Source organism: Streptomyces sp. NPDC006393 (assembly GCF_040628575.1).
In the GTDB taxonomy this organism is placed as follows: Bacteria; Actinomycetota; Actinomycetes; order Streptomycetales; family Streptomycetaceae; genus Streptomyces.
Map to the genome: position 1 here is coordinate 1 of NZ_JBEXZD010000073.1, position 41712 is coordinate 41712.

Here is a 41712-nt window from a genome sequence, read left to right on the forward strand (position 1 = left end):
GGCGGCGGTGGGGTCTGGCCGGGGGCCGGTGCGCCGGCCCGCCGGGTCCGCCGGGTCCGCTCGTCCCGCCCGGTCCGCCCGGCCCGCCGGGTCCGCCGGGTCCGCTCGTCCCGCCCGGTCCGCCCGGCCCGCCGGGTCCGCTCGTCCCGCCCGGTCCGCCCGGCCCGCCGGGTCCGCCCGATCGCATCGCCCGCACCCGGGACCTCGACGGAATGAGACCCTCCGATATCACTCTCCGAAGTTGTTCGCTCGGTTGAAATCGATTTGTTGTCCAGAGATTTCCGTCTTCCTCTGGCTTTTCGGTCCATTCGGAGTCACTCTGGGTAGTGAACGACGGAGTTCGGGCAGACGTGCGAGAAGCGCGCACGTGGGGAGAGACGGGGGCAGCGCATGGATGCGGTGCGGCTCATCCTGGCGAGCAGGCGTGCCCTGGCGGGGAGCGGCGAGGCCCCCGTCATCCTGACCGAGGTGTGGCAGGCGCAGGCCCTGGCACAGGCGATAGGCAGCCGCCTCGCGGTCTCCGGACCGCCCGAACTGCGGGGCGAGGCACTGGGACTGACCGAACTGGCGGGCCGGGGCTGCGGGGTGCTGGACGCACCCGAACTCGATCCCGGGGACTTACGGGCGGCCCAGCTCACCGAACTCGCCGACGCGCACGAGGTGTTGGTGGGCCTGGGCGGCCTGCTGGGCGAGGTCGGCATCGCCCTGGTCGGCATCGCCAGTTCCGCCGCCGACGAACGCACCTACTGGCAGTGCATGGAGGCGATCGACGCGGCCGACGAGTCCAGAGACCGGGTCCGCGAGATGCTGCGGAAGCTGGCCGCCCGGGAGGAGACGGCGCTGCCGGAGCGGGAAGCGGGCTGACGAGGTTCACCCGGCGGGCGCGACCGGCGCGCGGTGGGCGTGCACGCCGGCGTACGGGATGCGGGCAGGATGAGGGCATGGATCTCCGCATCTTCACCGAGCCCCAGCAGGGGGCCACCTACGACACTCTGCTCGCCGTGGCCAAGGCCACCGAGGACCTGGGGTTCGACGCCTTCTTCCGCTCGGACCACTATCTGCGCATGGGCGACGCGGACGGACTGCCCGGCCCCACCGACGCCTGGATCACTCTCGCCGGACTCGCCCGCGAGACCAGGCGCATCCGGCTCGGCACCCTGATGACCGCCGCCACCTTCCGGCTGCCCGGTGTGCTCGCCGTCCAGGTCGCGCAGGTCGACCAGATGTCCGGCGGCCGGGTCGAACTGGGTCTGGGCGCCGGCTGGTTCGAGGCGGAGCACGCGGCGTACGGCATTCCGTTCCCGAAGGACAAGTTCGACCGTCTCGAGGAGCAGTTGGCCATCGTCACCGGCCTGTGGGCGACGGAGGCGGGCAAGACCTTCGACTTCCGCGGAAAGCACTACGAACTCGTCGACTCGCCGGCGCTGCCCAAGCCCGCCCAGGCGAAGATCCCGGTGCTCGTCGGCGGGCACGGCCCCACCCGCACCCCACGGCTCGCCGCCCAGTACGCCGACGAGTTCAACATCCCGTTCGCCTCCGTGGAGGACAGCGAGCGGCAGTTCGGCCGGGTGCGGTCCGCGGCCGATGCCGCCGGCCGCGGCGCCGACGACCTCATCTGCTCCAACGCGCTCGTCGTCTGCGTCGGCCGCGACGATGCCGAGGTCGCGCGCCGGGCCGCCGCGATCGGCCGCGGGGTGGACGAGCTGAAGGCCAACGGCCTGGCCGGCTCCCCGGCCGAGGTCGTCGACAAGATCGGCCGCTACGCCGGGATCGGCTCCCGGCGGATCTACCTCCAGATCCTCGACCTGACCGACCTGGACCACCTGGAGCTCATCTCCTCCCAGGTGCAGTCACAACTGTCGTAACGCCACACCGGTGGTACGAGACCGGTTGCGCGACACCGGTCGAACATCGCCGGTCGCCCGGCCCCGGTGCCCTCTCGGTCCGGACGCACCGTCGTCCCGGCCGAGAGGCACATCCCCACAGCGGCACCCCCGGACCTGTGACAGGCCTGTGACCGGAACTATGGCTTCCGCCACAGTCGGAGACGCGGCGCCCTGATGAGGTGACCGGATGCGCAGATCAGTCACCCTCCTCCCGGTCCTCGCCGCGGTCCTGCTCCTCCCGGCGTGCGGATCGGAGCACGGCGGCACCCGGAGCGCCGGCCCGGGCGCGGCCACCTCGCCGTACCGCACCCGGGTCGACGATCCGGGCACCGACGGCGTCCGGATCACCGCGGTGACGATCCCGCCCGCGTCGCCCTCCCCCTCCCCCTCCCGCGACCACTTGGTCCACGCCGACAGCCTGCCCGCGGACTCGGGCGTCTTCGCCGAGTACGAGGTGACCAACGACGGCACGGAGGCGATGACGTACACCGTCCTCATCGACTTCACGACCGGCACCGGCGAGGTCATGAGCAACAAGTGGGAGACGGTGCGCGACGTCGGTCCCGGCAGGACGGTGCGCGGCACGGTCCGCATGGGCGTTCTGCCGCCCGGCGCCTCCCCGGTGGCGCGGGTCAAGGTCGCCGAGGTCACCAAGGTCCCGGCGGACGAGGCGCCGCCCGCCGCGGGTGCCTGCCCGCCCTCGGGGATCCGTGTCACGGCCGACCGGGGCGACGCCGCCATGGGGCTGCGCGTGGTGGGCCTGCACCTGGAGAACTGCGGGACGCGCGACTACACCGTGGACGGCTACCCGCGGTTGGAGCTGCTGGACGAGAGCCGTGAGCCCATCGAGGGCGTCAGGATCCTCCGGGGCAGCGGCGGCATCACCACCCTGCCCGAATGGGACGAGCGGCCCCGGCCCGTCACCCTGAAGCCCGGCGAGAGCGCAGTCTCCGGACTGGTGTGGCGCAACACCACGCAATTCGGCACACCCGTCGACGTGCCGTACGTCCGCGTCCGTGCGAAGGCCGGCGCCGACCCGGTGACCGTGACGCCCCACCTCGACCTCGGAACCACCGGGAAGCTCGGCGTCCGCCCGTGGCATCGCGAGCAGCGGGAACAGAGCGAGCAACCGCAGCAGCCGTAGCGGCAGCAGCCGCAGCAGCCTCGGCCCGGAGAAAATCCCGGGTGCCCACGCGCCGTTCTCTGTACGTTGGAGCGGCGCACAAGCGTACGACCAGCGCTTTCGCTTCTTCCCGACCCTTCGAGGCAGCCCACCGTGTTCCTGACGATCACCACCACCGGCACCCCCGAACGCCCCGCCACCGACCTGGGTTTCCTGCTCCACAAGCACCCCGGCAAGGCGCAGTCGTTCTCCACCTCCTACGGCACGGCCCACGTCTTCTACCCCGAGGCGGACGACCGGCGCTGCACGGCGGCGCTGCTGCTGGAGATCGACCCGGTGGCCCTGGTCCGGCGCGGCCGGGGCAAGGGGCGCGGCGGAGCGCCCGACGCGGCGCTCGCCCAGTACGTCAACGACCGCCCGTACGCGGCCTCCTCGCTGCTCGCGGTGGCCCTGAGCGCCGTCTTCTCCAGCGCGATGCGGGGCGTGTGCAACGCCAGGCCGGAGATCGCGGGACAGCCGCTGCCGCTGCGCGTCGAGGTGCCCGTGCTGCCGGCCCGCGGCGGCCCGGAACTTGTGGGGCGCCTGTTCGAGCCGCTCGGCTGGGCCGTGACCGCCGAGCCCGTCGCGCTGGACGCCGAGTTCCCGGAGTGGGGCGACTCGCGGTACGTACGCCTCGTCCTGGAATCCGGCGCGCTGACCCTCGCCGAGGCCCTGCGCCACCTGTACGTCCTGCTCCCCGTCCTCGACGACGCCAAGCACTACTGGGTCTCCTCCGACGAGGTCGACAAGCTGCTGCGGGCCGGTGAGGGCTGGCTGCCCGAGCACCCGGAGCAGAAGCTGATCACCAGCCGCTACCTGTCCCGCCGCTGGTCGCTGACCCGGCAGGCGATGGAGCGGCTGGAGCTGGTGCGGCTCGCGGAGGCGGACGACAGCGAAATCGAGGACATCGACAACGCGGTGCGGGCGGAGACCGAGACCGAGGAGAAGCCGACCCCGCTCGCCGTGCAGCGCCGGGAGGCGATCCTCGACGCCCTGCGCGAGTCCGGGGCCGCCCGTGTCCTCGACCTCGGCTGCGGACAGGGCCAGTTGGTGCAGGCGCTGCTGAAGGACACGCGGTTCACCGAGATCGTGGGCCTCGACGTGTCGATGCGGGCGCTGACCATCGCCGGCCGGCGGCTGAAGCTGGACCGCATGGGCGAGCGGCAGGCCGCGCGCGTCAGGCTCCTCCAGGGGTCGCTCGCCTACACCGACAACCGTCTCAAGGGCTACGACGCCGCCGTGCTCAGCGAGGTGATCGAACACCTCGACCTGCCGCGGCTGCCCGCCCTGGAGTACGCGGTGTTCGGCGCGGCCCGCCCGCGCACGGTCCTCGTGACCACCCCGAACGTCGAGTACAACGTCCGCTGGGAGTCCCTCCCGGCCGGACACGCCCGCCACGGCGACCACCGCTTCGAGTGGACCCGCGACGAGTTCCGGGCGTGGGCGACGGCGGTCGCCGAACGGCACGGCTACGACGTCGCCCTCCGGCCCGTCGGACCCGAGGACCCCGAGGTGGGCCCGCCCACCCAGATGGCCATGTTCGTCATGAACACAGCCGTGAGCAACGCAGTGAAGGAGGCGAAGACGGCATGACCGAGACACAGACCAGGGGACGGGTCCTTCCCGTCACCGACCTCTCCCTCGTCGTCCTCGTCGGCGCCTCCGGTTCGGGCAAGTCCACCTTCGCCCGCCGGCACTTCAAGCCCACCGAGGTCATCTCCTCGGACTTCTGCCGGGGCCTGGTCAGCGACGACGAGAACGACCAGGGCGCCACCCGGGACGCCTTCGACGTGCTCCACTACATCGCGGGCAAGCGCCTGGCGGCCGGCCGCCGCACCGTCGTCGACGCCACCAGCGTGCAGCAGGACGCCCGCCGGCAGCTGGTCGACCTGGCCAGGCGGTACGACGTGCTGCCCATCGCCATCGTCCTGGACGTGCCCGAGGAGGTGTGCGCCGAGCGCAACGCCGCCCGCACCGACCGCGCCGACATGCCCCGCCGGGTCATCCAGCGGCACATCCGCGAGCTGCGCCGTTCGCTGCGGCACCTGGAGCGCGAGGGCTTCCGCAAGGTGCACGTCCTGCGGGGCGTGGAGGACGTGGAGAACTCCACCGTCGTCACCGAGAAGCGCTTCAACGACCTGACCCACCTCACCGGCCCCTTCGACATCATCGGCGACATCCACGGCTGCGCGTCGGAACTGGAGGCGCTGCTCGCCAAGCTGGGCTACGTCGACGGTGTGCACGCCGAGGGCCGTACGGCCGTCTTCGTCGGCGACCTCGTCGACCGCGGCCCGGACAGCCCCGGCGTGCTGCGGCGCGTGATGTCGATGGTGAAGTCGGGCAACGCCCTGTGCGTCCCCGGCAACCACGAGAACAAGTACGGCCGTCACCTGAGGGGCCGCAAGGTCCAGCACACGCACGGACTCGCCGAGACCGTCGAGCAGATGGAGGGCGAGAGCGAGGAGTTCCGGCAGGAGGTACGGGAGTTCATCGAGGGACTGGTCAGCCACTACGTCCTGGACGGCGGCAGGCTGGTCGTCTGCCACGCCGGTCTGCCCGAGAAGTACCACGGCCGCACCTCGGGCCGGGTCCGCTCGCACGCGCTGTACGGCGAGACCACCGGGGAGACCGACGAGTTCGGGCTGCCGGTGCGCTACCCGTGGGCGGAGGACTACCGGGGCCGGGCGGCCGTCGTCTACGGCCACACGCCCGTCCCCGAGGCCACCTGGCTCAACAACACCATCTGCCTGGACACCGGCGCCGTCTTCGGCGGCAAGCTCACCGCGCTGCGCTGGCCGGAGCGGGAGCTGGTCGACGTACCGGCCGAGCGGGTCTGGTACGAGCCGGTCAAGCCGCTGCGCTCCGAGGCGCCCGGCGGGCACGACGGCCGGCCGCTCGACCTGAAGGACGTGCACGGCCGCCGGGTCGTCGAGACCCGCCACGCGGGCCGGGTCTCCGTCCGCGAGGAGAACGCGGCCGCGGCCCTGGAGGTCATGAGCCGCTTCGCGATCGACCCCCGGCTGCTGCCGTACCTGCCGCCCACCATGGCGCCGACGGCGACCTCGAAGGTGGATGGCTACCTGGAGCACCCGGCGGAGGCGTTCGCGCAGTATGCGGCCGACGGGGTCGCGCGGGTGGTGTGCGAGGAGAAGCACATGGGCTCGCGGGCGGTGGCTCTGGTCTGCCGCGACGCGGAGTCGGCGCGCGAGCGGTTCGGTGTCGAGGGCCCCACCGGGGCGCTGTACACCCGTACCGGCCGCCCCTTCTTCGACGACGCTTCGGTCACCGAGCAGATCCTCGACCGGCTGCGCTCGGCGGCGGGCGAGGCGGGTCTGTGGTCCGAGCTGGACACGGACTGGCTGCTGCTGGACGCCGAGCTGATGCCGTGGTCGCTGAAGGCGTCCGGGCTGCTGCGGACGCAGTACGCGGCGGTGGGCGCGGCCTCCGGTGCCGCGTTCCCCGGCGTACTGGCCGCGCTGGGGGGCGCCGGGGCCCGCGGCGTCGACGTCACCGGCCTGCTGGACCGCCAGCGCGAGCGCGCGAGCGCCGCCGCCGCCTTCACGGCCGCCTACCGCCGCTACTGCTGGACCACCGACGGGCTGGCAGGCGTCCGCCTGGCGCCGTTCCAGATCCTGGCGGTCCAGGGCCGCAGCCTCGCCGCGCTGCCCCACGACCGGCAGCTCGCGCTGATCGACCGCCTCGTGGAGCACGACGGGACCGGCCTGCTGCAGACCACCCGGCGCCTGTACGTCGACACCGGCGACCCGGAGTCGGTGCGGGCCGGCGTCGACTGGTGGCTGGAGATGACCGGCCGCGGCGGAGAGGGCATGGTCGTCAAGCCGCTGGGCGCCCTGGTGCGCACCCCGGAGGGGCGCCTGGTCCAGCCCGGCATCAAGTGCCGCGGCCGGGAGTACCTGCGGATCATCTACGGCCCCGAGTACACCCGCCCGGACCACCTGGACCGGCTGCGGCAGCGCTTCCTGAACCACAAGCGGTCGCTGGCGATCCGCGAGTACGCCCTCGGTCTGGAGGCCCTGGACCGGCTGGCCGACGGCGAGCCGCTGTGGCGGGTGCACGAGGCGGTGTTCGGGGTGCTGGCCCTGGAGTCGGAGCCGGTGGACCCCCGGCTGTGAACCCGTGGCCCCCGCCGTGGCCACCCCTGGCCCTTGCCCGAACCGAGGGCCACGGGTGGCCACGACCGGGGGGCCATAACAACAAGGCGCGGAAACGGACGAGACGAGGGTGAATCCGGTCGCCGATGGTCAGGATGGAGTCATGGGATTCCATGTCGACTCCGAGGCCGGGCGGCTGCGCCGCGTCATCCTGCACCGGCCCGATCTCGAGCTCAAAAGGCTCACCCCCAGCAACAAGGACGCCCTGCTCTTCGACGACGTGCTGTGGGTGCGCCGCGCGCGCGCCGAGCACGACGGGTTCGCGGACGTGCTGCGCGACCGCGGGGTCGCCGTGCACCTCTTCGGGGACCTGCTGACCGAGACGATGGAGATCCCGTCGGCCCGGTCGCTGGTCCTCGACCGCGTCTTCGACGAGAAGGAGTACGGGCCGCTGGCCACCGACCACCTCCGGGACGCGTTCGAGTCGCTGCCCGCACCGGAGCTCGCGGAGGCCCTGGTCGGCGGCATGACCAAGCGCGAGTTCCTCCAGGGGTACGCGGAACCGACCTCAGTGCGCTTCCATGTGATGGACCTGGACGACTTCCTGCTCGGCCCGCTCCCCAACCACCTGTTCACCCGGGACACCTCCGCCTGGATCTACGACGGCGTCTCCATCAACGCGATGCGCTGGCCCGCCCGGCAGCGCGAGACCGTGCACTTCGAGGCGATCTACCGCTACCACCCGCTGTTCCGCGGCGAGACGTTCCATCTGTGGTCCGAGGGGCAGGCCGACTACCCGTCCACCATCGAGGGCGGGGACGTGCTGGTCATCGGCAACGGCGCGGTGCTGATCGGGATGAGCGAGCGGACCACCCCGCAGGCCGTGGAGATGCTCGCGCACAAGCTGTTCGCCGCCGGGTCGGCCCGTACGATCGTCGCTCTCGACATGCCCAAGCGGCGCGCCCTGATGCACCTCGACACGGTGATGACGATGGTCGACGCCGACGTCTTCACCCAGTACGCGGGGCTCGGCATGCTCCGCTCGTACACCATCGAGCCGGGCGCCGGCGACAAGGAGCTGAAGGTCACCGACCATCCGCCGGAGCACATGCACCGCGCGATCGCCGCCGCGCTCGGCCTGAGCGAGATCCGGGTGCTGACCCCCACCCAGGACGTGCACGCCGCCGAGCGCGAGCAGTGGGACGACGGCTGCAACGTCCTCGCCGTCGAGCCGGGCGTCGTCGTCGCCTACGAGCGCAACTCCACCACCAACACGCATCTGCGCAAGCAGGGCGTCGAGGTGATCGAGATCCCCGGCAGCGAGCTGGGACGGGGCAGGGGCGGCCCGCGCTGCATGAGCTGCCCGGTGGAGCGGGAGGCGGCCGCATAGAAATCCGGTGGGGGCGCATAGAAATTCTGAGAGTCGTATAGAATTCCAACAGTTTCTGTCCCCCACCCGTTGGAGCGCCCCCATGGCGACAGTCCCGACCGCCCTCGCCGGCCGCCACTTCCTCAAGGAGCTGGACTTCACCGAGGAGGAGTTCCGCGGCCTGGTCGAGCTGGCCGCCGAGCTGAAGGCCGCCAAGAAGGCCGGGACCGAGACGCGGTACCTGAGCGGCAGGAACATCGCCCTGATCTTCGAGAAGACCTCGACGCGCACGCGCTGCGCGTTCGAGGTCGCCGCCGCCGACCAGGGCGCGTCCACGACGTATCTGGACCCCTCCGGCTCCCAGATCGGGCACAAGGAGTCCGTCCGGGACACCGCCCGCGTCCTCGGCCGGATGTTCGACGCCATCGAGTTCCGGGGCGACAGCCAGGCCGCCGTCGAGGAGCTCGCCGCCCACGCCGGCGTGCCCGTCTACAACGGGCTCACGGACGACTGGCACCCCACCCAGATGCTCGCCGACGTGCTCACCATGACCGAGCACAGCGACAAGCCCCTGAAGGAGATCGCCTTCGCCTACCTGGGCGACGCCCGCTTCAACATGGGCAACTCCTACCTGGTGACCGGCGCCCTGCTCGGCATGGACGTGCGCCTCGTCGCCCCCAAGACCTACTGGCCCGCCCAGGAGATCGTCGACCGGGCGCGCGAGCTCGCCGAGACCAGCGGCGCGCGCATCACCCTCACCGAGTCCGTGGCGGAGGGCGTGCTCGGCGCCGACTTCGTCGCCACCGACGTCTGGGTCTCCATGGGCGAGCCCAAGGAGGTATGGGACGAGCGCATCGAGGCCCTCGCCCCGTACGCCGTGACCATGGACGTGCTGCGCGCCACCGGCAATCCGGACGTGAAGTTCCTGCACTGCCTGCCGGCGTTCCACGACCTGGGGACCAAGGTCGGCCGCGAGATCCACGAGCGGCACGGCCTGACCTCCCTGGAGGTGACCGACGAGGTGTTCGAGTCATCCCACTCCGTCGTCTTCGACGAGGCCGAGAACCGCCTGCACACCATCAAGGCGATCATGGTCGCCACCCTCGCCTGACGGCGCGGCCCGGCCGAAGGGCCCGACCGAAGCACCCGACCACCCCGTATCCTGACCGACGGCCCGGAACCACCCATTCCACGGCGCCGCCGCGCGACCCACCCGGTCGCCCCGCACCACCAGAAACGAGCACCACCCCCCATGCCCGCTCCCCGCATCAAGTCCCCGGCCCTCCTCGTCGCCGAATCCGGCGCCGACCGCGAGGGCCACGGCCTGAAGCGCACGATGGGACTGTTCCAGCTCATCTGCTTCGGCGTCGGCGCCATCGTCGGCACCGGCATCTTCGTCGGCCTCTCCGACTCCGTCGCCCAGGCCGGCCCGGCCGTCGTCGCCTCGTTCGTCCTCGCGGCGATCACCTGTGTCTTCACCGCCTTCTCCTTCGCGGAGCTGGGCGGCGCGATCCCGGTCTCCGGCTCCTCCTACTCCTTCGCCTACGCCGGCCTCGGCGAGTCCACCGCCTTCCTGGTCGGCTGGTGCCTGCTGCTGGAATACGGCGTCTCCATCTCGGCCGTCGCCGTCGGCTGGAGCCAGTACGTCAACGAGCTGCTGCACAGCCTCACCGGGGTCCAGCTCCCGGACGCCCTGTCCGCCGGCCCCGGCGACGGCGGGATCATCAACCTGCCGGCCGTGATCGTCATCGCCATGGCCTCCGTGCTGCTGGTGCGCGGGGTGCGCGAGAGCGCCCGCGCGACGGCCGCCATGGCCGCGGTGAAGCTCGTCATCCTGCTGGCGTTCTGCGCCATCGGCTACAGCGCCTTCAAGCACGGCAACCTCACCCCGTTCTCCCCGGCCGGCGTCGGCGGCATCGGCGCGGGCACGACGGCCGCGTTCTTCTCCTACATCGGCTTCGACGCGATCACGACCGCCGGCGAGGAGGCCAAGAACCCGCGCCGGGACATCCCGGTCGCGATCATGGTCTGCATGGGCATCGTGACCCTGCTGTACTGCGCGGTCGCGCTCGCCGCGATCGGCGCCATCGGCGGCGAGCAGGTAGCCGGACGCCCCGCCGCCCTGTCCTACGTCGTCAACGAGGTCACCGGTTCGGCCGTCGGCGGCGGAGTGATCGCCTTCGGCGCGGTCGTCGCCATCGCCTCGGTCGTCCTGGCGGTGATGTACGGCCAGACCCGCATCCTGATGTCGATGTCCCGGGACGGCCTGATCCCGCGCGTCTTCGAGAAGGTGAACCCGAAGACCTCCACCCCGGTCGCCGGCACCCTGATCGTCGCGGTCGTCTTCGCGCTCCCGGCGGCCTTCGCCTCGCTCGACGCCGTGATGAACCTGTGCACCATCGGCACGCTCGCCATCATGGCCGTCGTGAACATCGCGGTGATCACCCTGCGCCGCCGCGAGCCGGGCCTCACCCGCAGCTTCCGGGTGCCGCTGTACCCGGTGGGCCCGCTGCTCGGCGTCGGCTTCTGCCTGTACCTGATGTACGAGACCGGCTGGCAGACCTGGATCCAGTTCGCCGTGTTCCTCGCCGTGGGCCTGCTGATCTACGCCGGCTACGGCCGCCGGCACTCCACGCTCGCCGGGGCCGCCCCCGAGGTCACGCCGGGTGCCGCCGCTGAACGGGAACCGCAGACAGTCTGAACCACACCGCCTTGCCCGACTCGGTCGGGCGGTGGCCGCAGGAGGAGCTGAGGGCGCGGATCAGCAGCAGGCCGCGCCCGTCCTCCCGCCAGGGGTCGGGTGCCGTCAGATCCGGCCGGGTCAGCCCGCCGGGCGGCGCCGGGTCCGGATCGTGCACCTCCACGTGACAGCCCGTCGGCAGCAGATGCACCACCAGCTCTATCGGGCCGGTGCCCGCGGCGTGCTCCACGGCGTTGGCGACCAGTTCCGCCGTGAGCAGCTCCGCCGTGTCGCTGTCGGCCGTGACCGGGTGCGCCGGCTCGGCCAGCGCCGTACGGACCAGGGCGCGGGCCACCGGCACTGCGGCGGCGGTGTGCGGCAGCGCGACGCGCCAGGAGGCCGAGGCAGAGGGTTCGTGCACCGTGAGTCCGTTCATGGTGCGAGGCGCCGGCGTGGAGACCATCGGCGTTGCAGTGGTGACCATCGGGCTGCCCCGCTTTCGACGAGGGAATGGTACGGGGGCCGCCGCCGGCGGCTTCCGGCGGGCTCCGTCCGGGACCGTCGGCCCCGGCACGGACGGCCTACCCGGGGGGACGGCCCGCCTCCCGCGGCGACTGAGCTCGTTACCGCGCCATGGACGAGCTGTGACGAAACGACGGGCACCGGTCGCGCGGCGGCCACAATGTCACGCGGCACTATCGCGCCATCATGACGACAGTCACGGATAAGTGATAACTTCGAGGGGAAGAACTCAGCAGGCACAGGCAGTCGCGCTCGAGGAGCGCCGAGGAGGCCGTACGTCATGAGTCCTTTCACCGGCTCCGCCACCCGCACCCCCGACTGGCGCCACCTGCGCGTCAAGCTCGAGGACGGCGTCGCCACGGTCACCCTCGCCCGCCCCGAGAAACTCAACGCGCTCACCTTCGGCGCCTACGCCGACCTGCGCGACCTGCTCGCCGAGCTGTCCCGGGAGCGGGCCGTGCGCGCCCTGGTGCTGGCCGGCGAGGGACGCGGCTTCTGCTCCGGCGGCGACGTCGACGAGATCATCGGCGCCACCCTGTCCATGGACACCGCCGAGCTGCTGGACTTCAACCGGATGACCGGGCAGGTCGTACGGGCCGTACGGGAGTGTCCGTTCCCGGTGATCGCGGCGGTGCACGGGGTGGCGGCCGGAGCCGGGGCGGTGCTGGCGCTGGCCGCCGACTTCCGGGTGGCCGACCCCAGCGCCCGCTTCGCCTTCCTCTTCACCCGGGTCGGGCTGTCCGGCGGCGACATGGGCGCCGCCTATCTGCTGCCCCGGGTGGTCGGACTCGGCCACGCCACCCGGCTGCTGATGCTGGGCGAGCCGGTGCGCGCCCCCGAGGCCGAGCGGATCGGCCTGATCAGCCAGCTCACCGACGAGGGCCACGCCGACGAGGCCGCCCAGATCCTCGCCCGCCGCCTCGCCGACGGCCCCGCGCTCGCCCACGCCCAGACCAAGGCCCTGCTCACCGCCGAGCTGGACATGCCCCTGGCCGCGTCGGTCGAAATGGACGCCGCCACCCAGGCGCTGCTGATGAACGGCGAGGACTACGCCGAGTTCCACGCGGCCTTCACCGAGAAGCGGTCGCCGAAGTGGCGGGGGAGGTGAGGGCCCGATGACCGGTCCGAGGAGCGTCGCCGTGGTCGGCGGCGGCCCCGGCGGCCTGTACGCGGCGGCCCTGCTCAAACGGCTCGACCCGGCCCGCGAGATCACCGTCTGGGAGCGCAACGCGCCCGAGGACACCTTCGGCTTCGGGGTCGTGCTCTCCGACGAGACGCTCGGCGGGATCGAGCACGCCGACCCGGTGGTGTACCAGGCCCTCCGGCGGGACTTCGTCCGCTGGGACGACATCGACATCGTGCACCGCGGCACTCGGCACACCTCCGGCGGCCACGGCTTCGCCGCCCTCGGCCGGCGCAGGCTCCTCCAGATCCTGCACGAGCGCTGCCGCTCGCTCGGCGTCGAGCTGCGCTTCCGCACCGAAGCGCCGCCCCCGGCCCGGCTGACGCAGGCGTACGACCTGGTGATCGCCGCCGACGGCGTGCACAGCGCCACCCGCGAGGCCTACGCCCACGTCTTCCGGCCCCGGGTGACGAGCCACCGCTGCCGCTACATCTGGCTCGCCGCCGACTTCCCCTTCGACGCCTTCCGCTTCGAGATCGCCGAGACCGAACACGGCGTGATGCAGCTGCACGGCTACCCCTACTCGGCCGACTCCTCGACGGTCATCGTCGAGATGCGCGAGGAGGTGTGGCGGGCCGCCGGGTTCGACGAGCTGGACGAGACGGAGTCCGTCGAGCGCTGCGCCAAGATCTTCGCCGACGCGCTCGGCGGCCGCCCGCTGCGCTCCAACAAGTCCGCCTGGACCACCTTCCGCACGGTGGTCAACGAGCGCTGGTCGCACGGCAACCTGGTGCTGCTCGGCGACGCCGCCCACACCGCCCACTTCTCCATCGGCTCCGGCACCAAACTCGCCGTCGAGGACGCCCTCGCGCTCGCGGCCTGCCTCCAGGAGCGGCCGTCGACCCCCGAGGCGCTCGCGGCCTACGAGGAGGAACGCAGGCCGGTGGTCGCCTCCACCCAGCGGGCGGCCCGGGCCAGCCTGGAGTGGTTCGAGAACCTCGGCCTCTACCTCGACCAGCCGCCCCGCCGGTTCGCCTTCAACCTGCTCACCCGCAGTCGCCGCGTCACCCACGCCAACCTGCGGCTGCGCGACGCCCGCTTCACCGAGGCCGTCGAGCGCGAGTTCGGCTGCCCGCCCGGCACGCCCCCGATGTTCACCCCGTTCCGGCTGCGTGGACTGACCCTGCGCAACCGGGTCGTCGTCTCACCCATGGACATGTACTCGGCGGTCGACGGCGTCCCCGGCGACTTCCACCTCGTCCACCTGGGCGCCCGGGCCCTCGGCGGCGCCGGCCTGGTGATGACCGAGATGGTGTGCGTCAGCCCCGAGGGCCGGATCACTCCGGGCTGCGCCGGGCTGTGGACCGGCCGGCAGGCCGACGCCTGGCGGCGGATCACCGAGTTCGTGCACCGTCAGGCGCCGGGCACCGCGATCGGCGTGCAGCTCGGGCACAGCGGGCGCAAGGGCTCGACGAGGCTGATGTGGGAGGGCATGGACGAACCGCTGCCCGAGGGCAACTGGCCGCTGGTGGCCGCCTCCCCGCTGCCGTACCGGCCGGACAGCCAGGTCCCGCGCGAGCTGTCCCGCGCCCAACTCACCGACATCCGCGAGCAGTTCGCCTCCGCCGCGGGGCGCGCCGCCCGGGCCGGCTTCGACCTCCTCGAACTGCACTGCGCCCACGGCTACCTCCTGTCCGGCTTCCTCTCCCCGCTGACCAACCACCGCACCGACGCCTACGGCGGTGGCCTGGAGGGGCGGCTGCGCTTCCCGCTGGAGGTGTTCGACGCCGTCCGCGCGGTGTGGCCCGAGGAACGCCCGATGACCGTCCGCATCTCCGCGACCGACTGGGCGGAGGGCGGCACGACGGCCGAGGACGCCGTGGCGATCGCCCGCGCCTTCGCCGCGCACGGCGCCGACGCCGTCGACGTCTCGACCGGGCAGGTGGTGGCCGAGGAGCGGCCCGAGTTCGGACGGTCGTACCAGACGCCGTTCGCCGACCGGATCCGCCAGGAGGCCGGCGTCCCCGTGGTCGCGGTCGGCGCGATCTCCTCCTGGGACGACGTCAACTCCCTGATCCTGGCCGGGCGCACCGACCTGTGCGCGCTCGCCCGCCCGCACCTGTACGACCCGCACTGGACTCTGCACGCCGCCGCCGAGCAGGACTACCAGGGACCCGGCGTCGCCTGGCCGGCGCCCTACCGGGCGGGCAGCCGCCGCCCGCAGACCGGTCGCGCGGACGCCCCCAAACCCCGGCTCACGCTGGCTCACTCCGTGGAGCCGACGCCCTCCGGCGAGGTGTAGCCCCATGCCCGGCACAGTGGCCGCAGCGCCGGGGCGATCTCGTCGTCCGCCGGCAGCTCGCGGCCCGGCTGCACCGTGCCCGTGCGGATGTTGTCGCGCCAGTCGCCGAGGCCCCTGATCAGTTCCGTGCCGGCCTTGCCGCCGTAGCGCAGCATCGCCGGCTCGTAGTCGACGCCGAGGAACGCGCACAGGCGGCGCATCTCCCGCTCCGGATCGGCCGTGATGTCCTCGTAGCGCACCGTGCAGCCACCGGTGTCGGCCCGGCGCACCTTCTCCACGGCCGTCATGTAGCGCAGCGCGTCGGTGACGGCCGTGTCGTAGGGGCGCTTGACGGGGTCGCTCTCGTGCCAGGAGCGGACGACCGACTCCGGGTGGCGCAGCAGCAGGACGAACCGGGCATCGGGCCAGCAGTCCAGGATGCGCTCGTACATGAAGGCGTTGGCCGGGGTCTTCTCGACGACGACGTCCTTGCCGGACCTGACCAGTTCGCGGTGCAGAACGCGGTCCCACAGCAGATGTTCCAGGTCGCCGCGGTCCAGGCCGAGCGCGCTCATCGCGCGCCGCGAGTGCCAGTTGTTGCAGATGACGTCCGTCCTGCCCAGGTGCAGTTCGTGCGGGGCGTGCAGCCGCGAGTGGGCGCCCAGCATCATGCGCAGCAGCGTGGAGCCGGAACGCACCGAGGAGATGATGAACACGGGCCGCCGCAGCAACCGCTCGACGGGCAGCTCCTGCTCCGACGGGCGCCGGTAGGCCACCTCCGGCTGCGCGGGCTCCGTCGCGCCGGGCGCCGACGGGACCGCCCGGGGGGCTCTGCGCACCTGGAGGCCGGTCGTGGCGGTCAGTGCCCGGTTCAAGTTCCGCATGAGACTCATGCGCCGGACGCTAGGTAAGAACTCTGAGAAGACGATCGGAGCAGGCTGAGGGTTCTCTTACCGGATGCGATTGTGACGCACGCCATGCCTTGCTGTCGGTCGGGTCCGGCGCGACCGATGTCACGGTCCGGCGACGCCCGCGAACACCGCTCCCGCGTCCCGCAGTCGCTCGTGCAGCCCCCGGAAGACCGCCGCCGAGCGGGCGCCCGGCCAGTCGGCGGGCAGCAGCCGGGCGGGCAGCCCGGGGTCGACGTAGGGCAGATGGCGCCAGGAGTCCAGGGCGAGGAGATAGTCGCGGTAGGCCTCCTCGGGCGGGGTGTCGGCGCGCCGCTCCCAGGAGTGCAGCACCTGCGCGTGGCGGCCCAGGAACGCCTCGTGCTGCTTGGCGATCGCCGCCAGGTCCCACCAGCGCCCCACCGCCGCGGTGGTCGGCGCGAAACCCAGGTGCTCGCCCCGGAAGAGGTCCACATACGCGTCCAGCCGCAGCCGTCGCAACGTGTGCCGGGTCTCCTCGTACAGCCGGGCCGGGGCGATCCACACGCCGGGCGCCGCCGTGCCGAAGCCGAGTCCGGCCAGCCGGGAGCGCAGCACATGCCGCTTGTTCCGCTCCGACTCCGGCACGGAGAACACCGCCAGCACCCAGCCCTCGTCCGCCGGCGGAGCGGTCGCGTAGATGCGGCGGTCGCCGTCGTCCAGCAGCTGCCGCGCCTCGGAGGACAGTTCGTAGCCCGCCGCGCCCTGCTCGGTGCGGGCCGGCACCAGCAGCCCCCGCCGTTTGAGCCGGGACACCGAGGAGCGTACGGAGGGCGCGTCCACGCCCACCGCGGCCAGCAGCCGGATCAGCTCGGCGACGGGCACCGGGCCCGGAGCGAAGCGGCCGTACGCGCCGTACAGCGTGACGATGAGGGACCTCGGGGCGGGTTGCGCGGGCTGCTCGGACACGTTGATCATTTTAGGTCGTCGGCGATGCCGCCGGTCACCGTCACCGACTCCGTCACGGGCTCCGTCACCTCGCCCCGTCAACAGAGCGATCCCCGTCCACGGCGCGGCTCCCGTCCGCCCCGCGCAGCCGGAACCGCTGGAGCTTGCCGGTCGCCGTGCGCGGCAGCGCGTCCAGGAACACGATCTCGCGCGGGCACTTGTACGGCGCCAGCTCGGACTTCACATGCGCGCGCAGCGCCTCCGCGTCGCGCGCCGCGCCCTCCTTCAGGACGGCGTAGGCCACCACCACCTGCCCGCGCGCCTCGTCGGGCCGTCCGACGACCGCCGCCTCCACCACGTCCGGGTGGCGCAGCAGCGCGTCCTCGACCTCCGGCCCGGCGATGTTGTACCCGGCCGAGATGATCATGTCGTCGGCGCGGGCCACGTAGCGGAAGTACCCGTCGGGCTCGCGGACATAAGTGTCGCCGGTGACGTTCCAGCCGTCGCGCACGTACCCGCGCTGACGCTCGTCGGCGAGGTAACGGCAGCCCACGGGTCCCTGCACGGCGAGCAGCCCCGGCTCCCCGTCGGGCACGGGCCGGCCCCGCTCGTCCTGGATCCGCGCGCGCCACCCCGGCACGGGAACCCCGGTCGTGCCCGGCCGGATGTCGCCGTCCGCCGCCGAGATGAAGATGTGCAGCAGCTCGGTGGCGCCGATGCCGTTGACGATGCGCAGACCGGTGCGCTCGTGCCAGGCGTGCCAGGCGGCCGAGGGCAGGTTCTCCCCGGCGGACACGCAGCGCCGCAGCGACGAGATGTCGTACGCCCCGCCGGTGCCGTCCGCGCCGAGCGCGTCGAGCATCGCCCGGTAGGCGGTGGGGGCGGTGAACAGCACGGACGCCCGGTGCTCGGCGATCGCGGCCAGCAGCTGCCGCGGGTGGGCCTCCTCGAGCAGCAGGGCGCTCGCGCCGGCCCGCAGCGGGAAGACGACCAGCCCGCCCAGCCCGAAGGTGAACCCGAGCGGGGGACTGCCCACGAACACGTCGTCCGCCCGCGGCCGCAGGACATGCCGGGAGAAGGTGTCCGCGATGGCCAGGACGTCCCGGTGGAAGTGCACACAGCCCTTGGGCCGGCCGGTGGTACCGGAGGTGAAGGCGATCAGCGCCACGTCGTCGGCGGCGGTGTCCACGGCCGGGAACGGGGTGTCGGGCGCGGGGCGGCGCAGCAGGTCGTCGGGGGCGTCGCCGCCGTACGTCGTGAGGGTGAGCCCGGGCACCTCCGCCTTGACCAGGTCGTCCACGGACCGGATGTCGCACAGGGCATGCCGGATCCGGGCGATCTCGCACATCGTGCTCAGCTCGTGCGGGCGCTGCTGGGCCAGCACGGTGACGGCGACCGCGCCCGCCTTGAGCACGGCCAGCCAGCAGGCCGCCAGCCACGGCGTGGTCGGGCCGCGCAGCAGCACCCGGTTGCCGGGGACCACGCCGAGGTCGCCGGTCAGCACGTGCGCGATCCGGTCGACGCGGGCGCGCAGCTCGCCGTAGGTCCAGGTCTCCCCCCTGCCCGTACGGAACGCGGGGCGCCCGGCGTCGGTCCCGGCCGAGGGGTCCAGCAGCTCGGCGGCGCAGTTCAGCCGGTCGGGGTAGCGCAGCTCCGGCAGATCGAAGCACAGTTCGGGCCACTGGTCCGGGGGCGGGAGGTGGTCGCGCGCGAAGGTGTCGACGTGCGCCGAGGTCGTCGGCGGCCGAACGTCGTCCCTGGTGGAAACCGTAGGGTCCATGGCGGTTCGCCCCTCGTCGTCGTGGGCCAGGGCGCGGCCTGTCCGGCGGTTGCCCGACAAGCCCCACCGTTGGAGCGTATCGTCTTGGTGACGGCAGTCAACGGTGCGCGATACGGTAGAAGTGAACCCCGGTCGCCTCCGGGGGAGGGAGGACCGGCGAATGCCCGCATTCTCGCTCGAACCGGAACAACTCGCCTGGTGCGCCGAGCTGCGCACCCTCGCCGCCGACCGGCTGCGCCCGCTCGCCGAGAAGGGCGAGCCGGGCCGCGTCAACCACGCGCTCCTCGCCGAACTGGGCCGGCTCGGGCTGCTGCAACGCCTGTTCACCTCCGGCGCCCTGGACCTGTGCCTCATGCGGGAGTCCCTGGCCTACGCCTGCACCGAGGCCGAGACCGCCCTCGCCCTCCAGGGCCTGGGCGCCCACCCGGTCCACGCCCACGGCACGCCCGCCCAGCGCGAGCGCTGGCTGCCCGCGGTCACGGACGGCAGCGCGGTGGCGGCCTTCGCCCTGAGCGAGCCGGGCGCGGGCTCCGACGCGGCGGCGCTGGGCCTGCGCGCGGAACCGGAGGGCGTGCAGGGGGAGGGCGTACAGGGGGAGGGAGGTGAGCCGGGAGGCGGTGGCCCGCCCGGCGACGCATCACCCCTCGTAGAGCCGGGCGCCGCACCGCTCGCCGGACCCGGAGACGACTTCCACCTCACCGGCCCCGGTGGCTCACCGCTGGCCGAGTCGGGTGGCTCACCGCTGGCCGAGCACGGCGGCTTACCACTGGGCGGCCCCGGTGGCTCACCGCTGGACGGCCCCGGTGGCTCACCGCTGGCCGAGCCCGGCGGTGCACCGCTGGTGGGGCCCGGCGCCGGCCCCCTCGGCCGGCCCGGTGGTGCCGGGCCGCTCGCCGCGTCCGGCGCCTCACCCCTCGCCGAACCGCACCGCTCACCCCTCGCGGGGGCCGGCACCTCGCCCACAGCCGCCGCCTCCGCCGCCCCTCTGGCCGCCCGTCCCGCGGGCGCCGCCCGCTGGCGGCTCACCGGCCGGAAGTGCTGGATCTCCAACGCCCCCGAGGCCGACGTCTACACCGTCTTCGCCCGCACCACGCCCGGCGCCGGATCCCGCGGCATCACCGCCTTCCTGGTCCCCGCCGACCGCCCGGGCCTCACCGGCAGCGCACTGGAGATGCTCTCCCCGCACCCCATCGGCACCCTCGACTTCGACGGCGTCGCGGTCACGGAGGACGACGTGCTCGGCGAGGTGGACCGCGGTTTCCGGGTCGCGATGGGCACCCTCAACCTGTTCCGGCCCAGCGTCGGAGCCTTCGCCGTGGGCATGGCCCAGGCCGCGCTGGACGCCACCCTCGCCCACACCGCCCGCCGGGAGGCGTTCGGCGGCACCCTCAGCGAGTTGCAGACCGTCGCCCACCAGGTCGCCGAGATGGCCCTGCGCACCGAGGCCGCCCGACTGATGGTGTACGCGGCGGCCACGGCCTACGACGACGACGCCCCGGACGTCCCCCGGCGCGCCGCCATGGCGAAGCTGCTCGCCACCGAGACCGCCCAGTACGTCGTCGACACCGCCGTACAACTGCACGGCGCCCGAGCCCTGCGCAGGGGCCACCTGCTCGAACACCTCTACCGCGAGGTGCGCGCACCCCGGATCTACGAGGGGGCCAGCGAGGTGCAACGGTCCATCATCGCCAAGGAGTTGTACGCCGCCGTGCACGCACGAGGGGAGACGGAGTGACCGCCGAACGCGTCAACCCGCCGGAGCTGTCCCCGCCGACCGGCTTCTCCCATGCCGTCGTCGCCACCGGCTCCCGCGTGGTGTTCCTGGCGGGCCAGACGGCACTCGACTCCGACGGCAAGGTGGCCGGCGAGACCCTCCCCGAGCAGTTCGAGCGCGCCCTGACCAACCTCCTCACCGCCCTGCGCGCCGCCGGCGGCACCCCCGCCGACCTGGCCCGCGTCACTGTCTACGCCACCGACCTGGCCGCCTACCGCGCGAACGCCCCCGAACTCGGCCGCATCTGGCACCGGTTGGCGGGCCGCGACTACCCCGCGATGGCGGTCGTGCAGGTGGTCCGCCTGTGGGACGAGGAGGCGATGGTGGAACTCGACGGTTTCGCCGTCCTCCCCTGACGTCCCGTCATGCGGCGATACGGCTGGTCGGAGCGACCGACCGCCGTGCCCCGGGACTCGCCACCGAAGGAGTGAGGATCACGGCCCCGGGCTCCGCCGTTGGGTACCAGTGGAAGCCCCCAGCCACGTCAGCGAACCCGGGAGGCTTCATCCCATGACCGTAAGACCCGCACGGTCCACGCGTTCCCCGCACTCCGCACCTTCCGTACGGGCCGTACGTGCCGTGCGGGCCGTGCGTCGCGTTCTCGGAGCCCTCGGCGTGGCCGCCGCGACGCTGCTCCTGGCCGCGCCGGCCGCGCCGGCCGCGCCGGCCGCGCCCGCGCCCGCGGCCGCGTCGGGCGCCGACGAGACGGTGACCGTCGACCCGACGGCCCGGCTGGCGGCCGACGGCACCGTCACGCTCTCCGGCACCTACCGCTGCACCGGCGCCGACGGCCCCGTCTTCGTCAGCTCCGGCATCAGCCGGAAGGACTCCGCCACCCGCTACGGCATCGGCGGCACCCGAGCCGTGTGCGACGGCGCCGAGCACACCTGGACGAACACGGGAAAGCCCTCGGACGCCCTGGACCCGGGTACCGCCCACGTCGAGGCGACCGTCATGGAACTCACCCCCCAGAGCGGCCTGCCGCTGCTGCCCCGCTTCCACGCGGTCGGCGAGCAGGACGTGACCGTGGCCCGAGCCTGATCGGCGTCCGGCGTCCGGCGCCCGGTGGTCGCGGGCGGTGGTCGCGGGCGCCGGCTCCACGCCGCCGCCGTCACATCCGCCCGGCCGTCACATCCGCCCGGCCGTCACATCCGCCCGGCCGTCATCCTCCTGATGGAGGCGAAAGTGACCACGACCAGCCCGGCGGCGACCCAGAAGGCGGCCTGGACGGCATGGAGGGCGGCCGAGGGACCGCCGGAGGACCCGGCGCCGGAGAGATAGATGCTGCCGAGGACCGCCACCCCGAGCGTGGCGCCCAGCTGCTGGACGGCGTTGAGGAGCCCGGCGGCGGAACCGATCTCCTGCGGCCGCAGCGGCTTCAGCGCGATGGTGAAGAACGCGGGCGTGAACAGCCCGACCCCGAGTCCGATGACGCCGAGCGCGTACAGCAGCGGCGTGGGGTAACCGGTGGGGCCGGAGGAGTGATAGCCGGCGACGGCGGCGAGGGCGCCGGCCAGCAGTACGGCGAGTCCGAGGGGCATCATGCGGCGCCCGTGGCGCTTGAGGAGGCGGGCGCCGGTCACCCAGGAGGCGAGGGCCAGACCCACCGACCACGGGGCGAGACTCAGCCCGGCCTTCAGCACCCCGCTGTGCAGCCCGAGTTGGAGATGGAGCACGACGACCGTCGTCAGACCGTTGGTGACGGCGAAGAACACGGTCGAGGTCACCAGGGCGGCGGGGAAGCCACGGCGGGTGAAGAGACTCGGCTCCACCAGCGGGCTGTGCCCCGCGCCCGCGACCCTGCGCTGGTGCACGGCGAAGACGCCCATGAGGCACAGACCGGCGGCGACGGCCGCCCAGCCCCACCCGGACAGCGCGGTGAGGTCGGTTCCGACGAGCGGACGGACGAGGAGTCCGACACCGGCCATGGCCAGGAGCGTGCCCGTCACATCGAGGGTGGGCCGCTCGGGGGCGCGGTTCTCCATGAGCCTGGGGGAGAGCGCCAGAACGACCAGGCACAGGGGGACGTTCACGAGAAAGACGGCGCGCCACGACGACCCGAAGAGATCGGCGTGTGTGATGAGGCCACCGAGCACGGGCCCGCACACGGCGGACAGCCCCATCACGGGCCCGATGCCGCCGAGCGCCTTGGACATCTCGGCCTCGGAGAACATGGCCCGGATCAGGCCGATGGTCTGAGGAACGATCAGGGCCGCGGCGGCCCCTTGCACGGCGCGGAAGGCGATCAGGGCCCCCACTCCGGGCGCGAGGGCACACGCGGCGGACGCGGCCATGAACCCGGTGACCCCGATCACGAACAGCCTCCGCCGGCCGGCGATGTCCCCCAGCCGACCGCCGCCCACCAGCAGGACGGCGAACGGCAGGGTGTACGCGGCGGTGAACCACTGGACATCGGACACGGCCCCGCCCAGATCGGCGTGGATCGCCGGCGCGGCGACCTGCACGACGGTCGCGTCAAGCAGATTCACCGCCTCCCCGAGCAACAGCGCGACGAGCCCCACCCATCGCCATCGGTACGCGGCCCTCGCACCCGGAACAGGCGTCAACACACGCTCGGCAGCCATCGAATGTCCTCCCCGCCATCACCGACTCGCCGGCCCCGCCCGCTCGGCGACGAACCGGGGCCGACCGACCACGGGTCAGCGTGGCGGCGGAGAAGAAAGGTGCTCCACCCAGAGCCGGAAAATGAAGGATTCTCTCCATCGAAGTGCCTCTGAGCGCCGATGCCCCACACCTGACCGGACCGCCGGGCGGGACACGCTCGGCACGTAGGGGTCAAGCGGTGACGTTGCCCGTGGTCGTGAGAGTGCCCGTGCCCTGGTCGAGCAAGGCTCCGGAGTGGTCCTTGGGCGCGTGCGGTGCAGGGCCGATCGGGCCCTGCGCCAGGCCGGATCCCCAAGCCTGCCACCGCTCGGACGGCAGTACGGTCCCGGTGGTGGGCGTGCTCACCTCAGCGAACTCGCCACGGCCTTGTTCGGCGAGCCGCCCGAGGCGCACGAACTGGGTTCCTGGACGGCCTGGTCGCCGCGTTCCATGGCGTCACGCAGGGTGTCGCGGGCAGCCAGGCCCTCCCTGCGGAGAGTCGTCGGGTAGGCGTCCTGTTCGGCGAGGCGGATGGTGAGGAGGGAGGAGCGGACCGCCGGGCCGAGTGCGGTCAGGAGTCCCTCCAGGGTGTCGCGGGCCGAGTCCAGCAGTCCGTCCAGGGAACGGCCCACTGCCTTCCCCTTGCTAAGGGCCGTCAGATCTGTCATGACCTGGATGAGGGCATCACGTTCGGCGGGGTGGCTTCCTGGCCCCAGCGGTGCAGGAAGTCGGTACAGCTGTCGTGGAGTTCGGCCGCCTTCCGGCCGACGGCGGTGGAGACCTTGCTGCGCGGCAGCCGGGCACCGCGCCAGTCGCCGGAGCCGATGCAGTACTTCAGTTCGACGGTCCGGTCGGAGTCGAGCCGGGCCCGAAGACCGAGTGGTACGTCACCGGTGTAGCCCTCTGGCCGGTCAGTTCCCCAGGTGGTCAACGTCCGGCCGCACCTCAGCGTGCGCCGCCTCAAGGAATCGATGCCGGACGCCACCGAGGTGCTTCCAGGGCTTACTGCCGTCGGGCGTCCCGTGCCAGTACGTATCGCCAAGAGCGTTGGCGAGGTCATCCACCGCGTCGCGAAGCTCTCGCGAGGCGACCAGCGTCAGATTGTTGCGCAGCGACCACATGCGATGGATCAACTCACTCGGCCGTTGATCACCGTCGCTGATGACACGCTCGATCTCCTGATAGACCGCGATGAACTCCTCAATCGCGGCCTTCCGTTCAGCTCGGACCCGCTCAGCGCGCGCTCGGCGTGCGCTTCGTTCGGCGGTACGGTTGGTCACGTGCTGAGTGATGATCGTTCCGGCCGAGCCGATCGACGTGCCGATTAGAGTTCCCGCAATGGGCAGCCAGTCCATCTCGACATAATCCACCCGTCAGTACGGCGGGAGCAGTGACATTGATCAGCTCGTTGCCTGTTCACTCCCATCCTCGCGAGGGTGGGCGGACGGACGACGGGTGGGAGATAGTGGCGGGGGCGTGCGCTGGGAGTCCTCCTGGAACTGCGGACCAGCGTGGACGACCGTGCGTTCAGAGCCGGTTCGGACGATGACCTGCTGCACGTCTCGCCTGGCGCGATGTACGCATCGCCGCGGCGCTGGCGAGAAGCGTCCCTTGGCAGCCGTGGCGCTACACGGCCGCCGATTACCGAGCAGCAGTGCCCGCGGTGGCCGAAGCCCTGGACCTGACGGGCCCACCCGCCGCAACGCCCTGGGACCCTGCCCTGGCCGTCGCGCTCGCCGAGTGTGGTGTCCGGGCGGGAATGTTCCGGGGACGCGCCATGTGGAATCGCGCGACGACCGGAAGCCGTTGATCCCAGACGAAAGTCGTAGAGAAGTCCCACATGCGCCGCACCTGCCAGCGCCGTGACCTGCGGCGATGGCCGGTCCCGGGGCGCTGACCCGTGCGAATGGCCTTCCGGTCTCTTGCAGGGTGTCCGGGTGTGACAGCGGGGCAGCGAGCCGAAGAACCTGCCTGAACCGTGCCTTTCCATGACTCGCCCAGGCCCACGCCCTCCGGTGACGCATCACGTGGAGCGCCGGGCAATCCGTCCCCCAGCCCTGAGGCCGACAATCTCTCGGCTCCGTCCCCAAGTTCCCGGGAAGTCCCACAGGCGAAGCCGAACCCCCTCCTGGCTCGTATACACGCAGGTCAGGAGGGGCGTAGCGGCGTTGTTTCCGAGAGCTTTCAGATGTCCCGGAAGATCTCGATCTGCGCCCCGATCGAGTTCAGGCGCTCGGCGAAGTCCTCGTAACCGCGGTTGATGACGTAGACGTTGCGCAGGACCGACGTGCCCTCGGCCGCCATCATGGCCAGGAGGACGACGACGGCGGGGCGCAGGGCGGGTGGGCACATCATCTCGGCGGCGCGCCAGCGGGTCGGGCCCTCGACGAGGACGCGGTGCGGGTCCAGCAACTGGAGGCGGCCGCCGAGGCGGTTGAGGTCGGTGAGGTAGATCGCACGGTTGTCGTAGACCCAGTCGTGGATCAGTGTCTTGCCCTGGGCCACCGCCGCGATGGCCGCGAAGAACGGCACGTTGTCGATGTTCAGGCCGGGGAACGGCATCGGGTGGATCTTGTCGATCGGCGCCTCCAGCTTGGAGGGGCGCACGGTCAGGTCCACCAGGCGCGTACGGCCGTTGTCGGCCACGTACTCCGGGGTGCGGTCGTGGTCGAGGCCCATCTCCTCCAGGACGGCCAGCTCGATCTCCAGGAACTCGATGGGGACGCGGCGGACCGTCAGTTCCGACTCGGTGACGACCGCTGCGGCCAGCAGGCTCATCGCCTCCACCGGGTCCTCGGAGGGGGAGTAGTCCACGTCCACGTCGATGTCCGGCACGCCGTGGACGGTGAGCGTGGTCGTGCCGATGCCCTCCACCCGGACGCCGAGCGCCTCCAGGAAGAAGCACAGGTCCTGGACCATGTAGTTGGAGGAGGCGTTGCGGATGACGGTCACGTCGTCGTGGCGGGCGGCCGCCAGCAGCGCGTTCTCGGTCACGGTGTCGCCGCGCTCGGTCAGCACGATCGGGCGGTCCGGGCGGACGGAGCGGTCCACGGTGGCGTGGTACTGCCCCTCGGTGGCCGCCACCTCCAGGCCGAACCGGCGCAGCGCGATCATGTGCGGCTCGATGGTGCGGGTGCCGAGGTCGCAGCCGCCCGCGTACGGCAGCTTGAAGCGGTCCATGCGGTGCAGCAGCGGGCCGAGGAACATGATGATGGACCGGGTGCGGACGGCGGCCTCGGCGTCGATGGCGTCCAGGTCGAGGTCGGCCGGCGGCACGATCTCCAGGTCGACGCCGTCGTTGATCCAGCGGGTGCGCACGCCGATCGAGCCCAGCACCTCCAGCAGGCGGTACACCTCCTCGATCCGCGCCACCCGCCGCAGCACCGTGCGCCCCCGGTTGAGCAGCGAGGCGCACAGCAGGGCCACGCAGGCGTTCTTGCTCGTCTTCACGTCGATGGCGCCGGACAGCCGGCGTCCGCCGACCACCCGCAGATGCATCGGGCCCGCGTAGCCCAGCGACACGATCTCGCTGTCCAGGGCTTCTCCTATGCGGGCGATCATCTCAAGGCTGATGTTCTGGTTGCCGCGCTCGATGCGATTGACGGCGCTCTGACTGGTGCCGAGCGCTTCGGCGAGCTGCGCCTGCGTCCAGCCGCGGTGCTGCCGGGCGTCACGGATGAGCTTGCCGATGCGTACGAGGTAGTCGTCTGCCATGAGGTTGAGGTTATCTCAGATATGAGATGGTGCCCGTCAGGGGGGTCCATTCGGGTGAGCCACCGTCAGTGACCCTGCGGTCAGGGGCCCGGCGAGGTCGCACGGCGTGTCGCGCCACGTCGTGGGCGTCCGAAACATCCCGCCAAATCGGTCCATGTCGGATGTCAACCGGGTTCGTTGCTCCGGCCGTCGCCGGGTTCTCTCTCGGATACCCCGGCTCGGCCTGCCGATGTGTCCTCGCGTCGAGTCGACTCGGTGCCGGGTACGACGCGCCGGTCCGTGTCGAACACCTGGGGAACAGTATGGGAGAGCACGCGCGCGACCGCGTCGTCGACCACAACGAGATCATTCACGGTGGGGCCGAGGGCGACCGCGTGGCGGCCCGGGTGATCCGGCGCGGGACGCACCGGGGCACGCACCCCCGGGTTCTGGCCCGGCAGGAAACAGCGACCGCATCGGCTGAGGGTGGGCGATCTCAGCAGCCGTCGACGAACGTGACCGTCTCGTCGAGCAGCGCCCGGCCCGTCCGGACGTGATCGACCGTGGCGTCCTCGAACCCGATCGACATGCCGCAGAAGAGCATGAGCTCGGACGGGGGTGACAGGACCTCCGCGACGCTCCTGTGAAACTTCGCCCATGCCATCTGCGGGCAACTGTGCAGCCCTTCGGCGCGCAGCAGCAGCATGACCGTCTGCAGATACATGCCGACATCGGCCCACTGGGGCGCCCCCATGTCGCGGTCGATGTAGCAGAACAGGGCAGCAGGCGCACCGAAGCAGTCCCAGTTCGCGGACGCGGCCCGCTGGCGCGCCTCCAGGTCCTCACGCGCGATGCCGAGTGCGCCGTAGCGCTGCGCGCCGAAGGCGGATCGGCGCTCGCGGTAGGGGGACTTCAGTGCGGTCGGGTACTGCTCGTACTCCGGCTCGTCCCACGGGTCGCCTGCGGCCAGGCGCTCGCCGGCGCGCTTCTTGACCTCGGCCAACGGCCGGCCGGTCACGACGTAGGCGTGCCACGGCTGGATGTTCGATCCGGACGGCGACCAGGCCGCGGCGGACAGGACACGCTCAAGCGTCTCCCTCGGGACCTGCCGGTCGGTGAACCCGCGTACCGCCCGTCGGCTCCTGACCGCCTCATAGACGTCCATGATCGCCTGCCTCGCCATCTGCTCAACGCATCCACTTCCACTACAAGCGAGATAGTATCACTCGATACAATTTCATGTAAGACTACTGTTGAGCATGAATCCCCGGCCCTCGGCGCCCACGTCCGGGGCACGGCACTCTGGAGAAACCCATGGCTACGCTGCTGCACATCGACTCGTCCGTGTTCCCCGGCGAGGCGTCCTCGTCCCGTTCGGTCACGGCCGCCTTCCGCAAGAGCTGGGAGGAGCAGCACCCCGAGGGCACGGTGATCTACCGCGACCTCGCCGCCGACCCCGTCCCGCACATCACCGCCGACGCCTGGTCCGCCGGTTACGCCGCCCCGTCCGAGCGCACCCCGGAGCAGTCAGCCGCGTTCGCCGCGCGCGTGAAGCTCATCGAGGAGCTGGAGCAGGCTGACGCCGTCCTGATCGGCGCCCCCATGTACAACTTCTCGATCCCGTCGACGCTGAAGGCGTGGCTGGACAGCGTGCTGCTGCTCGGCCGCACCGCGGGCGAGACCCCCTCCGCCCAGGGCACTCCGGTCGTCGTCGTCGCCAGCCGCGGCGGCTCCTACGCGCCGGGCACTCCGCGCGAGGGCTTCGAGTTCGTACAGAACTACCTGGAGGCCGTTCTCAAGGGGACCCTCGGCCTGGACCTCGACTTCATCGTCCCGGAACTCACCATGGCCCCCCGCAACCCCGCGATGTCCGACCTGGTCCCGCTCTACGAGGCCTCCCGCGAGCGCGCCTTCGAGGACGCGACCACCAAGGCCAAGGAACTTGCGGAGCGCCTCGCCGCGTAACCGCCGGGCCGTGGATGCCGTGTGACGCCTGGCTCCAGGACTTCACACGGCACCCTCGCCGAGCGTGCCCTCCGTGGGCGATGACGACGGTGCTCCGCGCCTGGGGCTGGTGGCCCGGACCAGGGAACGGTGGTACGTGTGACCTGCCGGCGGGCCGCGCATCGATACGACGGCGATGCGTACGAGGGCGACGTGCGGACGAGTTGGTCCGCATCGGTGACGCAGCCTTGACCGACGCCCGCAGCGGGCGTCGGCGTGGGGCGAGGATGGCCACGACTCTCGAGGCCGGATTCTCGCGACGGCCGCGTGCGACCGAGCGCGCCCAGCCGGCCGGCAACCGACGGGCCTACTGCTCGTCGTCCCCGCGATAGGCGAACCGGGTCAGCAGATCCTTCAGCTTCTCGGGCTCGCCGGGCTCCAGTTCGGCAATGAGACGCTCGGCCAGCGGCTCCGCCGCCACATGGGCCGCATCGAAGAGTTCGAGCCCCTGAGGCGTGATCTCCACTGCCCGCACGCGCCGGTCCCCCGGGACGGTCTTGCGTACGGCCAGCCCTTTTCGCTCCAGGTCGTCCACGACCCGCATGATTCCCGCCTTGTCCGACCCCGTCGCCGTCGCCAAGTCCCGCTGCACGGTGGGCCCGCGGTTGACCAGCACGATCAGCACCGCGAAATGCCGCAACTCGATACCGAGTGGCCGAAGCGCCTCCCCCATCACCGCGGCCGCGCGCCAGTGCGCCTGACGCAGCAGCAGGCCGAGAGCGAAAGGCGAGGCGTCCCCGGGGCGGTCGGTCGCACGCGAGGCGGTGGATCGGTCAGGAACGTCGGCGGTCATGAGGCCACAGTACAGCCATCTACTCATTCAATACGGTAGCGTTTGAAACTAAATGCTGCCGCGACGAAACAGGCGTACCAGCGGTGACACCCCCGAACCGGACACTCTGCAGGGCGCCCAATGCCACCCGCCGCGCCGTACGTCATCGAAGAAGTCCGGCTCGCGGCAACGCTCACCCTTCGCCGCAAGAGGCCAGCGGGCCGCGCATGACCATCCGGCCCCCATGTACTAGAGTTATCTCGACATCGAGATATCTGCCGAGGAGCACCGCAGCCGCCACCCTGGTAAGGGTTACCTAAGTTAGCCTTGCCTCAGCGGAATGGCCGAGATGCCGTGGCGGCAGCATCGTGGTGGTACGCGCACATCAATGAAGGAGACTGTCGTGTCGGCGAACAGCTTCGACGCCCGCAGCACGCTGCAGGTGGGCGACGAGTCGTACGAGATCTTCCGGCTTGACAAGGTCGAGGGCTCGGCCCGACTGCCTTACAGCCTGAAGGTCCTGCTGGAGAACCTGCTCCGCACCGAGGACGGCGCGAACATCACCGCCGACCACATCCGCGCCCTCGGCACCTGGGACTCCCAGGCCCAGCCGTCGCAGGAGATCCAGTTCACGCCGGCCCGCGTGATCATGCAGGACTTCACCGGCGTTCCCTGCGTCGTGGACCTCGCGACGATGCGCGAGGCCGTGAAGGAGCTCGGCGGCGACCCGGCGAAGATCAACCCGCTGGCCCCGGCCGAGCTGGTCATCGACCACTCCGTCATCGCCGACAAGTTCGGCACCAACGACGCCTTCCAGCAGAACGTGGAGCTGGAGTACGGCCGCAACCGCGAGCGCTACCAGTTCCTGCGCTGGGGCCAGACCGCCTTCGACGAGTTCAAGGTCGTCCCGCCCGGCACCGGCATCGTCCACCAGGTGAACATCGAGCACCTGGCCCGCGTCGTGATGGTCCGCGACGGCAAGGCCTACCCCGACACCCTGGTCGGCACCGACTCGCACACCACCATGGTCAACGGCCTCGGCGTCCTCGGCTGGGGCGTCGGCGGCATCGAGGCCGAGGCCGCCATGCTCGGCCAGCCGGTCTCCATGCTCATCCCGCGTGTCGTCGGCTTCAAGCTCACCGGCGAGCTGCCCACCGGCACCACCGCCACCGACCTGGTGCTCACCATCACCGAGATGCTGCGCAAGCACGGCGTGGTCGGCAAGTTCGTCGAGTTCTACGGCGAGGGCGTCGCCGCCACCTCCCTGGCCAACCGCGCCACCATCGGCAACATGTCGCCGGAGTTCGGCTCGACCGCCGCGATCTTCCCGATCGACGACGAGACCATCAACTACATGCGCCTGACCGGCCGCTCCGAGCAGCAGCTCGCGCTCGTCGAGGCGTACGCCAAGGAGCAGGGCCTCTGGCTGGACCCGAACGCCGAGCCGGACTACTCCGAGAAGCTCGAGCTGGACCTGTCCACCGTGGTGCCGTCCATCGCCGGCCCCAAGCGCCCGCAGGACCGCATCGTCCTCGCCGAGGCGGCCCAGCAGTTCAAGCTGGACGTCGTCAACTACGTCGACACCGTCGACGAGGCCGGCAAGGAGTCCTTCCCGGCCTCCGACGCCCCGGCCATCCACCCCAACGGCACCCCGTCCAACCCGGTTCCGGTCACCGCCCCCGACGGCAGCACCTACGAGCTGGACCACGGCGCGGTCACCGTCGCGGCCATCACCTCCTGCACCAACACCTCCAACCCGTACGTCATGGTCGCCGCCGCGCTGGTGGCCAAGAAGGCGGTGGAGAAGGGCCTGACCCGCAAGCCGTGGGTCAAGACCACCCTGGCGCCGGGCTCCAAGGTCGTCATGGACTACTACGACAAGGCCGGCCTGACCCCGTACCTGGACAAGCTGGGCTTCAACCTCGTCGGCTACGGCTGCACCACCTGCATCGGCAACTCCGGCCCGCTGCCGGAGGAGGTCTCCAAGGCCGTCAACGAGCACGACCTCGCGGTCACCTCGGTCCTGTCCGGCAACCGCAACTTCGAGGGCCGGATCAACCCCGACGTCAAGATGAACTACCTGGCGTCCCCGCCGCTGGTCGTCGCCTACGCCATCGCCGGCTCCATGAAGGTGGACATCACCAAGGACGCCCTCGGTGTGGACCAGGACGGCAACCCGGTCCACCTGAAGGACATCTGGCCCTCGGAGTCCGAGGTCAACGACGTCGTCGCCAACGCGATCGGCGAGGACATGTTCTCCAAGTCCTACTCCGACGTGTTCGCCGGTGACGCCCAGTGGCAGTCGCTGCCGATCCCGACCGGCAACACCTTCGAGTGGGACACCGAGTCCACCTACGTCCGCAAGCCCCCGTACTTCGAGGGCATGGGCATGGAGCCGGCCCCGGTCGAGGACATCACCGGCGCCCGGGTGCTCGCCAAGCTGGGCGACTCGGTCACCACCGACCACATCTCCCCGGCCGGCGCCATCAAGGCCGACACCCCGGCGGGCAAGTACCTCACGGAGCACGGCGTCGAGCGCCGCGACTTCAACAGCTACGGCTCCCGCCGCGGCAACCACGAGGTGATGATCCGCGGCACGTTCGCCAACATCCGCCTGCGCAACCAGATCGCGCCGGGCACCGAGGGCGGCTACACCCGCGACTTCACGCAGGAGGGCGGCCCGGTCGCCTTCATCTACGACGCCTCGCAGAACTACCAGGCCGCCGGCACCCCGCTCGTCGTCCTGGCCGGCAAGGAGTACGGCTCCGGCTCGTCCCGCGACTGGGCCGCCAAGGGCACCGCGCTCCTCGGCGTCAAGGCCGTCGTCGCCGAGAGCTACGAGCGCATCCACCGCTCGAACCTCATCGGCATGGGCGTCCTGCCGCTCCAGTTCCCTGAGGGCCAGTCCGCGGCCTCCCTCGGCCTGACCGGCGAGGAGACCTTCTCCATCTCCGGCGTCACCGAGCTCAACGAGGGCCGCACCCCGCGCACGGTGAAGGTCACCACCGACACCGGTGTCGAGTTCGACGCGGTCGTCCGCATCGACACCCCCGGTGAGGCGGACTACTACCGCAACGGCGGCATCCTGCAGTACGTGCTGCGCAGCCTGATCAGCAAGTAACGGATCAGCAAGAGCAGTTGGGCCGCATCCCCGGCGACGGGGGCGCGGCCCTCCTTCTTTGTCGGCCCGTTCCGCGAAGGCGCCGGCTCAGAAGCCGACGAGCGCCTCCAGATCGACCTCGACCGGGAACGGCACCTCGGTGACGAGCTTGTCGTGGTGCACGGGGTGCATCGGGGCGGGGATGTACGTACGCGTGTCCGCGTTGAGCCAGTACTCGTGCACGGCGAGCCTTTGGTCCCGGTCGAGTTCGACGCGCCAGTAGCAGGGGACCTTGCACGTCGCGAAGAGCGCGGGCTTCCGCACCCGGTCGTCCTGGCGGGAGCAGGGGGAGGCGACCTCGACGACGAGGACGAGCTTGTCCACCGGGACGCACTCGAGTTCGAAGAAGTCCAGCTTCCGGGGGTCGAAGACGATCAGGTCCGGCTTCGGGGTGTTGCGGTCGTCGACCATGACGCACTGCCCGGCCACGACCTGGTACGGCTCCCGTCGAGCGGCACTCAGAGCGCTCGCCAGCCCGTCCCGTACGTGGTTGTGCCAGAGCTTGGTCCGTCCACGGACCCTGATCACTCCGTCCACGAGTTCCCAGTCGAAGGGCAGGTCCAGGTGCTTGACCTGGTCGTAGGTCCAGCCGTCGGCCGGCGCGAACATCCAGGTGTCCTCGGTGGGCCTGCCGCACTGGGGCGTGGTCTGTGCTGCTCCCATGGGCGCCAGTGTGGACGTGATTGCGCGTGGTGGTCCTCCGTACGAAGGCGAGGTTCACCCGTGGTCGCGAGGCCATGGCGCGCCCTTGACCCACCGATCCGTGCCGCAGCCGTTTACAGCCGTCTCGGTTCGCGCTACGTTCGCCCTGAAGTGGGAGCGCTCCCAATAGGCGGTGGACCGGAACCCGCCGCCCGGAAGCGCTCCCACATCCCGTAGCCATACGCAGCACGCCATGTGGGGCGGGCCCGAACAGGGCCCGCCCCACATGTCCTCAGGTCGCGTCAGGCCAGCAGCTCCACCTCCGCCAGCGTCGCCGTGCCGTCCAGGACCAGGCGGTACTTCTCGTAGGTGCCCGGCGTGGCGATCGTGAACGGGCGGGTCTGCTTGTCCCAGGTGAAGGACTCGCCGGAGCGCTTGTCCACCGTCGTCCAGTGCGTGCCGTCGGTGGACGCCTGGAGGGTCCAGCCCGTCGGGGCCTTCGTGTGGTCGCCGGACGAGGTCAGGGTGTACTGAACGGCCTTGGTGGCGCCGGTCACCGGCAGGTCCACGCTCGTCACCGTCGCGTCCGTCGACGAGGTGTCGTCGAACAGGGCGCCGTCACCCTTCAGCACGTCCGCGCGCGGGCTCGGCGCCTTGTCGCCGGTCGTGATCGACACGGGCGCCGCGTTCTTCCCCGTGCCCCACTTCGACGGCCGCGGGCCCATGTCGAACTCCAGGACGCCGCCCTTGGAGAGCAGCGAGTGCGGCAGGTTCGTCGAGTTCCACGCGTGGCCGTTGAACCGCACGCCCTGCACGTAGATGTTCTTCGCACTGTTCTTCGGCGCCTTGATCACCAGGTCGCGGCCGTTCTCCAGATGGACGGTCGCCTTGGTGAACAGCGGGGAGCCGATGGCGTAGTCGCCGCTGCCCATGACCAGCGGGTAGAAGCCGAGCGAGGAGAAGAGGTACCAGGCCGACTGCTCGCCGTTGTCCTCGTCGCCGTGGTAGCCCTGGCCGATCTCGCTGCCGACGTAGAGCCGGGAGAGCACCTCGCGGACCTTCGCCTGCGCCTTCCAGGGCTCACCGGCCGCGTCGTACATGTACGTGACGTGGTGGGCGACCTGGTTGGAGTGGCCGTACTGGCCCATGCGCACGTCCCGCGCCTCGGTCATCTCGTGGATGATCCCGCCGTAGGAGCCGGCGAACTCGGAGGACGCCGTCTCCGGAGTGGAGAAGTAGGTGTCGAGCTTGTCCCCGAGGGCCTTCTGGCCGCCGTAGAGGTTGGCCAGGCCCCGGCTGTCCTGCGGGGCGGTGAAGGCGTAGCCCCAGCCGTCGGTCTCCGTGTAGTCGTAGCCCCACACACGCGGGTCGTACTTCGCGGAGTCGACGCGCCAGTTGCCCTTGGCGTCCCGGCCCTGGAAGAAGCCCGCCTTCGGGTCGAACAGCTTCACGTAGTCCTGGGCCCGGTTGAGGAAGTACTGCGACTCCTCCTGGTAGCGCTTCTCGCCCGTCTTCTTGTAGAGGGCCTGGCCCATCTGCGCGATGCCGTAGTCGTTGACGTAGCCCTCCATCGCCCAGGACAGGCCCTCGCCGGTCGCGGTGCTGGTGTAGCCGAGGAAGGGGGAGGTGCTCATGCCCTTGCGGCCCACGCCGGAGGACGGGGGCACGACCGTGGCGTTCTTCACGGCCGCGTCGTAGGCCGCCTCGGCGTCCATGGGGACGCCCTTGACGTAGGCGTCGGCGAAGGCCACGTCCGAGGAGGTGCCGGTCATCAGGTCCGCGTAGCCGGGGGAGGACCAGCGGGAGGTCCAGCCGCCGTCCTTGTACTGCTGCACGAACCCGTCGACCATCTCACCGGCCTGAGAGGGCGTCAGCAGCGAGTACGCCGGCCAGGTGGTCCGGTAGGTGTCCCAGAAGCCGTTGTTGACGTACACCTTGCCGTCGACGATCTTCGCGCCGGTGTGCGTCGGCGTGTCCTGGCCGGGCATCGGCGTGAAGGGGGAGGCGTACTGGTCCTTGCCGCCGACCTTCTCGAAGCCCGAGTTCGGGTACAGGTACAGCCGGTACATGCTGGAGTACAGCGTGGTCAGCTGGTCCGGAGTGGCGCCCTGGATCTCGACCTTGCCGAGCAGCTTGTCCCAGGTGTGCCGGGCGCGCGCCTTGACGGTGTCGAAGGAGGTGCCGTCCGGGATCTCCTGGCGCAGGTTGTCCTTGGCCTGGTCGACGCTGATGAGCGAGGTGGCCAGGCGCAGGGTGACGGTGTGGTCGTCGCCCGCGTCGAAGCGCAGGTAGCCCTTGACGCCACTGGAGGAGCCGTCCTTGACCGGCTTGTCGAAGACGCCGTAGACGAAGAGGCGGGTGGCGCCCGTGGACAGCCCGGACTTCACGTCCGAGTAGCCGGTGACGACCCCGTGCTCCTTGTCCAGGGTCAGGCCCGCCTGGTCCGTGACGTTGTCGAACAGGACGCTCGCGTCGTCGCCCGGGTAGGTGAAGCGCAGGGCGGCGGCGTGGTCGGTCGGCGTCATCTCCGCCTTGAGGCCGTTCTCGAACGTCACGCCGTAGTAGTAGGGGCGCGCGGTCTCGTTCTCGTGCCGGAAGGCGAGGGCGCGGGCGGTGCGGTCGGTGTCCGGGGTGCCGGAGGCGGCGGACGGCATCACCTGGAAGGTCTGCCGGTCACCCATCCACGGGCTCGGCTCGTGACTGGCGCTGAAGGCCTGGATCGTCGGCAGATTGTCGCTGTTGTTCGCACGTGCGTACTCGTACAGCCAGCTCAGCGAGGACGCGTTGGTCACCGGCGTCCAGAAGTTGAAGCCGTGCGGCAGGGCGGTCGCGGGGAAGTTGTTGCCGCGCGAGAAGCTGCCGCTGGAGTTGGTGCCGCGGGTGGTCAGCGCGTAGTCCGCCAGGTGCGCCTTCGGCCGCTCGGGGGCCGCGCGCTTGATCGACACGTCGTCCAGCCAGCCGCGGAACTTCGCCGGTCCGGTGGGGGAGTCGTAGGCGAGCAGGATCCGGTCGATCGTCTTGCCGGCCGCGACCGAGCCGATGCGCGAGACGACGTTGTTCCACTGGTTGACGTAGAGCGTCTTGGCGGCGCCCTGCCCCTGCGGGCTGAGCGTGAAGCCGTGCTGGTCGGTGGCGCCCAGTCCGCTCAGGTACGTGCCGTCGGTGAAGGCCAGGTCCACGGCGACGTTGGTGGCGTCGTAGTCGCGGTCGCCGTCCGCCATCGACGGGTAGATGCGGTACGACAACTGGGTGTCGCGGGAGACCTTGACGTCGACGTCGAAGACCTTGTTGTACGAGTACGCCCGCCCCTGGGCGGTGTGCCGGCCGGCGTAGCGCAGCGCCCGCTTGCCCGTGAAGCCGGCCCCGGACTTCGCGGTCGGCGAGCCGCTCGGGCCGCGGTCGACGAGGGAGAGCATGTCCTGCGGGACCGTGCCGCCGTCGTCGCCGGTGGAGAACTGCACGTCGGCGAGCTGGACTATGTTCGAAGCGCCGTTGTTCCTCGTGATGTCGAGCCGGAAGTGCTGGTATTCGGCCGGTTCGGCCAGATCGTATGTCTTCGTCTGGAAACGTTCGGAGAAGGACTCGCCGGAGCGGGAGTCGACGGTCTTCCAGTCCTTGCCGTCGGTGGAGGCCTGGAGGGTCCAGTCCTTGGGGTCGCGCTCGGCGTAGTCGTTGGCGGATGTGAGGGCGTATCGGGTGATTTTCACTGGTTTGTCGAAGTCGAACTCGACCCAGCCGGTGGGCTCGAACGTCAGCCACTTGGTGCCCGACTCTCCGTCGACGAGGTTCTCCTTGACCTCGCCGCTGCCCGTGTTCTCACCGCTGGCCCGCAGATCCGTGACATGGTCGTCCACATTGCCGGGAATGCCGGTGCTGTAGCCACCGTCCACGCCCGAGGCGCGCTTGCCGCCGTCCGGCGCGGTGTCGACCGTGTTCAGCCAGTCCGGTGCCGGGTCGCCGGCCTCGAACGAGGAGCTGAACTCGCTCGCGGCGGCCGGGGCCTTGCCGGGCAGGGCGATCGCCGCCCCCTGGGAACCTACGGCCATGACGAAGGCGGCCGCCAGAACGACCGCCGTACTCCATCTGTGCCGTGCTCTGCGCTGCATACGAGGGCACCCTCCCTGGTTCTCCCGCGCCGGACAACGTTGTCAAATTCGGCGCAAGCACCAGTAGGGAGTCAAGTGACCAGTGATGTCAAGGGTGTTGTGTGTGGCATTCGGGCGTGAAGTCCGGGATATTTCCCTCAAGGAGGCCACAGGCGGCTCATATTTCCGCGAGGTCTCAACTCGGATAAGACCGACAGCGAACCTTGTCTTCGATCTTGCTCCGTCCGCCCGAAGTGGACTATACCTGTCGGCGTCCGCGAAGCCGTTCGACCGTGCGGGGGCGGGCCCGGGGGGAGCCGGAAAGGTGGTTTGACGTGCGAAACGCGTCCGCCTCCTTGTTTTCCCAGCGATCCCGGTAGAAGACGCACGAAGTACTTTCTGCACGACCCAGCTTGGCCTTACGCGGTGCCGGGGAGGATCCGGTTCACCGCCTGAGTCCTGGAGAAGGCGAGGACTTGCGCATGGGATCCACTTCCGCCGAGAACCACGGAGGCGTCGGCCGCCGCGACCTGATCAAGCGGTCCGCGGCTCTCGGCCTGATCTCCGTACCCGCGATGAGCTTCCTGTCGGCGTGCGCCAGTGGCGGTGGCGACGGACAGGACAAGGCCAAGTCGGGCAAGAAGACCGCGAAGAATCCGCTGGGGGTCAATGACACCGCCCAGATGGAATTCGTCCTCTTCGACGGCGGCTTCGGCAAGGAGTACGCCGAGGACGCGGTCAAGATCTATGAGAAGGACTTCCCGAAGGCGAAGGTGAAGTTCTCCGCCATCCAGAAGATCCAGTCCACGCTCTCGCCGCGGTTCAACGGCGGAACCCCGCCGGACCTCATCGACAACTCCGGCGCCGAGCAGATGGACATGGGCGGACTGGTCGGCAAGAACCAGCTCGCGGACCTGACCCCGCTGCTGGACGCGCCGTCGTACGACGACCCGAACAAGAAGGTCCGCGACACGCTGCGGCCGGGCATCGTCGAGATGGGCCAGTTCGACGGCAAGCCGGTCTGGATCATGTACTACGCCTACACGGTCTACGGCGTCTGGTACTCGCAGAAGGCGCTGGACTCGCTCGACGAGAAGTACCCCGAGACCTGGGACGAGATGCTCAAGGTCTGCGAGAAGGCCAAGAAGAAGGGCATGGCCGGCTGGACCTACGCCGGCAAGTACCCGTACTACATCCCCTTCTCGCTGTACCCGATGATCGCCAAGGTCGGCGGCCGCGAGGTCCTGGACGCCATCGACAACCTGGAGCCGAACGCCTGGAAGCACCCGGCGGTCAAGACCTGTTTCGAGGCGTACTACGAGCTCTACAAGAAGGGCTACATCCTCAAGGGCACCCCGGGCCTGGACCACATCCAGTCGCAGACCGCCTGGGCCAAGGGCAAGGCGCTGTTCATCCCGAACGGCTCCTGGGTGGAGAACGAATCCGCCTCCGTGATCCCGCAGGACTTCAACCTCGCCGTGTCGGCGCCCAGCGGCATCGACAGCTCCGACAAGATGCCGTTCGGCACCATCTGGGCCTCCGGCGGCGAGCCCTTCATCGTCCCCTCCAAGGCCGCCAACCCCGCGGGTGGCATGGAGCAGCTGCGCATCATGCTCAGCGAGGCGTCCTCCAAGAACTTCACCTCCAAGGTGAAGTCGCTGACCGCGTACAACGGCGGCACCGACGGCATCGAGCTGACCCCGGGCCTGAAGTCCGGCGTGGCGGCGCTGGAGAAGGCCGGCACCAACGTGGTGAACCCGCGGCTCCAGGACTGGTACGTGCAGCTTCAGAAGGAGAAGATCGGTGTGGCCGGTCTCGGCGAGATGATGGCCGGCCGCCTCACCCCGGCGGAGGCCATCAAGAAGATCCAGGGCTTCGCCGACGAGGCCGCCAAGGACACGTCGATCAAGCACTACAAGCACCAGTGAGGGTTCGTCACCAGGGTCCGTGCGGCGCATGAACGACGGGACACGATTGAGCGCAGTCATGCGCAACCCTTCGTCAGCCGCCTGTGAAGGATGACCTGTCGGATTCGGGCTGGCGAAGTATTATCATTACCATTCAAATCGCCTTTCGTTTGATCCACTTGATGTAAAGCGTTAGTAATAGCTTGTGGATCTACGATTGCATTCGGAGTACCATTGATAATTTGTTCGGCATGATTGATTGCTTCACTATATGCTTGTTGTTTATCTGGGTTAGCATTTGTGTAATTACCGTCTGCTATTGTTTGATCTTTGTCTGCAATACCTTGTTTCAATGCGGACATTGCTTGATCTAAATTACTTGTTGTAGCTTTAACTTGATTTACATCATTTACAGTATTTGCTAAATTCACTTGTTGTTTTAATGCTTCTTTTTGTGCAGGATTTAAATCTTGTGCGTTATTAATTTGCTCAATCGCTTCCTGTTTCGCATTTTCAACGTTTGAATTACCATTTAATGCATCTTTAGCATCGTTAAGTTGTTTTAACGCTTGTGCGATATCATCTTGAGATGCATTGTTTTGACTATTATGATCTACGATACTTTCTGCAAGTGTTACTGCATCGTTATAAGCATCTTTCTTAGGTTGATCTGCATCTGAATAATTGATACTACCTAACGTATCTGCTTTAGTTTGTAATGCTTGATCTAATTGATTCATGGCATTATTTAAACTTTCAGCATTTTGTTTAATTTTGTTCGTTGCGGCAATATCTGGCGCTTGATCAATTTGTTGAGTTAATGCATCAATTTGTGCTTGGTTTAAATGATCTAATGTACCTAGTGTTGTTTTAGCATCTTGTTGAGCAGTGGCAAGTTTTTGGTCGCCGTTTAAATTATGATTAGCTTCATTAACATTAGCTAATGCTTGTTTGATTGTGTCTGGATCCATAGTTGGATTGTTTTGCTCATTTAATAATGTATCTGCATGATTGATAGCATCATCAAATGCTGTTTGTCTATCCGGATCTGCATCATGATAATTTTCGCTACCTTTGATATCGTCTTTATTTGCGATGCCTTGTTTCAAGGCTGTCATTGCATCGTTAAGTTTTTCTGCAGCTTGTTGAATCGCGTTAACATCAGGTACTTGTAATGCTTGATTGATTTGCTTATTAAATTCATCACGTTGTGCTTGATTTAAATTTGGTAATTGATCAAGCGCTTGTGTTACCTGTTGTTTAGCATTAATAAGGTTAGCATTACCATTCAAGTCATTGTTAGCTTGGTTCACGTGATTTAATGCATTTTGTATGTCACTTGGTGACACAATAACGTTTGGCACACCATCTATTAATTGTTGTGCGTGGTTAACTGCATCATTGTATGCATGTTGTTTATCAGGACTTGCATTTGTGTAGTTACCGTCTGCTAATATTTGATTCAAACTTAACAAGTGTGCCAGAACGCTTCATTATTATGAAGAATGAAATCGATTATGAGGTGCGTGAAGTTGATGAACAATTTAGTCAAAGACCAATTCACGTCAAACAATTAAAAGATAAAGTTGCTAAAATCGTCATTCAAATGAATACATTTGAAGATGAGGCGAACGATGTATTAATTAATGCAGTTTATGCTGAAAAATTAATTCAATATGGTAACAGATATCGTAAAGATCACCAAAGTGTTGATAAAAGCTTAAATGAAGCAGAACGTTTATTTAAAAACAATCGTTATAAGCGTTCTATTGAAATTTCAGAACAAGCACTTGAAAGTGTAGAACCCGGAATTACGAAACATATTGAAGAGCAAGTAATTAAATCATAACGATTTGAATTGATATCAAGACATGGTTTCCATTTTATTGGAAGTCATGTCTTTTATTTTTACAAAAAAATAGTATAATGCATGAGTATGCTTATTTAGAAAAGCTTTTTATTAGTTAAATAACGATATAATTATAGTTGAACTGAACAAATAATTCCGCATTGCATTCTCAAAATGTAAATAAACGATATTAAGAATATTTGGAAAGTAGTATATAGAATTAGCAAAGTAAAAAATGTAGAAAGTGAAGTGTTATCAGTGATTTATTTAGATAATGCAGCGACAACCAAAGTAGATCCAAGTGTCTTGAATTCATTTGTATGCCTGCACACCTCGACGCTCTTCCCCGAGGACGGCGTGCACACCTACGTCCAGGAGGCCGTCGAGGCGGGCGCACGCTCCGACGCGCCGATCGCGCACGGCGAGGTCGGCAAGGTCGGTGTCGCCATCGACTCGGTCGACGACATGCGGGTGCTGTTCGGCGGGATCCCGC

Annotated in this window: 31 protein-coding genes and 2 pseudogenes; 19 read left to right on the top strand and 14 right to left on the bottom strand. The window is 69.1% G+C overall.

What is annotated here, in order from left to right; genetic code table 11:
• Nucleotides 1-390: 390 nt before the first annotated feature.
• The 8 genes from ABZ484_RS25910 (at nucleotide 391) to ABZ484_RS25945 (ending at nucleotide 11230) form a co-directional block, all read left to right on the top strand.
• On the top strand, nucleotides 391-864 hold the full coding sequence (locus tag ABZ484_RS25910) for a DUF6099 family protein (RefSeq protein WP_358868317.1): 474 nt from the start codon (nucleotides 391-393) through the stop codon (nucleotides 862-864).
• 77 nt (nucleotides 865-941) lie between these two features.
• Nucleotides 942-1865 (top strand): LLM class F420-dependent oxidoreductase, encoded by a 924-nt coding sequence (locus tag ABZ484_RS25915; protein ID WP_358868318.1) that lies wholly within the window; start codon nucleotides 942-944, stop codon nucleotides 1863-1865.
• A gap of 208 nt (nucleotides 1866-2073) precedes the next feature.
• On the top strand, nucleotides 2074-3030 hold the full coding sequence (locus tag ABZ484_RS25920; RefSeq protein WP_358868319.1) for a DUF4232 domain-containing protein: 957 nt from the start codon (nucleotides 2074-2076) through the stop codon (nucleotides 3028-3030).
• 132 nt (nucleotides 3031-3162) lie between these two features.
• The gene (locus ABZ484_RS25925) at nucleotides 3163-4641 is read left to right on the top strand and encodes a 3' terminal RNA ribose 2'-O-methyltransferase Hen1 (RefSeq protein ID WP_358868320.1); all 1479 of its coding nucleotides are present in this window, start codon (nucleotides 3163-3165) and stop codon (nucleotides 4639-4641) included.
• Nucleotides 4638-7181: a polynucleotide kinase-phosphatase gene (locus tag ABZ484_RS25930; protein WP_358868321.1), complete on the top strand. Its 2544-nt coding sequence runs from the start codon at nucleotides 4638-4640 to the stop codon at nucleotides 7179-7181. The genes ABZ484_RS25925 and ABZ484_RS25930 overlap by 4 nt, the downstream gene beginning before the upstream one ends.
• A 142-nt stretch (nucleotides 7182-7323) precedes the next feature.
• On the top strand, nucleotides 7324-8550 hold the full coding sequence (locus tag ABZ484_RS25935; RefSeq protein WP_358868322.1) for an arginine deiminase: 1227 nt from the start codon (nucleotides 7324-7326) through the stop codon (nucleotides 8548-8550).
• Nucleotides 8551-8632: 82 nt separating this feature from the next.
• On the top strand, nucleotides 8633-9640 hold the full coding sequence (gene argF, locus ABZ484_RS25940) for an ornithine carbamoyltransferase (RefSeq protein WP_358868323.1): 1008 nt from the start codon (nucleotides 8633-8635) through the stop codon (nucleotides 9638-9640).
• A gap of 141 nt (nucleotides 9641-9781) precedes the next feature.
• Complete coding sequence (locus ABZ484_RS25945) at nucleotides 9782-11230, top strand: amino acid permease (protein WP_358868324.1); 1449 nt, start codon at nucleotides 9782-9784, stop codon at nucleotides 11228-11230.
• Here the strand turns inward: ABZ484_RS25945 and ABZ484_RS25950 are convergent.
• The gene (locus tag ABZ484_RS25950; protein WP_358868325.1) at nucleotides 11187-11645 is read right to left on the bottom strand and encodes an ATP-binding protein; all 459 of its coding nucleotides are present in this window, start codon (nucleotides 11643-11645) and stop codon (nucleotides 11187-11189) included. The genes ABZ484_RS25945 and ABZ484_RS25950 overlap by 44 nt on opposite strands.
• Before the next feature lie 366 nt (nucleotides 11646-12011).
• Here ABZ484_RS25950 and ABZ484_RS25955 point away from each other — a divergent pair, with 366 nt between their 5' ends.
• On the top strand, nucleotides 12012-12839 hold the full coding sequence (locus tag ABZ484_RS25955) for an enoyl-CoA hydratase family protein (protein ID WP_358868326.1): 828 nt from the start codon (nucleotides 12012-12014) through the stop codon (nucleotides 12837-12839).
• 7 nt (nucleotides 12840-12846) lie between these two features.
• Complete coding sequence (locus ABZ484_RS25960; RefSeq protein WP_358868327.1) at nucleotides 12847-15156, top strand: bifunctional salicylyl-CoA 5-hydroxylase/oxidoreductase; 2310 nt, start codon at nucleotides 12847-12849, stop codon at nucleotides 15154-15156.
• Here ABZ484_RS25960 and ABZ484_RS25965 read toward each other — a convergent pair.
• The 3 genes from ABZ484_RS25965 to ABZ484_RS25975 form a co-directional block, all read right to left on the bottom strand.
• Nucleotides 15120-16028 (bottom strand): sulfotransferase, encoded by a 909-nt coding sequence (locus ABZ484_RS25965; RefSeq protein ID WP_358868328.1) that lies wholly within the window; start codon nucleotides 16026-16028, stop codon nucleotides 15120-15122. The two genes, ABZ484_RS25960 and ABZ484_RS25965, sit on opposite strands and share 37 nt — an antisense overlap.
• Nucleotides 16029-16148: 120 nt before the next feature.
• The gene (locus ABZ484_RS25970) at nucleotides 16149-16979 is read right to left on the bottom strand and encodes a PaaX family transcriptional regulator C-terminal domain-containing protein (RefSeq protein WP_358868329.1); all 831 of its coding nucleotides are present in this window, start codon (nucleotides 16977-16979) and stop codon (nucleotides 16149-16151) included.
• Between the two features lie 55 nt (nucleotides 16980-17034).
• Nucleotides 17035-18729: an AMP-binding protein gene (locus tag ABZ484_RS25975; protein WP_358868330.1), complete on the bottom strand. Its 1695-nt coding sequence runs from the start codon at nucleotides 18727-18729 to the stop codon at nucleotides 17035-17037.
• A gap of 160 nt (nucleotides 18730-18889) precedes the next feature.
• Here ABZ484_RS25975 and ABZ484_RS25980 point away from each other — a divergent pair, with 160 nt between their 5' ends.
• The 3 genes from ABZ484_RS25980 to ABZ484_RS25990 all read left to right on the top strand — a co-directional run bounded on the left by ABZ484_RS25980 (nucleotide 18890) and on the right by ABZ484_RS25990 (nucleotide 21544).
• Nucleotides 18890-20464, top strand: a complete 1575-nt coding sequence (locus tag ABZ484_RS25980; RefSeq protein ID WP_358868331.1) for an acyl-CoA dehydrogenase — start codon at nucleotides 18890-18892, stop codon at nucleotides 20462-20464.
• Nucleotides 20461-20859 (top strand): RidA family protein, encoded by a 399-nt coding sequence (locus ABZ484_RS25985; RefSeq protein ID WP_358868332.1) that lies wholly within the window; start codon nucleotides 20461-20463, stop codon nucleotides 20857-20859. Before ABZ484_RS25980 ends, ABZ484_RS25985 begins: the two co-directional genes overlap by 4 nt.
• Before the next feature lie 154 nt (nucleotides 20860-21013).
• On the top strand, nucleotides 21014-21544 hold the full coding sequence (locus ABZ484_RS25990) for a DUF6299 family protein (protein WP_358868333.1): 531 nt from the start codon (nucleotides 21014-21016) through the stop codon (nucleotides 21542-21544).
• Nucleotides 21545-21648: 104 nt separating this feature from the next.
• Here the strand turns inward: ABZ484_RS25990 and ABZ484_RS25995 are convergent, their stop codons facing one another.
• The 4 genes from ABZ484_RS25995 to ABZ484_RS26010 form a co-directional block, all read right to left on the bottom strand.
• Complete coding sequence (locus tag ABZ484_RS25995) at nucleotides 21649-23073, bottom strand: MFS transporter (RefSeq protein ID WP_358868347.1); 1425 nt, start codon at nucleotides 23071-23073, stop codon at nucleotides 21649-21651.
• A gap of 396 nt (nucleotides 23074-23469) precedes the next feature.
• The gene (locus tag ABZ484_RS26000; protein ID WP_358868334.1) at nucleotides 23470-23775 is read right to left on the bottom strand and encodes a hypothetical protein; all 306 of its coding nucleotides are present in this window, start codon (nucleotides 23773-23775) and stop codon (nucleotides 23470-23472) included.
• The gene (locus ABZ484_RS26005; RefSeq protein ID WP_358868335.1) at nucleotides 23772-24038 is read right to left on the bottom strand and encodes a hypothetical protein; all 267 of its coding nucleotides are present in this window, start codon (nucleotides 24036-24038) and stop codon (nucleotides 23772-23774) included. Before ABZ484_RS26005 ends, ABZ484_RS26000 begins: the two co-directional genes overlap by 4 nt.
• Nucleotides 24019-24462: a hypothetical protein gene (locus tag ABZ484_RS26010; protein ID WP_358868336.1), complete on the bottom strand. Its 444-nt coding sequence runs from the start codon at nucleotides 24460-24462 to the stop codon at nucleotides 24019-24021. The genes ABZ484_RS26005 and ABZ484_RS26010 overlap by 20 nt, the downstream gene beginning before the upstream one ends.
• A gap of 224 nt (nucleotides 24463-24686) precedes the next feature.
• Here ABZ484_RS26010 and ABZ484_RS26015 point away from each other — a divergent pair.
• Nucleotides 24687-24917 (top strand): annotated as a pseudogene (locus tag ABZ484_RS26015) (DUF2399 domain-containing protein); the annotation flags it as partial.
• A gap of 374 nt (nucleotides 24918-25291) precedes the next feature.
• Here ABZ484_RS26015 and ABZ484_RS26020 read toward each other — a convergent pair.
• Together ABZ484_RS26020 and ABZ484_RS26025 are read right to left on the bottom strand one after the other, a co-directional pair.
• Nucleotides 25292-26821, bottom strand: a complete 1530-nt coding sequence (locus ABZ484_RS26020; RefSeq protein ID WP_358868337.1) for a UDP-N-acetylglucosamine 1-carboxyvinyltransferase — start codon at nucleotides 26819-26821, stop codon at nucleotides 25292-25294.
• Between the two features lie 475 nt (nucleotides 26822-27296).
• Nucleotides 27297-27965: a nitroreductase gene (locus ABZ484_RS26025; protein WP_358868338.1), complete on the bottom strand. Its 669-nt coding sequence runs from the start codon at nucleotides 27963-27965 to the stop codon at nucleotides 27297-27299.
• Between the two features lie 149 nt (nucleotides 27966-28114).
• On the opposite strand from ABZ484_RS26025, the gene ABZ484_RS26030 reads away from it, so the two are divergent.
• Nucleotides 28115-28765, top strand: a complete 651-nt coding sequence (locus ABZ484_RS26030) for an NAD(P)H-dependent oxidoreductase (protein ID WP_358868339.1) — start codon at nucleotides 28115-28117, stop codon at nucleotides 28763-28765.
• A 346-nt stretch (nucleotides 28766-29111) separates the two neighbouring features.
• Here ABZ484_RS26030 and ABZ484_RS26035 read toward each other — a convergent pair whose 3' ends face one another.
• Nucleotides 29112-29597 carry a MarR family transcriptional regulator gene (locus tag ABZ484_RS26035; protein WP_358868340.1) on the bottom strand — a complete coding sequence of 162 codons (486 nt, stop codon included), beginning with the start codon at nucleotides 29595-29597 and terminating at the stop codon, nucleotides 29112-29114.
• Nucleotides 29598-29979: 382 nt separating this feature from the next.
• On the opposite strand from ABZ484_RS26035, the gene acnA reads away from it, so the two are divergent.
• Nucleotides 29980-32697: an aconitate hydratase AcnA gene (gene acnA, locus ABZ484_RS26040; RefSeq protein ID WP_358868341.1), complete on the top strand. Its 2718-nt coding sequence runs from the start codon at nucleotides 29980-29982 to the stop codon at nucleotides 32695-32697.
• An 87-nt stretch (nucleotides 32698-32784) separates the two neighbouring features.
• Here acnA and ABZ484_RS26045 read toward each other — a convergent pair whose 3' ends face one another.
• Complete coding sequence (locus tag ABZ484_RS26045; RefSeq protein ID WP_358868342.1) at nucleotides 32785-33399, bottom strand: Uma2 family endonuclease; 615 nt, start codon at nucleotides 33397-33399, stop codon at nucleotides 32785-32787.
• A gap of 281 nt (nucleotides 33400-33680) precedes the next feature.
• On the bottom strand, nucleotides 33681-37484 hold the full coding sequence (locus ABZ484_RS26050; RefSeq protein ID WP_358868343.1) for a GH92 family glycosyl hydrolase: 3804 nt from the start codon (nucleotides 37482-37484) through the stop codon (nucleotides 33681-33683).
• Between the two features lie 461 nt (nucleotides 37485-37945).
• On the opposite strand from ABZ484_RS26050, the gene ngcE reads away from it, so the two are divergent.
• Nucleotides 37946-39391, top strand: a complete 1446-nt coding sequence (ngcE, locus tag ABZ484_RS26055) for an N-acetylglucosamine/diacetylchitobiose ABC transporter substrate-binding protein (protein WP_358868344.1) — start codon at nucleotides 37946-37948, stop codon at nucleotides 39389-39391.
• Between the two features lie 56 nt (nucleotides 39392-39447).
• On the opposite strand, the gene ABZ484_RS26060 is transcribed toward ngcE, so the two are convergent.
• Nucleotides 39448-40836 (bottom strand): hypothetical protein, encoded by a 1389-nt coding sequence (locus ABZ484_RS26060; protein WP_358868345.1) that lies wholly within the window; start codon nucleotides 40834-40836, stop codon nucleotides 39448-39450.
• Nucleotides 40837-40847: 11 nt separating this feature from the next.
• On the opposite strand from ABZ484_RS26060, the gene ABZ484_RS26065 reads away from it, so the two are divergent.
• Together ABZ484_RS26065 and ABZ484_RS26070 are read left to right on the top strand one after the other, a co-directional pair.
• On the top strand, nucleotides 40848-41219 hold the full coding sequence (locus ABZ484_RS26065) for a septation ring formation regulator EzrA (RefSeq protein WP_358868346.1): 372 nt from the start codon (nucleotides 40848-40850) through the stop codon (nucleotides 41217-41219).
• Nucleotides 41220-41618: 399 nt separating this feature from the next.
• Nucleotides 41619-41712: pseudogene (locus ABZ484_RS26070) on the top strand (methylmalonyl-CoA mutase family protein); the annotation flags it as partial.

Excerpts from the sequence above, each read along its gene's own strand:
- ABZ484_RS25910 (WP_358868317.1), top strand. The coding sequence starts at position 391 with ATGGATGCGGTGCGGCTCATCCTGGCGAGCAGGCGTGCCCTGGCGGGG.
- ABZ484_RS25915 (WP_358868318.1), top strand. The coding sequence starts at position 942 with ATGGATCTCCGCATCTTCACCGAGCCCCAGCAGGGGGCCACCTACGAC.
- ABZ484_RS25920 (WP_358868319.1), top strand. The coding sequence starts at position 2,074 with ATGCGCAGATCAGTCACCCTCCTCCCGGTCCTCGCCGCGGTCCTGCTC.
- ABZ484_RS25930 (WP_358868321.1), top strand. The coding sequence starts at position 4,638 with ATGACCGAGACACAGACCAGGGGACGGGTCCTTCCCGTCACCGACCTC.
- ABZ484_RS25935 (WP_358868322.1), top strand. The coding sequence starts at position 7,324 with ATGGGATTCCATGTCGACTCCGAGGCCGGGCGGCTGCGCCGCGTCATC.
- argF (WP_358868323.1), top strand. The coding sequence starts at position 8,633 with ATGGCGACAGTCCCGACCGCCCTCGCCGGCCGCCACTTCCTCAAGGAG.
- ABZ484_RS25945 (WP_358868324.1), top strand. The coding sequence starts at position 9,782 with ATGCCCGCTCCCCGCATCAAGTCCCCGGCCCTCCTCGTCGCCGAATCC.
- ABZ484_RS25950 (WP_358868325.1), bottom strand. The coding sequence starts at position 11,645 with ATGAACGGACTCACGGTGCACGAACCCTCTGCCTCGGCCTCCTGGCGC.
- ABZ484_RS25955 (WP_358868326.1), top strand. The coding sequence starts at position 12,012 with ATGAGTCCTTTCACCGGCTCCGCCACCCGCACCCCCGACTGGCGCCAC.
- ABZ484_RS25960 (WP_358868327.1), top strand. The coding sequence starts at position 12,847 with ATGACCGGTCCGAGGAGCGTCGCCGTGGTCGGCGGCGGCCCCGGCGGC.
- ABZ484_RS25965 (WP_358868328.1), bottom strand. The coding sequence starts at position 16,028 with ATGAGTCTCATGCGGAACTTGAACCGGGCACTGACCGCCACGACCGGC.
- ABZ484_RS25970 (WP_358868329.1), bottom strand. The coding sequence starts at position 16,979 with ATGATCAACGTGTCCGAGCAGCCCGCGCAACCCGCCCCGAGGTCCCTC.
- ABZ484_RS25975 (WP_358868330.1), bottom strand. The coding sequence starts at position 18,729 with ATGGACCCTACGGTTTCCACCAGGGACGACGTTCGGCCGCCGACGACC.
- ABZ484_RS25980 (WP_358868331.1), top strand. The coding sequence starts at position 18,890 with ATGCCCGCATTCTCGCTCGAACCGGAACAACTCGCCTGGTGCGCCGAG.
- ABZ484_RS25990 (WP_358868333.1), top strand. The coding sequence starts at position 21,014 with ATGACCGTAAGACCCGCACGGTCCACGCGTTCCCCGCACTCCGCACCT.
- ABZ484_RS26000 (WP_358868334.1), bottom strand. The coding sequence starts at position 23,775 with ATGACAGATCTGACGGCCCTTAGCAAGGGGAAGGCAGTGGGCCGTTCC.
- ABZ484_RS26010 (WP_358868336.1), bottom strand. The coding sequence starts at position 24,462 with ATGGACTGGCTGCCCATTGCGGGAACTCTAATCGGCACGTCGATCGGC.
- ABZ484_RS26020 (WP_358868337.1), bottom strand. The coding sequence starts at position 26,821 with ATGGCAGACGACTACCTCGTACGCATCGGCAAGCTCATCCGTGACGCC.
- ABZ484_RS26025 (WP_358868338.1), bottom strand. The coding sequence starts at position 27,965 with ATGGACGTCTATGAGGCGGTCAGGAGCCGACGGGCGGTACGCGGGTTC.
- ABZ484_RS26030 (WP_358868339.1), top strand. The coding sequence starts at position 28,115 with ATGGCTACGCTGCTGCACATCGACTCGTCCGTGTTCCCCGGCGAGGCG.
- ABZ484_RS26035 (WP_358868340.1), bottom strand. The coding sequence starts at position 29,597 with ATGACCGCCGACGTTCCTGACCGATCCACCGCCTCGCGTGCGACCGAC.
- ABZ484_RS26045 (WP_358868342.1), bottom strand. The coding sequence starts at position 33,399 with ATGGGAGCAGCACAGACCACGCCCCAGTGCGGCAGGCCCACCGAGGAC.
- ABZ484_RS26050 (WP_358868343.1), bottom strand. The coding sequence starts at position 37,484 with ATGCAGCGCAGAGCACGGCACAGATGGAGTACGGCGGTCGTTCTGGCG.
- ngcE (WP_358868344.1), top strand. The coding sequence starts at position 37,946 with ATGGGATCCACTTCCGCCGAGAACCACGGAGGCGTCGGCCGCCGCGAC.